This window comes from Pseudomonas sp. FSL R10-0056, from assembly GCF_009600105.1.
In the GTDB taxonomy this organism is placed as follows: Bacteria; Pseudomonadota; Gammaproteobacteria; order Pseudomonadales; family Pseudomonadaceae; genus Aquipseudomonas; species Aquipseudomonas bubulae.
Genome location: NZ_WIWL01000177.1, coordinates 1 through 55,747, shown reverse-complemented (window position 1 = coordinate 55,747; position 55,747 = coordinate 1). Strand labels below are relative to the sequence as shown.

Sequence of the window (55,747 nt, the reverse complement as noted above, 5' to 3'; positions counted from 1 at the left end):
GCCATCTTGGCCTCCTGGCTTTAATGGCGGTGTATTTTACAGAAAATCGTATTTCTTGGGTTTACGTACAGAGCCTACGTCCGGTGTCCAAGCACGGCCCGTGATCGCTAGCTTGGTGTCATCGGTCAACCAGAGCTTTAAAAGCCCCCCTAAGCGCCCTTGGTCAGCATTAACTTTTGCGAGTTGATGCACGCACTGCGAGTCGATTGTTCCTTTAATGACGTACCCAAGGCTAAGGCGGCGGAGATATTCCGCCACAGTCAGGCTTGCTCGGGCTGCGTTTTCTTTAATCACTATTTCTTCGCTGGCCAAGACGGGAACTCTCAAGTGTTTGCCATGTTTCCTTGAGTTCGCTCGGGATCTATTCGATTGCATCAGATACTTCTCCTGTCGTAACGATGATGTTTTTCTCGCGGTAGCGAGATGCCTCGCAGAGCAAGAAAGCGTTGAGTGCCGCCAGGCGCGAATAAGAGATAGTGGAATTAGCTATCCGGCTTGCCGGTTGGCTAACTTCACCTGTCTTGCCCTGCACCTTAACGTTCTAAATCCGTTCTTCTGGCGTTCATCTTAAAGTCACAAAAGCGTTGTTATTAAGTAACCCTGCGTTGTTTTAGCGATAACTGATCGTTACTCAAAATAGAGCTGTTCATAAAAGTTTAGGCGCCTGCCTAACCCGAGCTCTGCCCCCCTAGTGTCAAAAGGTAGCTGCCTACGACTGCAATAGTCGGAGATAAGCGGTGGTATCCAGTTCGAATGAAGCTTGATTGTTGTATTGCTAACACTTGAGGGGCTTCAACTCTCGTCAATGAGCCGAGCAACGCCAACAGCAAGGAAATACACGCGACGTCCGAGCTTCTTTTTCTCTGCGCTAAGTCGACGACCGAGATCACTATCTTGGCGAATAGTAAAGCGCAGGCCGTCTGGCGAACGGCCAAATAATTCAGCGACTTGGCTGAGAGTCATAAGTGGCCCGTATTTCTCTACCAGATATTGTTCGGTGCTCATTGCTGGACTCCTATTAGTACCGTAAGTAAAGCAATACTAGGGTGAGTTATCGCTAGGATCAGCTGAGAGATATGACATCTAGGGTTTACCTTTCTTTCAGCACAACTGTATGTTTTTTGAGCAGATCTGATTAGGCTTCACCGGGTTAAAAGATTACCCCCGTTAAAATAGTTAAAGACGCGCGCATGTTAAGGAGGCTCAAGAGCTTATTCCCCGAGGGATGTAAGACAGATTTGGCCCCTAAATCCGCGAGGGGTCCCGCCCCTGAATCCGCGATAGGTCGCCCCTGAATCCGCGAAGCCCGACGCCCCCGAATCCGCGAAACAAATGAGTTCATATCTGGGAAGGTTGTGGATAACTACGGTTTTTTTGACTTTGACAGAAGCAATGTCTGGCCTTTTTGCGGGAGCAGCCCAGTTAAATCTGGATAGTTATCTGCTCATCTGCCACTGAATAAAATTTCGTTTGGGCCTAAAATCGTAATTCTATACTCAGGTAAATTATCTGCCTTGCTTGCATAATTTATGGCTTCCCGGAATTTTCGAAGGCGAGCTGTGGTGCTGCCACATTTGCTCGCCAGGGTGGCTAGTGAAACTTTCCACATCCCTTGTCTTCCTACGTGTTTACGCGCGATCTCGTATAGCCGGCGCTCAAGCGGCTTTCTTAGCAGAAAATACTCTGAAGGGATGGTCAATACCTCCTTGGCCTCAATAGCGTTATAGAGCCATTGGGATAGTGTCATTTCGACCGCGACCATTCTTGCGTCTGTAGAGGATCTTTCAATAATACGATAGTTATCTATAAGCCCAAATGAACTCGTACTCTTGAACCCTGAGGTGCAGATGTTTGTCTTCAGGCTCGTTCCCTTTAAGCGATCAAGTCCGTCTCGCATAGCCTGATAGTCTTCTCCTCTCACCCCCCGATGCGTTGCCATCAAGTAGTCATAGGCTACAAATTTAACAGTTCGGGAGGTTGGAAGCCCTGAATTGATACCTGCCAATAACTGGCTGGTTGCATATATCAGTATGTCTTTGTCTCTTATCGTAGCTCTACCATAGAGCGAGGGTATCACTTCTACGCTTTTGCGACCGTCCACACTACTCCAATGCCAAATTTTTAAGTCTTCCCGGGTTGCCAGCGAGAATATCGGTGCTTCCATCGTTGCTTGATCATCTTTAAAAGAGTAGTTGCTCATGGTGCACAGGAAAAAATCCAACTGCTCCATATTTGAGGAATCGGTAAGCGTTTTTATTCCTTCATTGGCTGGCATCAAGGGCATCTTTATCGCGCAAACATCGATTGATATGCCCTGAAAGTAGGTATAGGGGAGCGGGTTGAATTTTTATATGCGGTAATAGCCATGAATTTCAGTCCGGAGTATAGGTGATCACTAGCGGTATCATCCAGAAAGCAGTATGGTTAGACAGCGGTAAAATATGAAAATCGGCGTTTACAGGGGGTAAGATGGGCGCCAAATATGATCAAATTTATATTTATGATAATTGTGATGCCCAAATCGCTACGGGCATTAGATGCTTTTTATCTCGAATTGAGGGGCATAGCACTACTTCGAAATCAAAGTCAGTTTGGAAGTTGCTAGGAAATTGCCTCGACGAAGATGCAATCCGATTTGCAAGACTTTATCCAGATTGGCAAATATCCGCTCTTATACTTGAGCATGGTGGTTTGTCAAAACTGGGGAGCTGTTGGAGTGATCATGTATGTCACATAGCTGCACAGGACTACGCGGTTGCAAAGAGTCTTTGGAAAAATGATGGTCAGGATGACTTGATCGCGTTTGTGGAGACGCTTGAATCTTTGAGCGATACGATGGCGATGGCAATAGCACAGACTCCTGGGGAAATCACACTCAAGGAGCCAGGAATGCTACGGGGTGGGATGAGGATCAAGGCCTATTCAAAAGCTGAGCGGCACTTTCCCTACTGCGAGCTTTGTTGGAGGTTGAGTGAGGCCGCGCGAGATGAGTTTGCAGAGGCGCCATTGTCGTCCACTCTTAACGAGACTCGTAGAAAGAAGGTGATGGAGAAAGACGAAGAGGGAGGGATCGGTAGCTTACGCTTCTGTTCTGTACATAATCCAAGTGATCATGATTCTAGGTATCGTGCAGCTCATCGATATCGCGATTGTTTTTGGCGAGAAATAGAAACGTGCAGAAAGCGCTTTTTAATTGCACGTAAATCTATTTTATCAAGTTGTATTGATTCTCCCTCCTCCCTTGGAGTCCAGGTGCATTTGCTTTCTTGTAACGGCCTGAGTCGGGATGAAGTTGTTGCAGTTACGAGGTTGCCTGAGTCTGTAGTCGATAGTATTTTGGCTAGATATGAATGTACAGAATATCAAAATCTAACTGAAAAGGAGTCGCAGTTTCCAGTTGTAGACCACACTTTTATTCGTCAGGCGGCCTATTTAGTAGCTCATGATGATTTGGCTGGTTTGGTCGAGTTGGAAAAGGTTCAGCCCGGCCTCGTCCTAGAGGCGCTTGGCGATGTTATTGCAGAAGCCTTTAATCGTAAACTCTCACTACAGAGCAGAAATATAGCACGGCTGGTGTTGGAGGGGCTGACTCCGTCTGATATTGCGGGTAGGTTAAGCATTTCGCGTCAATTGGTCCATAACACCACTAAGAGAGAATTAGTGGAGATTTATCGTAAGTTTTTGATCCTAACCCGCGATGCGGGCTAGTCTACTTAAGAGTTTTTTAGCACAGGTCCTTCTATGTGTTGTTTATATGCCTGCGGCTTTAACTGTTACTGCGTAAATCCTTAAGCCCATCAAGCTTAATAACAAGGTCCTCGGCTCGAAGATGTGTGTATCGTTTGAGCATCTGCATCGATTTGTGGCCACTAATGGCTGAAACCTCTTGGTCAGATAGCCCACCTTCGACAAGTCTGCTGACTGCCTCATGACGGAGATCGTGAAACCTAAAGTCAGGTAGGTCCAGCGTCTTCTTCAACTGACCCCAAATTTTCGTGAAGGTATATGGTCGACGTTTCCCGTCCTTCCCAGGCTCACCAAAAAATACCAGATTGCAGTCGATTGGTCGCACCGGGTTGTGCATCGCGGCTTTGAATACTTCAGTAGCGCGCTTGCTCAGTGGAACGGTTCGAGATGAGTCGTTCTTTGTGTCTGAGAGGCGTATGACACGCTTTGCCAAATCCACCTGAGGCCGCCGTAGGGATGAAATTTCAGACGAGCGCATACCCGTTTCCAATGCGATGCATACAATCCAGCCCAGCATAGGGTTGCTGTGTCGATTCACGGCGGCGAGCAAATGGCGTTCTTCCTCCGGCGAGAGTCGACGATCACGACCGTCTCCCGGGCTTGGCTTGCGAATGTTCAGCACTGGATTGAATGTCAGGCCCAATCCCCACTCCTGAATAGCGACGGTGTACAGGTGGCTCAACAGAGCCAACTCTAGGCGCACAGTGTTGTTACTGATGTTTCCAACGCGGCCGGGCTCACTCAGTCGCTTGTCGCGATAGCCAGCAATGATTTCTGCAGAGAGGGCAGCGAGAGAGTATTTGCCCAGATGCTCTATGAGCTTCTTGGCTTTGGTAAGTTCACCGCGCTGGGTGCTGGGCTTCTTGGTGGGGGTGATGTCGCTCAGGTAGCGCTTGAGTGCAGCCTCAAGAGTCATCTTCTCCGAGCCGCTGCGTTGGATGTAAACGCCTCTGACCATTTCGTCTTCGGTACGTCGAGACCAGTCCTCCGCGTCACGCTTGGTGCGGAAGGTTTTAGCCACCGTAGGCCAGCCAGTTTTGCGAATCAGTGCCTTCCAGGTGCCGGAAGGTGTTTTGACGAGTGTTGCCATTAGAGGGTGCTCCTAGGCGGCTGGCGAACCAGCACTGTACCTAATTTGTACCCTTGGAGCGTAGGACTGTAAAAACGGTGACCACTCCAGAAACACAAAAGCCGCGCAGTGCGCGGCTTTGAGTATGGTGGGCCCAGTAGGACTCGAACCTACGACCAAGGGATTATGAGTCCCCTGCTCTAACCAACTGAGCTATAGGCCCTCAGTAGGTCGCGGATTATAACGATGGTTTCTAAGTAGTGCTATCCGAAAGATCTGAAATTGCCAGGTGAAGGAAAGTTGCTGCAAATTTTTCGGGAAGTAACGGCGGGCTGACGATCTCGCCCTGGATCAGTTCGCAACCTGCCTGCGCCAGGAAAATCTGTTGTTCCCGGTTTTGAACGCCGTCAGCAATGATGGTGAAGTGCATGCTGTGCCCCAGCGCGATGATGGCATGCACGATGGCAGCATCATGGGGGTCGTCGGGCAAGCCATGTACAAATGACGGGTCGATTTTCAACGTGTCCAACGGCAAGCGCTTCAGGTAACTGAGGGACGAGTTGCCAGTACCAAAATTGTCGATGGACAGTTTTACTCCCAGTTGTTTGAGCCGATGCAGGGCATCAAATGCCGCTTCGGTCTGGCCGGTGAGAAAAGTTTCGGTGATTTTCAGTTTCAGGCTCTCGGGTTTGAGCTTGCAGGTTTCGAGCAGTTGCTGAATGTGCGCCATCAGCCCCGGCTGGTGTAATTGGGCGCTGGCAAGGTTGACCGAGATGGGTCCAAAGGGCTTGTACAGTTGATTCCATGAGCACAGTTGCTGGCACGCACGCTCGAGCATCCAGTCACCAATTTGAATGATCATGCCGTTTTCTTCTGCCAGATGAATCAAGCGCTCATGTGAGATTCCTCCGAGTAGAGGGTGGTTCCAATGCAACAGTGCTTCGGCGCCAGCCAGCGTATGGTCGCGCAACCGGACTTTGGGCTGATACAGCAGTGAGACCTGGCCTCGCTCCAGGGCGCGGCGCAGTTCCTGGCCCAGAAGGATGCGGGCACTGGTCTGGGAGTTAAGGTCGTGGCTGTAACGTTCGACGCGATTGCGCCCTTTGAGTTTGGAGTGGTACATCGCGATATCGGCATTTTTGATCAGTGTGGCCACGTCGTCGCCATCATCCGGGTAGATGCTGATACCAACGCTGGCGCTGATAAACAGTTCGCTTTCGTCGGTCAGAAAGGGTTCGTTGAAGCTGTTCAGCAGCTTTTCGGCAATCTTCTGTGCATCTTCCGGGTGTTTGAGCCCAGGCAGCAGGACGATAAATTCATCGCCGCCAAGACGGGCGACCGTGTCGATGTCGCGCAATTGTTCGGTGAGGCGGGCTGCGATGCCCCTCAGCAACTGATCGCCCACAGGGTGCCCGAGGCTGTCATTGATGTTCTTGAAGCGATCAAGGTCCAGAAACAGCACCGCGCTATGTTGATCATTGCGCCGCTGATCGGAGAGTACCTGGCGCACCCGGCTTTCAAACAGCAAACGGTTGGGAAGGTTGGTCAGCGGGTCGTGGTGGGCCTGGTGATCAAGGCGTTCCTGGGCCAGTTTGAGGGTGGAAATATCAGAAAATACGGCTACGAAATGTGTCACCACATCATTGTTGTTGCGCACGGCGCTGATGGTCATCCAGCTGGGGTAGATTTCACCGTTTTTGCGTCTGTTGAAGATTTCGCCCTGCCAGTTGTCAGCGGTCGATAGCTGGTACCACATGGTTGCAAAGAACAGTTTGTCGTGTCGGCCAGACCCCAGCATGCGCGGCGTCTGGCCCAGGACTTCACTTTCGGAGTAACCGGTGATTTCGCCGAAGGCCCGGTTGACCGCGGTAATTTTTTGCTCGGGATCGGTAAAGATGATGCCTTCGGCCGTGCTCTCGAACACGGTGGCTGTTTGCAGAAGTTTTTCCTGCATCTGATGCCGTTCGGTAATGTCGTGGACGATGGTCAAAATGCAGTCGTCGGCGCCGATCAGCAACGGGTAGCTGGAGATTTCACAGAGGCGAACTTGCCCGTCCTTATGTCGGATATGGCAGGTGAAGTCGCGCACAAAGCCGTTTTTTTCCAGGACCGCAAGCAATTCACGGCGCTCATGGGGGTCGACCCACAATTGCAGTTCCAGGGTTGAGTGGTACAAGGCACTGGCACTGTCATAGCCGATGACCCGGCTGAAACCTTCGTTGATCTCGAGTATCAGGCCATCGCTTTGACGGCTCAGTAAAAGGCCGTCCAGCGATGCATGAAATGCTTTGGCAAACTTTTCTTCGGAAAGAAGCAAGGCTTCTTCAGTCTGCTTGGTTTCGCTGATATTGATCAGCAAGCCGCGAACCACGGCTTGCTGATTGTGGGTCGTGATACTGGCAATGTCCCGTAGCCAGAGGATGTTGCCCTCTGCGGTGATCACCCGATAGTCCAAGCTGTGATCGTGGCCTGCGCTGATCTCTTTTTTACGCCAGGCCTGGATTCTGGGCAGGTCATCGGGGTGAACGACCCGTTTCCAGAACCCCGGGCTTAGCCAGTCAGAGACTGGATAGCCGAGCAAGGCTTCGGCCTGGGGGGAGACATAGGTATAGGTGTCGTTGTCCAGCTGTGCTTCCCAGGCAATAGCCGAAAGGCTTTCAATCAACCCCTTGTAGTGGTCCTCGCTGCTGCGCAGTTCCTGTTCGAGGGTTGTTCGCCGGGAAATCTCGGAGCTCAGGCGTCGGTTGATGCGGATGACTACGAACAAAATGATGATCAGCAGCAGTATGCCAGGCAGGACATAGAGCAGCAGGGTGCGCCACAGGGGGCGGTAATCGTTGATATCGCCTACCCAGTGCTGCTGAATGCGCTGGGTTTCACTCGGGCTTATATTGGCCAGCACCTTGTCCAGCAGTCCTAGCAGGACGGTCTGGTTTTTAGGAACGGCCATGGCCAGTTGAAAGCGATACGGGGTTTCCCCGCTGACGTACAGGCCATCGAGCTTGAGCTGGCGCAAGCTCCATACGCTGGAAGCCAGATCACCCACCATGGCATCTACCTGGTCCGTGGCCAGAGCCTGCAACGCCGAGCTGACGTTGGGCAGGGCGACGATGTTGAGATCAGGGTGTTGAGCGCGCAGCAATTCGTGGGGGGCGTAGTTTTCAATTACACCCACTCTGAGGCCGTAGAGTTCCTGGATATTTTTAGGCGCCGCGCCGCCCTTGTGGGCGAGGATGACAATGGGGAAGTCCAGATAGGGCCGGGTAAATGCCAGGCGTTTTTGGCGCTCGGGGGTCGACATGACGCCGGGTAACCAGTCGAGTTTGCCTTCCTTGGTTTGCTCCAGGACTTCGCTCCAGCTTGACGCAGCGACTTGCTTGACGCTTACGCCCAACTGGTTGGTGATCAGGTTTACATAGTCGGCAGCGAGGCCTGTATAGGTGCCCTGTGCGTTGAGGAACTCAAAAGGCGGCCATGTGGTATCGATGCCGAGGAGCAGTTCGGGGTGCTCCTTGAGCCATTGCTGTTCTTCATCGGTGAACGTCAGGGCTTGGGCGCCAGAGGTCCAAACGAGAAGTGACAGAAGCAGGGTAGCCAGCAAGCGTGACATACGCATCCCTTCAATACACCTGGATGCATCCAGTGTAGTCGGGCTGTGGCGGAGGGGAGGGAGCAGGAGGTTTTTAGCTGTAAAGCAAAACCCCCGGCAGGGCCGGGGGTTTTGTTGTCACTCGTCGAGGAAGGAGCGCAAATGCTCGCTTCTCGTCGGGTGGCGCAGCTTGCGCAGCGCCTTGGCTTCGATCTGACGAATCCGCTCACGGGTAACGTCGAACTGTTTACCAACCTCCTCAAGGGTGTGGTCGGTATTCATGTCGATACCGAAACGCATGCGCAGTACCTTGGCTTCACGGGCTGTGAGGCCGCCGAGTACGTCGCGTGTCGCTTCTTTAAGGCTCTCAACGGTAGCAACATCGATTGGCGACTGCATGGTCGAGTCTTCGATGAAGTCACCCAGATGGGAGTCTTCGTCATCACCGATCGGGGTTTCCATGGAGATCGGCTCTTTAGCGATCTTCAATACCTTGCGGATTTTATCCTCAGGCATTTCCATGCGTTCGCCCAGCTCTTCCGGGGTCGGTTCACGGCCCATTTCCTGCAACATCTGACGGGAAATACGGTTGAGCTTGTTGATCGTCTCGATCATGTGCACCGGAATACGGATGGTGCGGGCCTGGTCGGCGATCGAGCGAGTGATCGCCTGACGGATCCACCAGGTGGCATAAGTCGAGAATTTGTAGCCGCGGCGGTATTCAAACTTGTCTACCGCTTTCATCAAGCCGATGTTGCCTTCCTGGATCAGATCGAGGAACTGCAGGCCACGGTTGGTGTACTTCTTGGCGATGGAGATCACCAGACGCAAGTTGGCTTCAACCATTTCTTTCTTCGCGCGGCGGGCCTTGGCCTCGCCGATCGACATGCGACGGTTGATGTCCTTGATCTCGGCAATCTTCAAGCCGGTTTCTGCTTCCAGAGCAGAGAGCTTTTGCTGGCAACGGATGATGTCCGGTTGCAGGCGACCAATGGCTTCAGCATATTTGCTTTTGCCTTTGGCCAGCGCATCGCTCCAGCTTTCGTCGACTTCGTTGCCCGGGAACAGGCGCAGGAAATCGGTGCGCGGCATGCGTGCATCACGTACACACAGCTGCATGATTGCGCGCTCTTGTGCACGCAGACGCTCCAGGGCGCTGCGAACACGCTCAACCAGGCCTTCGAATTGCTTCGGAACCAGTTTGATCGGCATGAACAGCTCAGCCAGTGCAACCAGCTCGGCAATTGCCTGCTTGCTGCCGCGACCGTGCTTTTTCAGGGCCTTGCGAGCGATTTCCATCTGATCGGAAACAGCGCCAAAGCGCTGGGCCGCGATGATCGGATCAGGGCCGCTTTCGACCTCTTCCTCGTCTTCGCCGGAATCTTCCTTGTCGTCCTCTTCGTCATCACCTTCGGCTTTCACCTTGGTGTCGACAGGAGGAGGTACTTCGGCTGCGGGCGGCGCAATACCGTCGTCCGGGTCGATATAACCGCTCAGAACGTCGGACAGGCGGCCACCTTCGGTGGTGACGCGAGTGTACTCGGAGAGAATATGGTCAACCGTGCCAGGGAAGTGCGCGATTGCGCCCATCACTTCACGGATGCCTTCTTCGATACGCTTGGCGATTTCGATTTCGCCTTCACGTGTCAGCAGTTCTACCGTGCCCATTTCACGCATATACATGCGCACAGGGTCGGTAGTACGACCAATGTCGGTCTCTACTGCCGCCAACGCTGCAGCCGCTTCTTCAGCTGCTGCTTCGTCGGTGTCGGCATCGGCCAACATAAGGGCGTCCGCATCCGGAGCACTCTCGTGTACGGGGATCCCCATGTCATTAATCATGCGGATGATGTCTTCCACTTGCTCCGGATCTGAAATATCTTCGGGCAGGTGGTCGTTGACCTCTGCGTAAGTCAGATACTTCTGCTCACGGCCGAGGGTGATCAACTCTTTGATACGAGACTGCTGTTGCGCTTTTCCGGACATAACACCCTATCCACTGAAGGTCTTGGCGGGCAAAAAACAAGCCGAGGATTATACCTTAGCTATGACCTCACGCGCCAGTTGAGGTCGGGTTTGATGCAGGATTATTGCGACTTAAAAGGTCGCGTAACTGATTTTTTTCCTCGCTACTTAGCTCGCCTTGACGTGCTTTTCGAAGAAGTTGCTCTAGATTTCGCTCGCGTTGGCGAGCTGACAGGCTAGTTATGGTGTCGAAAAACTGTTGTTCAAGGTTATCGGCATCAATTAGCCATTCCTTTTCCAGCAGTCTTTGCAGCAAACGGCCCTGTTCAGTGCCGTGCCAGCGGGACAGTAGCTGAATAGAGCTTAGCTTAGGATTTTTCTGTACAGCCTCGACCAGAGCAATCAGTAGTTGATTATTAGTCTGGTCTTCTGCAGCAAAGTGCCCGGCGTCCTCAACTTTTTTGGCCAGTTGCGGGTGATGCAGCAGGGTGCGCAGGGCTGTCAGGGTCGGGGGTTCAACACCTACCGGGATCCAGGCCTGCTCGCGTTCGGCGCCGCGCTTGCCTTTTTTGTCCCAGGGTTTGTTTTCCCACTTTTTGCCGCCAGCGCCGGTCTTTTTCGGGGTCCATTCCTGTTGGGGGATGTACATGTCCGGTTGCTGGAAGTCGCTGTAGTCGGGCATTGCATCGTAATCAATGCCCGGGTCATAGGTTGGCTGTGCCTGGATTTTTGCGGGCGTATTTTGTGCCAGCTGGCTGACGGTTTCGCTGGTAAGGCCGGTTATTTCGCTCAGGCGCTGACGCATCAGGGTCCGCAGGTTGGCGCCCGGGACTTTGTCGATCAGCGGTGCTGCCAGCGTGGCCATATGGGCCTTGCCTTCGAGCGAGCGAGGGTCGGCTTCTTCGGTCAATTGCTGGAAGAAGTAGTCTGCCAGCGGCTGGGCATGCTGGTTGATACGGGCCTTGAAGGCATCGGTGCCTTCAGAGCGCACCAGGGTGTCCGGGTCTTCACCTTCGGGCAAAAACAGGAAGCGTGCGCGGCGCCCGTCCTGCAGGCAGGGCAGCGTGGCTTCAAGTGCGCGCCATGCCGCATTGCGGCCGGCCTGGTCGCCGTCAAAACAGAACAATACGCTGGGTACCACGCGAAACAGGCGCTTCATGTGCTCTTCGCTGGTAGCGGTGCCCAGTGTCGCGACAGCATTGCGCAGGCCTTGCTGGGCCAGGGCAATGACGTCCATATAGCCTTCAACCACGATGATTTCGTCGAGGCTGCGATTGAACTTGCGTGCTTCGAACAGCCCGTACAGTTCCTGGCCTTTGTGAAAGACCGGGGTTTCCGGGGAGTTCAGGTATTTGGGCTTGTCGTCGCCGAGCACCCGGCCACCAAAAGCGATGATGCGGCCACGGCTGTCGCGGATCGGAAACATTACCCGGTCGCGAAAGCGGTCGTAACGCTTGCCGGTCTCGGCGTTTTCGACCAGCAGGCCAGCGTCGATCATGGCTTTTTGTTGCAGCGTGTCACTGCTCAGGTGTTTGTAGAGGTTGTCCCAGCCTGGTGGCGCAAAGCCCAAGCCGAAGTCGCGAGCGATTTCGCCGGTCAGGCCTCGGCCTTTCAGGTAGTCCACCGCTGCTTTTCGTGCCGGATGGCTTTTCAAGGCCTGGCGATAAAAGTCAGCAGCTGCAGTAAGAAGCGGGTATAGCGGGGAGTCAGTCGGTTGCCGAGGTTTGTGCGCCCGGCCGCTTTCTTCCCGTGGGATTTCCATCCCGGCAGCTTTGGCCAGTTCTTCGACAGCCTGGGGGAAGTCCAGGTTGTCATGATCCATGATGAAGCCGAGGGCGTTACCGCCAGCGCCGCAGCCAAAGCAGTAATAGAACTGCTTGTCCGGGCTGACGCTGAACGACGGGGTTTTTTCTTTGTGGAAGGGGCAGCAGGCGGTGTAGTTCTTGCCAGCTTTCTTCATTTGCACGCGCGAGCTGACGACATCGACGATATCGGTACGGTTCAGAAGGTCGTCAATAAAGCTCTGGGGGATTAACCCGGCCATGGCGTTCTCGTCATCACTGCGCAGAATTGGGTCCGAATAAAGAGCTTGGTCATCGTGCGTGCAGGCAAAAGCTCTGCTCGATCGTGGGGCGTCTGCTCAATTATCTCGGGGAAGTGTATCTGTCGAAATCCGCTCTACTCATATTAATCAGAGTCGACGGGATCGATAAATGTCACGCTCTGAGTCCGGCACTGACCAATGGCTGGTCTCGGATAGCTCATAAGCAGGCACTGGAGAGGTGCCTTGGGCTGATCGTCTTTAAGGATAATCAGAGAGGTGTGCTCGTCGGTAGCCTTGGAAGGCTCGTCAGTAAAGACGTGCACCGCTGGCTATTAGGCCAGGTCTGACGTGTTGTAACGCTTGTCGCGGTCGCATCTGCGGCCTTGACGATAAAGCATGTAACTTGCAACAACTGCCTACGGCCCGGCTTTAGGCCGGGCTTGGCAGAAGCGTGCAACGAACGTCTGTGTATTAGTACAGACGAACGGCGCGGCGCTGCTCGCGCTGAACTTTCTTCGCGTGACGCTTAACAGCAGCTGCTGCTTTACGCTTACGCTCAGAAGTCGGCTTCTCGTAAAATTCGCGGCTGCGAACTTCAGCCAGAACACCGGCTTTTTCGCAGGAGCGCTTGAAACGACGCAGAGCTACGTCGAAGGGTTCGTTCTCTTTTACTTTGACGGCTGGCATCCAGAGCTACCTTCATTCATTACCGGGGTCAACGTCTCAAGGCAAAATCGCGTTGGAAGACGTCGGTTTTTAAGGGTTGCGGATGTTAACCCCTCATCGCCCGGAATGCAAAGCCTCTGATCGAAAACCGCTGGCCGGGGGCGGGAGTGGCGACTATTATGCGCGCCTTCGAATTTAGCCTCTACAAGGCGTAAACCCATGCTAGTACTGGGATTAGAAACCTCCTGCGACGAAACCGGCGTCGCGCTATACGACAGTGAACGCGGGCTTTTGGCCGATGCACTGTTCAGCCAGATCGACCTTCACCGCGCCTATGGCGGTGTGGTACCGGAGCTGGCTTCCAGAGATCACGTCAAGCGAATGCTGCCGTTGATTCGTCAGGTGCTGGCCGAGGCCGACTGTGTGCCTACCGAGATCGACGCAATTGCCTATACGGCGGGCCCGGGATTGGTTGGAGCCCTGCTGGTTGGGGCTTCTTGCGCCCAGGCGCTGGCGTTTGCCTGGGGCATTCCGGCCCTTGGCGTGCATCACATGGAAGGCCATTTACTGGCCCCTATGCTGGAAGAGCAACCTCCGGAATTTCCGTTCGTCGCTTTGTTGGTCTCGGGCGGTCATACGCAGCTGGTTCGCGTTGATGGCATCGGCCAATACGAGTTGCTGGGCGAGACACTGGATGACGCCGCGGGTGAAGCGTTCGACAAGACCGCGAAGATGATGGGGCTTAACTATCCGGGTGGCCCTGAGATCGCGCGCTTGGCCGCCCAGGGCGTTGCAGGACGCTTTGTCTTCCCCAGGCCCATGACAGACCGTCCGGGCCTGCAATTCAGCTTCAGCGGCCTCAAGACGTTTGCCCTGAACACCTGGCAGCGTTGTGTGGCAGAGGGCGACGACACTGAGCAGACCCGTTGCGATATCTCCCTGGCGTTCCAGCAGGCCGTGGTTGAAACGCTGACCATCAAGTGCAAGCGTGCCTTGAAGCATGCAGGCATGAAGCGCCTGGTGATTGCAGGCGGGGTGAGTGCCAACAAGGCGCTGCGCGTTTCCCTTGAGAAAATGCTCGGTGAGATGAAGGGCAATGTGTATTACGCCCGTCCGGAATTTTGCACGGATAATGGCGCGATGATTGCGTTTGCGGGTTGTCAGCGCTTGCAGGCCGGTCAGCACGAATCATTGGCGATCAGCGTGCAGGCACGCTGGCCGATGGAGCAGCTGCAGCCCCTGTGAGAATGGGGGCTGGAGCCGGCGTGAAGATTTTTCACGGGCAAGATTCAGAAATGCCGTTCGCGCCCGGCCATCAGGTCGCGTAAATTGCCGCGATGGCGCCATACAATCAGCGCCGTCAAGGCGCTCATTGGCAGTAGCGCGGCAGGCTCTTGCCAGGCCAGCAATGGCAGGGTCAGGGGAGTGGCGATCAACGCCGCCAGTGAGCTGGTACGGGTCAGCTGGAAGGTCAGCAGCCATGCGGCGACTGCCAACAGTGCAGCAGGGGGATACAGTCCCAGCAGCATGCCGGCCGCCGTGGCGACACCCTTGCCGCCGCGAAAGCGGAAGTAGGCAGGGTACATGTGACCTACAACGGCGCAGCCGCCGATCCAGGCCTGGTCCTGGAGCGAGAGATCCAGTTGGTTGGCCAGCAGGACGGGCAAAAGCCCCTTGCACAGGTCACCGAGCAAGGTCAGGACGGCAAGTTTTTTGCCGGCCAGACGCAACATGTTGGTTGCGCCGGCATTGCCGGAGCCACTCATTCGCGGGTCGGGGGTTCCCGTCAGGCGGCTGAGCAAAATGGCAAAGGACAGAGAGCCGAGCAGGTAGGCGAGGATCGCCAGTAACCAAAACATGCTAACTATTCCGGGCGAGGACGCCCTGATTCTAACGGCGCTTTGCGCCCTTGTCGTGCTGCGGAGAAGAGTGCTTGGACAGAGTGTTTATCGAAGGCCTGGAAGTTGACACCGTAATCGGTGCTTATGACTGGGAACGTGGCATCCGTCAGTGTCTGCGCCTTGATCTGAGTTTTGCGTGGGATAACCGTCCAGCTGCGGCTGGCGATGATCTGACGTTGGCGCTGGATTATGCGAGCGTTTCGTCGCGAATTCAGGCGTTCGCCGAGCAGGCTCAATTCCAGCTGGTGGAGACCTTTGCAGAGCGACTGGCCGAAGTGTTGATGAGTGAGTTCACTATCCCCTGGCTGCACCTCAAGCTGACCAAGCCCGGCGCAGTTGCGGCGGCCACTGGGGTGGGCGTGGAGATTGAGCGCGGATGTCGCTAACTCAGGTTTATCTCGGGCTGGGCAGTAATGTCGAGCGTGAAAAGCACTTGCTGGCAGGGCTGGAAGCGCTGAGCGGATTCTTGCAGGAGATGCGCTGTTCGGCGGTGTTTGAAAGCCAGCCGGTGGGTATCAAGAGCGGGCCGTTTTTCAACCTCGTGGTGTCGGCAAAAACCGATTTTCCACTGGTTGAGTTAAGTCGTCGTTTGAAGCTGATCGAAGCTGATAACGGGCGTTACGCTCAAGATCGCAAAGGTTTGCCGCTGGATATCGACGTGTTGTTCTTTGGCGATCTGGTGGGCAACTTTGACGGTTTGACCTTGCCCCGTGCCGAAATCCTCAAGAACGCTTTTGTGTTGTGGCCGCTGTCTTTGATTGCCCCAGACAAAGTTCATCCCGGTGTGGGCAAGACGCTTGCGCAGATTTGGGCCGAGGCGCAGATCGAGCAGGTGCTTGCGCCTGCAGCCTTCGAGTGGCGGGGGGAGTCCTTGACGCCGCTGGAGATGCTGGCGGGCTGAGAGTCGATTGAATGGGCTGCAGGTTGCTGCTTTTTTGTGGGAGCGGGCTTGCTCGCGATGGCGTCGATGCGGTCTGAGTGTAAGACCGTGGTGCCCTAATCACGAGCAAGCCCGCTCCCACAAGGTTTGCACTACGCCGCATCCTTGTAAGCTTGTAGTGCCTTGAGCCGTTCGCGCTTGAGTGCTTCGCCCAGTTCGGGGCCCTTGTAACCCTGCTCCAGTAACGGCTGCACCGCTACCGAAAGGGCGGCCCGCGCCGCGCCGCGCAGGTAGTCGGCCTGCGGGTAGGGTCGGTCTTCCAGGCCCAGGCGGCCTTTGGCGTCCATCTCGCACGCTACGATAAACTCCTCGAACCGCTGTGGCCGACGGTATACGTCGAAGCGCTGCAGCAATTCCAGTAGCGTCGAAGCCTTGAGCTCAAGGGCGCGATGGCCGTGGGTGTGGTATTCGCCTACCAGCAATGCCAGCTCCTGACAGTCCCTCGGCACCTTATAGCGTTCATTGACCGCCTTGATCAGGCGCAGTCCCTTGTGTTCGTGGGCAATATGCCTTGGCCAGTCTTTCTCTGGCGTAAGCCCCTTGCCCAGATCGTGCAGTAAACAAGCCCAGCGAACCGTCAGCGGTTGCTTGTGCAGCGCCGATTGCTCCAGCACGCTGAGGGTATGTACACCACTGTCGATTTCCGGGTGATGGGCGGGGGGCTGAGGGACGCCGAACAGGGCGTTCACTTCGGGTAGCAGTACTTCAAGAGCGTCGCAGCTGCGCAGCACTTCGATAAAAACCTGAGGCTGATCTTCCATCAGGGCGCGGGAAATTTCCTTCCAGCAGCGTTCCGGGGTCAAGGCTTGCAGTTCGCCGGACCGGGACAGTTGGCGCATCAGCTCCAGAGTCTCGGGAACGATGCTGAAGCCCAGGCTGGCGTAGCGCGCAGCGAATCGGGCTACGCGCAGTACTCTTAGGGGATCTTCGGCGAATGCGGGGGAAACGTGGCGCAAAATGCGGGCTTCAAGGTCGCGCTGGCCATGGTAAGGGTCGGTTACGTTGCCAGCCTCGTCCTCTGCCATCGCATTGATGGTCAGGTCGCGACGGATCAGGTCTTCTTCGAGGGTGACGTCGGGGCTGGCGTGAAAAACAAAGCCCCCATAACCATGCCCGCTTTTGCGTTCGGTGCGGGCCAGTGCATATTCGTCACCCGTCTTGGGGTGAAGAAATACCGGGAAGTCAGAACCAACAGGGCGATAGCCCAAGGCCTGCATTTGTTCGGCTGTTGCGCCCACCACCACCCAGTCAATATCGGTGACAGGCTTGCCCAGCAGGCGATCGCGCACTGCGCCGCCAACTTTATAGATCTTCATAAAAAACCTCCGTTAGCGCGACAGGATAGCGCGTGTGCCGTGCTAACGGAGGCCTGCTTTACAGGTGAATGGCTCCCATATCCAGGCGACCGCGGTCAATCTCACCGTGGTCGCCTTTTGGCGGGACATGGTGGACCTTCATGACCTGGTCGCCTTGCAGTGTTTCCAGATGGATGTCGAAGCCCCACAAGCGGTGCAAGTGCTTGAGAACTTCTTCGGTGGAGTCGCCCAGGGGTTTGCGGTCATGTTGCTGGTGACGCAGGGTCAGTGAACGGTCGCCCCGGCGGTCGATGCTCCAGATCTGGATATTGGGTTCGCGATTGCCCAGGTTGTATTGCGCGGCCAGGGTTTCGCGAATGATGCGGTAGCCATTTTCGTCGTGGATGGCTGGCACCAGCAGGTCGTCTTTTTGATCGTCGTCCATGATGCTGAACAGCTTCAGGTCGCGGATCACTTTGGGTGAGAGGTATTGCAGGATAAAACTCTCGTCCTTGAAGCTGCTCATGGCGAATTTGATGCTCGACAGCCAGTCGCTGCCCGCAAGGTCCGGGAACCAGTAACGATCCTCCTCGGTCGGGTGTTCGCATATGCGCCGGATATCGCAATACATCGCAAACCCAAGCGCGTAGGGGTTGATACCGCTGTAGTAAGGGCTGTCAAAGCCGGGCTGGAACACCACGCTGGTGTGGGAAATGAGGAACTCCATCATAAAGCCCTCGGTCACCAGGCCTTCGTCGTACAGGTCGTTCATCAAGGTGTAATGCCAGAAAGTCGCCCACCCCTCGTTCATCACTTGTGTTTGCCGCTGCGGATAAAAGTACTGGGCTATTTTGCGCACGATACGTACAACTTCGCGCTGCCAGGGTTCCAGAAGCGGGGCGTGTTTTTCCAGGAAGTAGAGGATGTTTTCCTGAGGCTCTTCGGGGAAACGGGCGTTGTCCTTCTCGCTGAGCTTGTCTGCGCTTTTGGGGATGGTGCGCCACAGGTCGTTGATCTGTTTTTGCAGGTGCTCTTCGCGTTCCTTTTGTCGACGGCGCTCCTCCTCGGCAGAGATCGGGTCAGGCCTTTTGTAGCGGTCCACACCGTAGTTCATCAAGGCGTGGCAGGAATCGAGCAGGTCTTCCACCGCATCGATACCGTGGCGTTCCTCACATTGCATGATGTATTGCTTGGCGAATACCAGGTAATCGATGATCGAACTGGCGTCAGTCCAGGTCCGGAACAGGTAGTTGCCCTTGAAGAAGCTGTTGTGGCCATAGCAGGCGTGGGCTACTACCAGTGCCTGCATGCAGATGGTGTTTTCTTCCATCAGATAGGCAATGCAGGGGTCTGAGTTGATAACGATTTCGTAGGCCAGACCCATCTGGCCCCGAGTGTAGGATTTTTCAGTACTAAGGAAGTGTTTGCCGTAGGACCAGTGGTGATAACCCAGCGGCATGCCCACTGATGCGTAGGCATCCATCATTTGTTCGGCGGTGATGACTTCAATCTGGTTGGGGTAAGTGTCCAGCGCATAGCGGCCAGCCAGGCGGCCGATTTCGCGGTCATACGCCTGGATCAGGTCAAAGGTCCACTCTGAGCCGGTGGAGATGGGTTGGCGCTTATTCTCTTTGGCGGTCATGTCACTAACCTGCGCTGGAAGAGTTCACGGAAGACCGGATAAATATCGCCGGCCGAGACCAGTTGCTGTTGAGCGAAGGTGTCGGAAAACGCCTCGCTGATGCGTTCGTACTCATACCAGAGCGCCTGGTGTTCGCGCGGGGTGATCTCTACATAAGTGTAGTACTGCACAAATGGCATGATCTGGTTGATCAGAATGTCGCGGCAGATGGGTGAGTCGTCGTTCCAGTTGTCTCCGTCAGAGGCTTGGGCTGCGTAGATGTTCCATTCGTTGGTGGGGTAGCGTTCGGCCATGATCTCCTGCATCAGTTTGAGTGCGCTGGAGACGATAGTGCCGCCGGTTTCCCGGGAATAGAAAAACTCCTCTTCGTCCACCTCTCGTGCGCTGGTGTGATGGCGAATAAACACTACGTCAATCTTGTCGTAGTTACGCTTCAGGAACAGGTACAGAAGGATGAAAAAGCGTTTGGCAATGTCTTTGGTGGCTTGGGTCATGGAGCCTGAAACGTCCATGAGGCAGAACATGACGGCTTTGGAGCTGGGGTTGGGCTGTTTGATCAACAGGTTGTACTTGAGGTCAAAGGTGTCGAGAAATGGCACGCGATGAATGCGGGCGCTGAGTTTCTCGATTTCGGCCTCGATGGTCTTGATATCGCCGAAGTTATCGGGCTCCTCGCGTTTTAATCGCTCCAGTTCGGCCTTGGCTTCCCGCAGTTTCGCCCGGCTGCTGCCGGACAGCGCGATGCGTCGAGCGTGAGCTGAGCGCAAGGTACGAATGATGTTGATACGAGACGGGTTGCCCTCGTTGCTGATACCGGCACGTACGGTTTTGAACGTGTCGGTGCCGGTCAGGTTGCGTTTGACCAGATTGGGCAGTTCGAGGTCTTCGAACATGAATTCGAGGAACTCTTCCTGAGTGATCTGGAACACGAATTCGTCCATGCCTTCGCCGGAATTCCCCGCTTTGCCAGGGCCGCCGCCACCTCCCGATCCACCTTGGGGCCGGGGGATATGTTCGCCGCTGGTAAACTCCTTGTTGCCGGGGTGAACCACGGTTTGCTTGCCACCACGCCCGTGATGCATCACCGGCTCATCGATATCGCGGCCAGGGATGCTGATTTGCTCGCCATGTTCCATATCCGTAATGGAGCGGCGGCCCACGGCCTCTTCTACGGCCTTTTTAATGTGGTCACGGTAGCGACGCAGAAAACGCTGACGGTTAACCGTGCTCTTGTTCTTGCCATTGAGGCGTCGGTCGATCACATAGCTCATTAGGCCCTCCGGGCAGCTTCAAGTTGTGAGCTGCAAGCTGCAAGTCCAGGCATTTACCCATGCCTTTTCCTGCAGCTTGAGGCTTGAGGCTTACAACTGCCTCACTGCGACTTGCGGACCCGCAGGTACCACTCGGAGAGCAGCCGCACTTGTTTGTCGGTATAGCCACGTTCGACCATTCGAGTAACAAAGTCGTTGTGTTTTTGCTGGTCCTCTTTGCTTGCCTTGGCGTTGAAACTGATAACCGGCAGCAGGTCTTCGGTGTTGGAGAACATTTTTTTCTCGATCACCACCCGCAGTTTCTCGTAACTGAGCCAGGTTGGATTCTTACCGTTGTTGTTCGCCCGGGCACGCAGTACGAAGTTGACGATTTCGTTGCGGAAATCTTTCGGATTGCTGATGCCGGCCGGTTTCTCGATTTTTTCCAACTCTTCGTTGAGGGCCACGCGGTTGAGGATTTCGCCGGTTTCCGGATCCCGGTATTCCTGGTCCTGAATCCAGAAGTCGGCGTAGAGCACATAACGGTCGAAGATGTTTTGCCCGTATTCGCTGTAGGACTCCAGGTAAGCGGTCTGGATTTCCTTGCCGATAAATTCGATGTAGCGCGGCGCCAGGTATTCCTTGAGGAAACGCAGGTAGCGCTCGCGGGTTTCGGCCTGGAATTGTTCCTGTTCGATCTGCTGTTCGAGCACATAAAGCAGGTGCACCGGGTTGGCGGCAATTTCGTGGGGGTCGAAGTTGAATACCTTGGACAGGATCTTGAACGCAAAACGGGTCGAAAGGCCATTCATGCCTTCGTCCACACCCGCGTTGTCACGGTACTCCTGGATGGACTTGGCTTTCGGGTCGGTGTCCTTGAGGTTCTCGCCGTCATAAACCCGCATCTTGGAATAGATGTTGGAGTTTTCCGGTTCTTTGAGGCGCGACAGTACGGTGAACTGGGCCAGCATCTTCAGGGTGTCGGGTGCGCAATGGGCTTTGGCCAGTGAGCTGTTGAACAGCAGTTTGTCGTAGATTTTCACTTCGTCACTGACACGCAGGCAGTACGGTACTTTGACGATGTAGATCCGGTCGATAAACGCTTCGTTGTTCTTGTTGTTGCGGAAGGTATGCCATTCCGATTCGTTGGAGTGGGCAAGCAGGATGCCGGTAAACGGAATCGCGCCCAAGCCTTCGGTACTGTTGTAGTTACCTTCCTGGGTAGCCGTCAGCAGTGGGTGCAGCACCTTGATGGGTGCCTTGAACATCTCCACGAACTCCATCAGGCCCTGGTTGGACCGGCACAGAGCGCCCGAGTAGCTGTAGGCGTCGGCATCGTTCTGCGGGAATTCTTCCAGTTTGCGGATATCGACCTTACCTACAAGGGCCGAAATGTCCTGGTTGTTTTCGTCACCGGGTTCGGTTTTGGCTACACCGATCTGGTTGAGGATCGACGGGTACAGTTTTACTACGCGGAACTGGCTGATATCACCGCCAAACTCGGCAAGGCGCTTGGTGGCCCACGGCGACATGATGGTGCTCAGGTAGCGTTTGGGAATGCCGAAGTCTTCCTCGAGGATCGCGCCATCTTCGGTGGCGTTGAACAGGCCCAAAGGCGACTCGAAAACCGGTGAGCCCTTGATTGCATAGAAGGGGACTTTTTCAATCAACTGTTTGAGCTTCTCGGCAAGGGATGACTTGCCGCCCCCTACCGGGCCCAGCAGGTAAAGGATTTGTTTTTTCTCTTCCAGGCCCTGTGCGGCATGGCGGAAGTAGGAAACTATCTGGTCGATGCATTCTTCCATTCCGTGGAAGTCTTCAAAGGCCGGGTAGCGGCGAATCACCTTGTTGGAGAAAATCCTCGACAGCCGGGAGTCGGTTGAGGTGTCCAGCAGTTCCGGCTCGCCAATGGCCAGCAGTAGCCGTTCCGCGGCTGAGGCGTAAGTGCTTTTGTCCTGTTTGCACAGCTCAAGATATTCCTGGAGCGTAAGCTCTTCCTGGCGTGTGGACTCGAAGCGTTGTTGGAAGTGGCTAAAAATACTCATGACGTCACCTCGCTCGATACGTGGAGTCGGCGATAGATCGGTCAGTTCGAGTGCTGGCATGCAGCAGCATTTCAGCTGCTGTGTACCCCCCAGGACACCATCAAGGTGGCTAACCCCTTGAAGTTACTACCGATGATCCATTCGCCGGTGTACCGGCTCTCCCCAGATTTGGATGGCCTGAGGTAAAGGATAGTTGGTAATACGGGAGGTCAAGGTCAGATGCGTGAATTGTTGCCTTAGACCGTTGGTCAGGCAGGCCCCAAGCCCTCTGATCACGGGGGCTGGGGCTGATAAAAATATTATTCGCCCGGGCTTTGGGCGGTTTCGTCCGGGTAAGTGGTACGCCACAATTCGAAGCCGCCATCCAGGCTGTAGACCTCGCTAAAGCCCTGGCCGACAAGATACGCCGCAGCGCTCTGGCTGGAGTTGCCGTGGTAGCAGGCCACGATCAGAGGGGCGTCGAGGTCGGCGTTGGCGATGAAATCGTGCAGCGAGTGGTTGTCCAGATGTTTTGAACCGCTGATGTGATTGGCGGCAAAAGCTTGCGGGTCACGCACGTCGACGACTACGGCGCCTTGTTCGCGCAGGGCCTGAGCCTGTTCTGGCGGGATGCGTTTGAATTCGGTCATGGGAAATTCCTGTGGCCTGAAAGCGGGCGCGGCTGGCTGGCGCCCAAGGGTTGGGAAGTTGGTGCGGAGTGTGGGGCAATGCCGGGTACGGCAAGTGTCGGATCGTCGCAATCGCAGAGCAGGCGTTGGCCGGTGTCGACATTGAGCAGGGTCATGGCGCCGCCCCAGACACAGCCGGTATCGAGTGCGAAGATGCCGGGTTCCTTGCAGTTGCCTTCCAGTGCTGCCCAATGCCCGAAGATGATCTTGAGGCCTTGGGTTTTGCGTTCTTTGTAGCTGAACCATGGAGCGAAGCCGGGCGGTGCAGTACCTACGCCTTCTTTGCTTTTCAGGTCGAGCTTGCCGTCTCGGGTGCAGAACCGCATACGGGTGAAATAGTTGGTAATAACCCGCAACCGGGTAACGCCGGTCAGTCCGTTATCCCACTTGGCCGGGTCGTTGCCGTACATGCCGTCGAGATAGGGGCCGACAAGGTTGTCATCGCGCAGCGCCTGTTCGACTTCGCTGGCGCATTTGAGGGCTTTTTTCAGCGTCCACTGGGGCGGTATTCCGGCATGCACCAGTGCAACCTCACGCTCGGCATCGTAATGCAGCAGCGGTTGCTGACGCAGCCAGTTCAACAACTCATCGCAATCGGGGGCCTGGAGAATTTCGCGCAAAGTGTCGCCTTTTTTCAGGCGTTCGATATTGCGCCCCACGGCCAGCAGGTGCAGGTCATGGTTGCCCAGTACACACACCAGCGACTCGCGCATGCGATACAGAAAGCGCAGGGTTTCCAGTGATTCGGGACCGCGGTTGACCAGGTCGCCCACCAGCCAGAGCTTGTCTTTGGTGGGGTCGAAGGCCACGCGTTCGAGCAGGCGCTTGAGCGGTTTCAGGCAGCCTTGCAAGTCGCCAACGGCATACACCGCCATCAGTGCAGGGCTCCGGGTACCGCCAGGCGAAAGGGCGCAATAATGGCTTTGAACTCATGACCGTCATCGGCATGCATCAGGTAGCTGCCCTGCATGGTGCCGACTTTGGTTGTGATGACCGACCCACTGCTGTAGGTGTGCTCGCTGCCGGGATCAATCTTGGGTTGCAGTCCTACAACACCGGCGCCACGGACTTCTTCTACATGACCATCGCCGTCGGTGATTACCCAGTGCCGTGACAACAGCTTGGCAGGTATTGAACCGTTGTTGCGTACCGTGATGGTGTACGCAAAGGCAAAGCGCTGATGCTCGGGCTGTGATTGTTCTGGCAGGTAACGTGTGACGACGCTGACGTCGACCAGATAGCGGGGATCGTGCATGCGAGAGGCCTTACTTGAAAGCGAAGACACAGTTCGGGATAAAACTGATGCCTGAGTCTAGGCCAAACAGCGGGTACCCGGCTAGACGTGGCGTCTGGCCGGGTACCCGTTTTTTCTCGGCGATCAGTCGGCGGCGGGCGCCACGACCGGTTGCTCGCTGAGCTTGTCGGCCAGGCGCACGAAGGCGGCCAGGTCGAGTTGCTCCGGGCGTTTGCTGCCATCGACGCCTGCGGCTTCGATTTCAGCGTTGCTGAGCAAGGCTTTGAGGGTGTTGCGCAGGGTCTTGCGGCGCTGGTTGAAGGCTTCGCGAACCACGCGCTCAAGCAGGCGGTGGTCTTTGGCCGGATGCGGCAGCACTTCGTGGGGCACCAGACGGACAATCGCTGAATCAACTTTCGGCGGCGGGTTGAATGCACCCGGGCCTACGTTGAACAGGTGTTCGACGCGGCAGTGGTACTGAACCATGATCGACAGACGACCCCAATCACCACCGCCAGGCCCGGCGGCCATGCGCTCAACCACTTCTTTTTGCAGCATGAAGTGCATGTCGCGGATCAGCTCGGCGTTTTTCAGCAGGTGAAAAATCAACGGCGTGGAGATGTTGTACGGCAGGTTACCAACCACGCGCAGGGTGCGAGGGGCAGCATTGAGGCTCTTGAAGTCGAACTTCAGCGCATCACCCTGGTGCAGGGTGAAGTTGCTCATGCCGGCAAACTGACGGTTGAGGATCGGCACCAGATCCTTGTCGAGCTCCACAACGTCGAGCTGGCCACCGCTGTTGAGAATGCCTTCGGTGAGGGCACCCTGGCCCGGGCCGATTTCCAGCAGGCGTTCGCCAGCCTTGGCGTTGATGGCGCGCAGGATGCGGTCGATAACCCCGGCATCGTGCAGGAAGTTCTGACCAAAGCGCTTGCGCGCCTTGTGTTGGTATTGCTCGTTCATATACGGGTCTCGGCCATCTGGTAGGCGGTTTCCAGGGCGACTTGCAGGCTGCCGGTATCGATCTTGCCACTACCCGCCAGATCCAGGGCGGTGCCGTGGTCGACAGAGGTGCGGATAATCGGCAAGCCCAGGGTGATGTTGACTGCGGCACCAAACCCTTTGTACTTGAGTACGGGCAGGCCTTGGTCGTGGTACATCGCCAGCACTGCGTCGCAGTGTTCCAGATATTTGGGGGTAAACAGAGTGTCGGCAGGCAGCGGGCCACGCAGGTCCATGCCCTCGCTGCGCAGGCGCTCCAGGGTTGGTTCGATGATGTCTGTTTCTTCGTGGCCCAAATGGCCGCCTTCACCTGCATGGGGGTTGAGCCCGCAAACCAGGATGCGCGGCCGGGCGATGCCAAATTTTTGTTTTAGATCGGCGTGCAGAATGCGGGTGACCCGCATCAGTCGCTCGGGGGTGATTGCATCGCTGACCTGACGCAGGGGCAGGTGAGTGGTGACCAGTGCCACGCGCAGTCCGCGGGTGGCAAGCATCATCACGACCTGCGGTGTATGGGTCAGGTCGGCGAGGAATTCGGTATGCCCGGAGAACGGGATGCCCGCTTCGTTGATCACGCCCTTGTGCACCGGGGCGGTGATCATGCCGGCAAAGTCGCCATCCACGCAGCCCTGGGCGGCGCGTGTGAGGGTTTGCAGCACAAAGGCTGCGTTGGCCTTGTCCAGCTTGCCGGCGGTAACCGTGGCGTTCAACGGGGTGTCCCACACGTACAGGCTGCCTGCCGGAGCCGGCTGATCGGGCCAGTTGCCCGGCTCGACCGGTAGCAGGCTGACAGCCACACCGAGCTGCGCGGCCCGCTCAAGGAGCAGGTCGCAGCTGGTGATGGCGATCAGGGGGTGTGGCTGGTGTTGCGAGGCGAGTAGCAGGCACAGGTCGGGACCTATGCCTGCCGGTTCGCCGGGTGTCAGGGCAAAACGCTGTGTGTTCACTGCGCGGCCTGGCCTGCGCTGTCAGTACCGGTTGCGCCTGGCAGCTTGATTTCAACATAGGCTTCGTCGCGGATCTGACGCAGCCAGGATTGCAGCTCTTCATCGTATTTGCGGTTACGCAGAGCGTTCATAGCCTGTTGCTCGCGCGCCTGGGTGGTGCTGTCAGTGGCACGACGGCCAAGGACTTCCAGAACATGCCAGCCGTATTGGGTCTTGAACGGCTTGGACAGCACACCTTGCGGAGTGTCGGCCATGGCTTCGCGGAACTCGGGCACCAGCGAATTCGGGTCAACCCAGTTCAGGTCGCCGCCGTTGAGGGCGGAGCCCGGGTCTTCCGAGTAAGTCTTGGCCAGGGTGGCAAAGTCTTCGCCCGACGTAATGCGGTCGTAGATTTTGGCTGCCAGTTCCTTGGTTTGCGCTTCAGTACGAATTTCGCTTGGCTTGATCAGGATATGACGGACATGGACTTCGTCCACCACCACTGATCCACCGCCGCGTTTCGCGTTCAGCTTGAGGATGATGAAGCCGCCTGGCGTGCGCACTGGAGGTGTAACGTCGCCTACAGGCATCTCACTGAGCATGCGGTCGAAAGGGGGAGGCAGTTGAGCAGCTTTACGCCAGCCCATGTCGCCACCTTCCAGTGCCGTGTCGCTGCCGGAGCGGGCGATGGCCATTTGGGCAAAGTCAGCGCCCTGTTTGAGCTTGTTGTAGACCTCTTCAGCTTGCTTTGCCGCGTTCTGGATGGCTTCCGAGCTCGCGCTTTCAGGCGTCGGGATCAGGATATTGGCCAGGTGGAACTCTTCGGACATCTGCAATTTGCCCAGGTCCGAGGCCAGGAAGTTTTTCACTTCCTGATCCGTGACCTGAATGCGCTCAGCCACGCGGCGCTGACGCACACGGCTGATGATCATCTCGCGACGCACCTGTTCACGGGCATCTTCATACGACAGACCGTCGTGGGCCAGGGCCTGACGGAATTGCTCGATGGTCATGTTGTTGCGCTGGGCAATGGTGCCGATAGCCTGGTTCAGTTCTTCGTCCGTGATGCGAATGCCTGAACGCTCGCCGATCTGCAGTTGCAGGTTTTCGACGATCAGGCGCTCAAGCACTTGCTGATCCAGAACACTGGCAGGCGGTACACCCTGGCCACGCTTGGCGATGGTTTGCTGAACTTCGTGGACACGCTGGTCCAGTTGGCTCTGCATGATCACGTCGTTGTCGACGATGGCCACCACTTTATCCAGGGGCTGTACTGCAGCGCTGGCTGCAGTACCCAGGAACAACGCGCCCAGCATTAGCGGGCGCAGACACTCAGAAAGCTTGATCTTCACGTTCACGATAACCTTGGATGCCTTTGTCGAGGAAGCTCTCTACTTTGGTGCCAACAACGCCACCGAGACCTTTCAGCACAACTTGGAGGAAGAGACCATGGTCGCCCTTCTCGTTTTGAGGGGCTTCCTGGGTGTACTCGTCGTTGGATACCCAGTAACGGCTGATCAGACGAAGCTTCCAGCAGCAGTTGTCGTACTCGAAGCCACCGAAGGCTTCCAGGGTACGGTTGCGGTTGTAGTCGTACTGCCAGCGGCTGATGGCGTTCCATTGCGGCACGATCGGCCAGATAACCGAGAAGTCGTGCTGCTTGATCTTGTAGTAATCCTTGATGTAGCCAGGATCACCCGGGGACAGATAGTCGCCACCGCCCACAGTCCACTTGCCGGTGTACTGGTCGTAGCGCACCTGGTCGTTGCGGTAGCGGAAGCCTGCGTTGACCACCTTGTTCGGGTTGTCTTCAGGCTGGTAGTGCATCATCGCACTGCCTGAGCGCGGGCTGCGGGTTTCCGGATCCCAGTTGTAGTCAGCAGTCGCACGCCAGTCGCGGTTGAAGCGATAGGCGTATTCAAGGGCATAAGGGGACACGCTGGATGTAGCATCCTTGCGGTCTGCGTCAATGCCCGGTAACTGAACTTTGCGGTCCTTGAAGTAGTAGGCCTGGCCCACGCTGATGCGTTGACGCTCAAAGCCGTTGTCTTCGATCAGGCGGCTGGTCAGACCCAGCGACAGCTTGTTCTCGTCGCCTACACGGTCAGTACCGGTAAAGCGGTTGTCACGCCACAGCGAGGAATAGCTGAAGGTGCTTTCGCTGGTGTCGAAGATCGGGATGTCATCCTGATTTTTCTCTGGGACATACAGATAAAACGCACGCGGCTCGAGGGTCTGGCGGTAGTTGGTACCGAACCAGTTGGTGTTGCGGTCGAAGTACAGGCCGCTGTCGACGCTGGCGATTGGCACGCTGCGGTTGACCGAGCTATCGAATTTCTGGCCAGTGGGCAGCTCAGACTTTCCGGTGCCATCCAAGTCCAGGTCGTACTGGGTGTACATGTACTTCAGGGACGGCGTCAGGAAGCCATAGCTCCAGTTCAGCGGCAGGCTGACACTAGGTGCAAGATTCATGCGCGTACCGTTGGCACGGGCCAGGCCTTTCACGTTGGTGTCCAGACGATCTGCTGTGGTGCCGTCTTCGTTGGTGTACTTACCGGTTTCCAAGTCGCGATCGAATCGCACCAGTTCGGTGTTGTAGGCGAAGTTCAGGCCACCTGGGTGAGTTGGCAGCATCCCGTTGAGGGTGAGCTGCGGCAACATGTCGTAAGGCGTGATCTGGGTAACGGTAGCCAGTTGATAGGCCTGCACGTTCAGCTTGGCGGTGTAGTCATCGCCACGGTAGCTGACGGCGCCCTGCTGGTTCAGGTAGTCACGGCTTTCAACGCCGATCTGGTCACTTTCCAGGTCCTGGAAGTAATACGGATCGCTGATTTTGGTGTAGTCGACTTCGGTCAGTACACGGGAGTCGAGACCACCCTTGTGCTGCCAGTTAAGCATGTAGCGCTTGTCGGTGTAATCGGTCTGGCGCTTGCGGTCGTCGTTGTCGTCGTTGAGGTACGCGGCACCTAACTGGCCTTCGCTCGATTCGGTCAGGTAGCGGAACTCGCCTTCCATCAACAGGCCGCGCTTGGTCATGTAGCGCGGGTACAACGTGGCATCGTAGTTGGGTGCCAGGTTGAAGTAGTACGGGGTCACGAGCATAAAGCCGGTGTCGGTGCTGCTGCTGAAGGACGGCGGCAGGAAACCGGACTGGCGGCGATCGTCGATCGGGAAATAGATGTACGGGGTGTAGAACACCGGAATGTCCTTGACCCGCAGCGTTACGTTGGTGGCCGTACCGAAACCGGTGGCCGGGTTCAACGTGATGTTATTGCCCTTGAGCTGCCAGGCGTTGCTGTTTGGCTCGCAGGTGGTGTAGGTACCATCCTTGAGGCGGATGATCGAGTCTTCGGCACGCTTGGCATACAGCGCACTGCCGCGGATGCGCGACTTGTGCAGCACATATTCGGCGTTGTCGACCTTGGCCGCACCCGTGTCCAGTTGCACATCGGCGTGGTCGCCGACGATCAGTGCGCCGTTGTCACGCAGGCGCACCTTGCCGTTGAGCTCGCCACGGCTTTCAGCCTGGTACAGGCTGGCTTCGTCGGCTTCGATCTGCATGCTGCCCTGGCGCATGACTACGTCACCGGCCAGGGTCGCAACCTGCTCTTCCTGCTCATAGCGGGAGGCTTTGGCGCCGATAAAGGTCGGGGCGTCGCTTTTGCTGGTGGGGTCGTTCATGCCCGGACGGATGGGCTCTACGTACGAACCGGAGCAGTACGGGCCGGTTTCGGCAAACTGGGCAGCGGTCAGCTTGTCCCGGGGCACCCAGTCGAGGTGACTGTAATCGTCACTGCGCGCCTTGAGCCCACGGCCTTTGGCCTCGGTGACCAGCGGGGCCTGTTTGGCCTGCTCGCTGGTTTCACCGCTGGCACCCACAGACCCGTCACCGTGCGCAGGACGCGGTGGCAGTTGCGCCACGTTGGTTTTTGGTGCGCAATCCCAGCCCCCCGTAGCCGACACGGAACAGTCATACTGCTCCTCGGCAAACGCGAACGGCGTGGCGAGAGGTTGCATGGCCAGCAAACTGCCGGTTACCAGCAACGGAAATTTTTTACGAAACGCGGGGGATTTCAATGCCATCTTATTAGTCCGGGCTTCCTGCGTGCCATCAGCCCGCGGTGGGGGACCGCACGCCTATCGATGGTCTGGAAAAGATTCTGGATAATAAAGCATGACCCGCTTGACGGCTAGCGCCGTCGGAGACCCTTGTAATGCCTGACCAAGATGTACGCCTGCAACACCTGAAAGTTTGGCTGGATGAGCAGTTGGCAACCGTGTTCGAGAATGAGGGTTGGGGAGCTGTGCCCCCGGCCACGTTGACTGCTGCCAGTAGCGATGCGAGCTTCAGACGCTATTTTCGCTGGGAGGGCGAGGGCCGCAGTTTTGTTGTCATGGACGCGCCGCCGCCCCAGGAAAACTGCAAACCTTTCGTCGATATTGCTGATTTTTTGCGAACTTGCCTGATTAACGTACCGAAAATTTACGCTCAGGATCTTGATCGCGGCTTTCTATTGCTCAACGATCTGGGCAACAAGACCTTCCTGGACGTGATCAACAGCAGCAACGCCGACGAGTTGTTCAAGGATGCCATTGAAGCCTTGCTGGCCTTTCAGCAATTGCCGATGACCGAGCCTTTGCCCAGCTATGACGTGGCCTTGTTGCGTCGCGAGCTGGAGCTGTTCCCCGAGTGGTACGTGCGAGCTCACCTGGGGGTGGATTTCAATGAGCAGCAACAGGCCGTCTGGCAACGAGTCAGTACGCTGCTGATCGACAGTGCCCTGGCGCAGCCCAAAGTGCTGGTGCACCGCGACTTTATGCCGCGCAACCTGATGCTCAGCATTCCCAATCCTGGGGTGCTGGATTTCCAGGACGCAGTGTATGGCCCGGTGACGTACGACATTACGTGCCTGTTCAAGGACGCCTTCTTGAGCTGGCCTGAAGAGCGTGTGCGCAACTGGCTGCAGGATTACTGGAAGCTGGCGCTGCCGTTGGGCATCCCGGTGCAGCGCGATTTTGAAGAATTCTTGCGCGCCAGCGACCTGATGGGTGTGCAGCGGCATTTGAAAGTGATCGGCATTTTTGCCCGCATTTGTCATCGCGATGGCAAACCACGCTATCTGGCCGATGTACCGCGCTTCTTCTCTTATATAGAAGCTGTGCTGGCGCGACGTCCCGAGCTGGCAGAGCTGGGTGAGTTGTTCAGCAGTCTGGGGCTGGTCAGCGAGGTCGATGCATGAAGGCGATGATTCTGGCCGCCGGTAAGGGCGAGCGCTTGCGGCCACTGACCCTGCATACACCAAAGCCCTTGGTGCGTGTGGGTGGCGTGCCGTTGATCGAGTACCACTTGCGGGCGCTGGCCGCGGCAGGTTTTACCGACATTGTGATCAACCATGCCTGGCTGGGTCAGCAAATTGAAGATCATCTGGGCGACGGTTCGCAGTTTGGTGTCAGCATCCAGTACTCCCCGGAAGGCGAACCGCTAGAGACCGGTGGCGGAATTTTCCAGGCGCTGGCGTTGCTTGGCGATGAACCCTTTGCCGTGGTGAACGGTGATATCTGGACCGATTACGAGTTTGCTGCCTTGCGTCAGCCGTTGACCGGGCTGGCTCATCTGGTTCTTGTGGATAACCCGGCACACCACACGAGCGGTGATTTCAGCTTGAGCGGCGGACAGGTTCAAGATGGCATGTCGGGTGCCGATACGCTGACCTACAGCGGTATCGCCGTGCTTCACCCCGATCTGTTCAGGGGCTGTACGGCGGGTGCATTCAAACTGGCACCGCTATTACGTAACGCCATGGCGGCAGGGCAAGTGACAGGTGAGCGATTGCAAGGGCATTGGGTGGATGTAGGGACGCACGAGCGCCTGGCCGAGGTCGAGTCGTTGATCAAGGACGCGCGCTAGCATGTTGTGGCCAGGGACTCTGATCGGAGCCGGAGCAGGCTTTTTCATAGCCAGTATTCCGGGGGCCATGCTCGGTGCTTTACTGGGGCAGGCGCTCGACCGGCGCTTGCAACTGCACAGTTGGGCCGATCTGCTTGAGCGTTTTGGTGCCCGGCCGGTGCTGCGCAACGATGAGTTGTTGTTTGTGTTGCTCGGTCGTCTGGCCAAAAGCGGCGGACAGGTGGTGGGCAAGCATATCGAGCAGGCGCGGCTGGAAATGCGTCAGCTCGATATGGAGCCTGCAGCGCAAAAGCGTGCCATTGCCGCGTTCAACCGTGGCAAATCCGGTACTGATTCGCTGCGCGGTTACCTGAAACGGCTCAAGGCTCAGCCTCATGCGGCAGAAGGTGTATTGCGTGCCTGCTGGCGAATGATCCTGGCCGATGGCCGGGTGGCTCCCCAGGAACGTGAGCTGATAGTGCTTTGGGGGGGCTGGCTGGGCTGGACCCGCCAACAGGTTCTGGTGTTGGGTGGCGAACATGAGCCTCAGCCCAAACCGCTGGCGACCCGTGGCGGTACCTACCGGCAAGCGCTGCTTCTGCTGGGGGTGACCGAGGCCAGTGATCCTGAGCAAATCAAGCGAGCCTATCGGCGCCTGCTCAGTCGTCATCACCCGGACAAGGTTGCCGGCAGCGGTGCGGGCCCGGCGCAGGTGCGCGAGGCCACGGAAAAAACCCGTGAACTGCACCAGGCCTACGCCTCGATCCGTGAGCGGCGTGGTTTTTAGCGCAGTTTACTTATCCACAGGTTGCGGGCTGAGCCAGCCGCGTACACGGCGAAACAACTGCTCCTGTTCACCATCCCGGTTGCCCGGGGTGGCGAACAATCCGACCTGCTTGAAATTCGACCCGTTGGCTCGCTTGCTGGCCTGCAATCTTTGCAGGGCGGCTTCGCGGGCCAGGGGTTGGTCTTTATAGAAGATATCCAGCAGCGCCACGTTGAGGGCCGGGGTCAACTGGCTCAGGTCCGGCTCTGCCAACACAGGTTTGCGGGCAGACACCATGATCAGTTTCTGGATCTGGGCAGGATGCTTGGTACTGATATAACGCGACGCCCAGTAGGCCCCGGAACCATGGCCGAGCAGAACGATAGTGCGCATGTTCTGGTGCTGGGCAAAGGCAATCGCTGCATCAATACGGGCGAAGATGCGCTCGGCATCGGCCTTGTCCAGGTCTTGCCCGGTTTGAGCCGCTTCGGATTCCGTGCTTTCGGTGCCGTCACTGGCGGCCTGCTCGATGGGTTTGGCCGTGGTGGTGGCTGCCTTGCTGCTACTGTCTGTCGCAATTGCAGCAGGAGGTTTCTCTGGTTCGGCTTCGCGCGGCTGGCTGGCTTCGCTTTGCATGTCCGGCAGACTCAGGCTCAGGCTGGCCCAGTTGGCGTCCGGCAGCTTGTTGCGCAGAGGGCTGACGGTCAGTGGCCAGTCAGCGGTTTCACCGGCTCCGGGGATGATGATGACCGCACCCTCGGGGGCGCTGCTGTTTGCGGGCTTCCACAGGGCGAGAAAACTGTCATTGGGTGCTTGCAGTTGTTGTTGCTCATGTTGCGGCAATTGCCGCTCAAGGGCCGCCGCATCTTCCTGACTGCGCTCGGGCAGGGGCGCGCGAACTGCGGGTTCTGGCTCGACTTGGGGCTTGGTATCGGCTGCAAGCACTGGCAGGGCGAACGGCAATATCAGCGACAGGCACAAAGCCGGTAGTGCCAGACGATAAGAAAACATCGGTTATTCCAGGCCAGAAGTAGTACCGGCAGCGTAATGGGTTGATCAGTATTTGTCAGGGTATGACGGTTGAGATGAAATGTTTTTGCTCTCTGTGAGTTATCGGCTCCTGCTGTGGTTGCGTGGGCGTAGCGAGAAAATGCGTACAGTTCGGGTCTAGATCCAGCAGGCATCCCACAGGGGGTAATCACCGATCCGCGAGGTCAGTTGAGAGCGGATCGGGTTTTTGATGATGTAGCGGGCGATGTTTTTAATGTCCTCTTCCTGTCTGACAGCCCTGTCGTGATAGCCCCTTTGCCAGATTCGCTCACTGGATCGGCATGCTTGATTGACCGTAATGCTGCTGCGTGACTTGAATCGGCACATCAACTCGCCCAGGGTTTTGGTACGTAACTCTACGAGCCAGTGGCAGTGGTCAGGCATGACCACCCAGGCGATGGACCTGACGATGCCGTCGTCGTGAGCATGCCGGAGTTGGTTCACCACAAGACGGCCTAGATGGAAGTCGGTAAATACGGGTCGCCGTAGCTCGGTGACGGCGGTGAGCAGGTATATGTGGCCAGGTTCGGAGTAGCGCCCGGTGCGCAGGTGACAAGCGTTGTTTGAAATTGGCAATCCTTTGCCCTCGGTCTGTTTTTTTCTAACGCTAGATCAGCCATCGGCAAGTATCAAAGTGAACACTTAACCGGATATTGCACTTTGCGTAGCAGCTGCCGAAGGAACGAGGCTGCGTTCGGCGGCGAAGCCGTCGTAAAAACAGGCAACACGGTGTGTCATCTAAAACCGGGGTTGAGGGTTTACGGTCGCTGCGCAACCGAACGCAGCCTCGTTCCTTCGGCAGCTGCTACAAATGGCCAATCATCGCTGCTACGGTGTGCGGCACATAGCCAGCGGTATACAATGCGCGCCACCGTGTTTAGCCCACTAAAAGGTGCGTCATGCAGCCCTTCGCTATTGCCCCATCGATTCTTTCCGCCGATTTCGCCCGTCTCGGCGAAGAAGTGGACAACGTACTCGCCGCGGGTGCTGATATCGTTCACTTCGATGTCATGGACAACCATTACGTACCCAACCTGACCATCGGCCCGATGGTCTGCGCCGCCCTGCGCAAGTACGGCGTCACCGCACCGATCGATGCGCATCTGATGGTCAGCCCGGTCGATCGCATCATCGGCGACTTTATCGAAGCCGGCGCCACCTATATCACCTTCCACCCCGAAGCGACCCAGCACATCGATCGCTCCCTGCAACTGATCCGCGAAGGCGGCTGCAAGGCAGGTCTGGTGTTCAACCCGGCCACCCCGCTGGATGTGCTCAAGTACGTGATGGACAAGGTCGACATGATCTTGCTGATGAGCGTGAACCCGGGCTTTGGCGGGCAAAAATTCATTCCCGGCACGCTCAACAAACTGCGCGAAGCCCGTGCCCTGATCGATGCCAGCGGTCGCGAGATTCGCCTGGAAATCGACGGCGGCGTAAACGTTGGCAATATCCGTGAAATCGCTGAAGCCGGTGCCGATACCTTTGTCGCCGGCTCCGCCATTTTCAACACGCCAAACTATGAAGAAGTGATTCAGAAAATGCGTGCCGAGCTTGCGTTGGCCCGCCCATGAGCCGCTTTGAGCAGCTACTCCAGGGGCAGCTGCCAAAATTGGTGATGTTCGATCTGGATGGCACCCTGATTGATTCGGTACCGGATTTGGCCGTTGCCGTGGAGGCCATGCTGCTCAAGCTCGGTCGTCCGCCCGCCGGGATTGAAAACGTACGGCTGTGGATCGGTAACGGCGCGCCCATGCTGGTGCGCCGTGCCCTGGCCGGGAATATGGACGGCAGTGGTGTTGATGACACAGAGGCCGAACAGGCACTGGAAATTTTCATGGAAGCCTACGACGGTGGCCATGCACACACCAAGGTCTACCCCGGTGTGCGTGAAAGCCTCAAGTGGCTGCAAAAGCAGGGTGTTGAAATGGCCCTGATCACCAACAAGCCCGAACGCTTCGTGGCGCCATTACTGGATGAGTTGAAACTGGGACGGTTTTTTCGCTGGATTATCGGTGGCGACACCCTGCCACAGACAAAACCCGACCCTGCCGCCTTACTGTTTGTAATGAAAATGGCTGGCGCCACTCCCGCGCAATCGATATTTGTCGGCGATTCGCGAAATGACGTGCTGGCCGCCAAGGCTGCCGGCGTTCGTTGCGTAGCGCTGAGTTACGGCTACAACCACGGTCGCCCGATTGAAGAAGAGTCACCGGATATGGTGATTGGTAACCTGCAAGAGCTGATAGCCGGTTGCTTAGAATCTGCGCCTGAGATAACGTTGGGCAATTCTGTTTCCCCCTCTCGAAGAGATTCCATCGTGGTGGTCACCCGCAAACTCTGGATGAAAGTCATCAAGGCCCTGGCCCGCTGGCGTTGGCGCGCCTGACTTGAATCTGGCCGCGCAGTCGGCACGTTTGCATACCTGACCGTTTTACCCTCAGACCACGAGGCACCTCATGATCCGCGAAGAATTCCTGCGTTTGGCCGCTGCCGGCTATAACCGTATCCCCCTTGCACGCGAAACCCTGGCTGACTTCGACACGCCGTTGTCGATCTACCTGAAGCTGGCCGATCAGCCCAACTCCTATTTGCTGGAGTCGGTGCAGGGCGGCGAGAAGTGGGGGCGTTATTCGATTATTGGCTTGCCATGCCGCACTGTGTTGCGTGTGCATGATCATCAGGTCAGCGTGACCCATGACGGTGTCGAGATCGAAGCCTGTGAGGTTGAGGATCCACTGACCTTCGTCGAGCAGTTCAAGGCCCGTTACAACGTGCCGACCATCGCCGGCTTACCGCGTTTCAACGGTGGCCTGGTGGGCTATTTCGGCTATGACTGCGTACGTTATGTGGAGAAACGCCTGGGCAAGTGCCCGAACCCCGATCCTCTGGGTGTGCCGGATATTTTGCTGATGGTATCGGACGCCGTGGTGGTGTTCGACAACCTGGCGGGCAAGATGCACGCGATTGTGCTGGTCGACCCGGCTCAGCCTGAGGCTTATGAAGAAGGCCAGGCCCGGCTTGAGGCGCTGCTTGAACAACTGCGTCAACCGATCACCCCGCGTCGCGGCCTGGACTTTACAGCGCAGCAGTCGGCTGACCCGGTGTTTCGCTCCAGCTTCACCCAGGGCGATTACGAGAAAGCCGTCGATACCATCAAGGACTACATCCTTGCGGGCGATTGCATGCAGGTAGTGCCCTCGCAGCGAATGTCCATCGACTTCAAGGCTGCGCCCATCGACCTGTATCGCGCTCTGCGCTGCTTCAACCCTACGCCGTATATGTACTTCTTCAACTTTGGCGACTTCCATGTTGTGGGCAGCTCGCCGGAAGTGCTGGTACGGGTTGAAGACAATCTGATTACCGTACGCCCGATTGCCGGCACGCGTCCGCGTGGCGCAACCGAAGAGGCTGATCTGGCGCTTGAAGAAGACCTGCTCAGTGATGACAAGGAAATCGCCGAGCACCTGATGCTGATCGACCTGGGCCGTAATGACACGGGTCGTGTATCTGAAGTCGGTTCGGTCAAGCTCACCGAGAAAATGGTGATCGAGCGTTATTCCAACGTCATGCACATTGTGTCCAACGTCACCGGCCAGCTTAAAAGCGGGCTGACAGCGATGGATGCACTGCGGGCGATTCTGCCGGCGGGTACGTTGTCTGGCGCACCGAAAATTCGTGCGATGGAAATCATCGACGAACTGGAACCGGTCAAGCGCGGTGTGTATGGCGGGGCTGTGGGTTACTTCGCCTGGAACGGCAATATGGATACAGCGATTGCGATCCGTACTGCAGTGATCAAGGACGGAGAGCTGCATGTGCAGGCCGGTGGCGGCATTGTTGCTGATTCGGTCCCGGCCCTGGAATGGGAAGAAACGCTGAACAAGCGCCGAGCAATGTTCCGTGCCGTGGCCCTGGCCGAGCACACCCCGCGGGATTAAAAACCTGCAACCGGCCTTGTGGGAGCGAGCGTGCCCGCTCCCTTCCACAGGCTTTAGTAATTCAGACTTAGCCCGATATTGGCGCCCTGTTGCGTCACGCCATCACTTTTCCTTACGTTATAAGTCGCCTGCAGCCTGAGGTCGGCGGTCAGCCTGTGGCTAGCCCCCAGGCTGATACGCCCGAGGTTGCTTGGCGACGTATAGCCTTCGAGTTTGAAGCGATTGTTGGGCAGGCCGTTGAGCGCGGTATTCAGGCGCTGGGTATCGCTCTGGAACTCATGCTCATGGGCGGCTTCGCCGAACAGCAGAGTCTGTGGGGTGGCCTGGTAACTGGCGAGCAAACCCGCGCCCAGGCGCTTTGAAACCAGTGTCTGCTCTTCGTAGTTCAATGCAGTCGAACGTCGGCCCTTTTCTTCATAGCGGTTAACTTCCACCCGCGAGTAGTCGGCGCTGATAAAAGGCGACAGCTGCCACAGGTCTGCAGCCTGTGCGATTTCATACCCCAGGCGTGTACTTAATGCCCGCAGATGTCCGTCGGCCTGGCCTTGCTCCATGCCTTCACCCAAGCCAAGCGCGAATTTACGCTTTAGGCTGTCGTAATCCAACCTGCCCAAAGTCAGTGCGGCATCACCCCACCAGTGATTGTGCTGGTATTGGGCAAACACGCTGCCCATATAGCTGTTGAGCTTGTAGTCCGATTCATTGGCTCCGGTCTCCAGGCGTTGCCGGTAAAACCCGCCTGCAACGCCAAATCGCCAGGTTTCATCCAGCCTGTAGCTGGTGCCGATGTTCAGGTTGTAGCCTTTGCCATCGGCACTCACGGACGTGGCCTGCTTGTCGATTTCCAGGCGTTGCCCGCCACCGGCGAGCAGGGGTCTCCATTGGCCAACGGCTTGCCAATGGCCGTTATCGCCAGCCCATTGGTGACGCAGTTGGTCTTGATGGGCGTTTAGCGAGCCTTGGGCCATGACGGGTAACAAGGTCAGCTCCCATGGGGCGGCCAGCAATGAGTAGGCATAGTCGGCAATCAGCTGTTGCCCTGTCTCGGTGGGGTGTACCGAGTCGTTGAACAGCAGTTTGGCCGGGTTGGGGGTTGCGCTGTTGAGGCCGTACTGCGGGTTTTCCGTACACTCTTCGCCGTTGAAACAGGTCGCGACAAGGTCCTGCCCCAGTGCCAGGCCATAACGGGTGGGGTCTGCGATGGCTTCACGCAGCAGCAGCGGGATATTGAGGGGGATCACCTCGGCGTCAATCTGCGCCAGTTGCTGGGTTAGCTCATGATTGAACAGAGCGCTCAGGGCGCTGGTGCCAGCCTGTGTGGGTGTACCGTAAACGGCTGGCGTCAGGCCCAGGTCGGGCAGCAGCCAGACCATGATGTAGCGTGCCCCTGCCTGTTGCAGGGTGTGGGCGCTTGCCGCCAGCCTTTGTGCGGCTTGGCCTGCTTCGGCGGGGTTGGTGACCTTGCCTTGGAGAAAGTCATTGCCGCCACCTGAAATGAAATACAACGCCTTGGGGTCAGCCGTGAAGCTGTTCTGCACAAGGTAACCAGGCTTGCTGCGCAGGACGTAGCCGCCTACCAAGGCCCAGTCATCCGGGAAGGCGACCTTTGACTCGGTCTTGATGGAATTGAGTATCTGGTCTGTGCGATAGCCGCCCACCGCCCAGTTGTTGCCGTCGGGTTCCCCGGTAAGAAAGTTACCCGGCGATGTGGACGGGCGCAGATCTGCGGGTGCGATACCCAGTTTTATGCCCAGCCGAGTGGGCGCAACGCCAGCATATTCCTCACCCCGGTATTCCTTGTACGTCGGTCCGGTGAGATTGGTGAAACGCATGCCACTGCCTACCCCTGGATAATGCCCCGAGTCGCTCAGGCTGTCGCCGAACACAATCATGGTGGAGTACGGGGAGGGTGCTGCAACTGCTCGTTCACTGACGACGGACAAGATACATCCCGCCAGGGGGATAATTAGGGAAAACCTGCGCATGTGACGACCTGTTTTTATTATTTGGGTTACAGACCTTAGCAAGACAATCTGTATTAAATGTTTCATGAAAAACAAAGTCACAAAGTACTTAGCAGGTGTTTTTCCCCGTATGTGCTGCCCCGTGTTGCACCTGTTGCAAGGCTACGTTACTGTGCCATGACGTAGAAATGAGACCCTTCCTGTGTTGATCATCAGCAAACTCTTTATGCGAGTTCTCAAGGCCCATGGCCGTTGGCGTTGGCGCGCCTAATATTTCTCTGCCGGCCTCGCCGGACCTGCCCCCTGCGTTTTCCTGAATGGCTACCCCTCGGTTGGTGTGTTCAATCCAGCAATCGAAACTGCGGGTAATGCATTCTGAAAACAGTTTTGAATGTCAGTGAATTCAGAGGTTTAGCAACATGTTGCTGATGATCGATAATTACGACTCTTTTACTTACAACGTTGTGCAGTACCTCGGCGAGTTGGGTGCCGAGGTCAAGGTGGTACGCAACGATGAGTTGACCGTGGCCCAGATCGAAGCGCTCCAGCCCGAGCGCATTGTGGTCTCGCCCGGGCCATGCACGCCGAATGAGGCGGGCATCTCTCTTGAAGCCATCAAGCACTTTGCGGGCAAACTACCGATCCTGGGCGTGTGCCTGGGCCATCAGTCCATCGGCCAGGCCTTTGGCGGCGATGTGGTACGCGCGCGCCAGGTGATGCACGGCAAGACCAGTCCGGTTTATCACCTTGATACCGGAGTGTTCCAGGGCCTCAATAATCCGCTGACCGTGACCCGTTACCACTCGTTGGTGGTCAAGCGCGACACCCTGCCGGATTGCCTGGAGCTGACGGCCTGGACCCAGCTTGAAGATGGCTCGGTCGACGAGATCATGGGCCTGCGCCACAAGACGCTGAACATCGAAGGGGTGCAGTTTCACCCTGAGTCGATCCTGACCGAACAGGGTCATGAACTGTTTGCCAACTTTCTTAAACAAACCGGCGGCACGCGCTAAGGACTTCAAATGGATATCAAGACAGCCCTGAACCGTATCGTCGGTCACCTCGACCTGACCACCGATGAAATGCGTGATGTGATGCGCGACATCATGACCGGTCAATGCACCGAGGCGCAGATTGGCGCGTTCATGATGGGCATGCGCATGAAGAGCGAAAGCATCGACGAAATCGTCGGTGCCGTGACCGTGATGCGCGAGCTGGCAGACAAGGTTGAACTCAAGACCCTGGACGGCGTGGTCGATATCGTTGGTACCGGCGGCGACGGCGCGAATATTTTCAACGTGTCCACCGCTTCGGCGTTGGTGATTTCGGCCGCTGGCTGCACGGTGGCCAAGCATGGCAACCGCGCGGTGTCCGGTAAAAGCGGCAGTGCCGACCTGCTGGAAGCGGCCGGTGTGTACCTGAACCTGACCCCGGTTCAAGTTGCCCGCTGCATTGACAGCGTGGGCATCGGTTTTATGTTCGCACAATGCCATCATGGCGCCATGAAGCATGCGGCCATCCCTCGTCGCGATCTTGGCCTGCGTACCCTGTTCAATATGCTTGGCCCGCTTACGAATCCGGCTGGTGTATTGCATCAAGTGGTCGGCGTGTTCAATCAGGCGCTGTGCCGGCCCCTGGCTGAAGTGTTGCAGCGTCTGGGCAGCAAGCACGTGCTGGTGGTGCACTCGCAGGATGGCCTGGATGAGTTCAGCCTGGCAGCACCGACCTTTGTAGCGGAATTGCATAAAGGTGAAATCAAGGAGTATTGGGTTCAGCCTGAAGACCTTGGCATCAAGAGCCAAAGCCTGTTTGGCCTGGTGGTCGACAGCCCGGAGCAATCGCTGGAGCTGATCCGTGATGCCTTGGGGCGGCGCAAAACCGAAGCAGGCCAGAAAGCGGCTGAAATGATTGTACTCAATGCAGGTGCTGCTCTGTACGCCGCGGACCTTGCCTACACACTCAAAGAAGGTGTGGAATTGGCCCACGACGCGCTGCATACCGGGCTGGCCCGGGAAAAGCTCGAAGAGCTCGGCGCCTTTACCGCGATTTTCAAGCAGGAGAATGAAGCATGAGTGTGCCAACCGTTCTGGAAAATATTCTGGCGCGTAAAGTTCAGGAGGTTGCCGAGCGCAGTGCGCGGGTAAGCCTGGCTGAACTTGAGCGTTTGGCCGCTCAGGCTGATCCTGTTCGTGGTTTTGCCAGTGCCTTGCTGGCGCAGGCCAGGAAAAAACAGCCCGCGGTGATTGCTGAAATCAAAAAGGCATCGCCGAGCAAGGGTGTGATTCGCGAGCACTTCGTGCCTGCCGAGATTGCTAAAAGCTATCAGGCAGGTGGCGCTACCTGCCTGTCAGTGCTGACCGATATCGACTACTTCCAGGGTGCCGATGCGTACCTGCAGCAGGCACGTGCCGCGAGTACTTTGCCGGTTATCCGCAAGGACTTCATGATCGACCCTTACCAGGTCGTCGAAGCCCGGGCGTTGGGCGCCGACTGTGTGCTGTTGATCGTCTCTGCCCTGGACGACGTAAAAATGGCCGAGCTGGCGGCTGTTGCCAAAAGCGTCGGGCTGGATGTGCTGGTTGAAGTGCATGATGGCGATGAGCTTGAACGTGCGCTTAAAACCCTCGACACACCGCTGGTGGGTATCAACAACCGCAACCTGCACACCTTTGAAGTCAGCCTGGAAACCACGCTGGACCTGTTGCCGCGCGTTCCCCGTGACCGTTTGGTGATTACCGAAAGCGGCATTCTCAACCGGGCGGATGTGGAGTTGATGGAAATCAGCGAAGTGTATTCGTTCCTGGTGGGCGAAGCCTTTATGCGTGCCGAAAACCCGGGCAATGAACTGCAGCGCTTGTTCTTCCCTGAGCGTGCTACTGCAGTGACGGGCTCGACCCTGGATTGACCCAATCCCCCCCCCTGTGGGAGCGGGCTTGCTCGCGATAGCATCAGTGCGATTTGCCTGTCAGGCCACGGCGCCTGAATCGCGGGCAAGCCCGCTCCCACAAGGGCTCAGTGTCTGATAAGGAATCCCATGACACCCATTCAGCAACTCACCGTCGAAGCCGGCCTCAAGGCCGAACAGGATTTACTGGCATCTGTGTGTGCCGGTGAGTGCGAGGCGGGTGTGCTGTTCTGGCAGCCCACCGACCGGGCGCTGGTCATGCCACGGCGCTTGAGTCGCCTGCCCGGTTTTGAGCAGGCCAGTGTCGAACTGGCTGCCAGTGGCTGGCCAATCCTGCTGCGTGAAACCGGTGGCGAACCCGTTCCGCAATCGGCATCGACCGTCAATATTGCCCTGGTTTACGCACCTTTACCCAGTGAAGGCGATCATGGGCGTATCGAAACGGCTTATCGCCGTTTGTGCGAGCCCATCTGTGATTTGTTGACGCAATTGGGTGGGGAGGCGTCTTTGGGGGAGGTTGAAGGCGCGTTTTGTGATGGTCGCTTCAACGTCAATCTCAATGCCCGAAAACTGGTAGGCACCGCCCAGCGCTGGCGCCAGAGCAAAGGCGGGCAGCGCCCTGTCGGTCTTGTGCACGGTGCCTTGCTGGTGGATAACGAACGTGAGTCGATGGTGGCTGCAGTCAATCGATTCAATCGGTTATGCGATCTGGAGCAACATTGCATGGCCGACAGCCATATTGCGCTGCACGAGGCCTTTGCCGCTCCGGATTTCTTTGAACGCCTGAGTGCCAGTTATCAACAGCTCCTGGCGCCCTTGCTCAAGGTTTAGCGCGTACCGAACACCACCATGGTCTTGCCTTTGACGCTTACCAGGTTCTGTTCTTCCAAGCTTTTGAGTACGCGTCCTACCATCTCTCGCGAACAGCCGACAATCCTGCCGATTTCCTGCCGAGTGATCTTGATTTGCATGCCATCGGGATGGGTCATGGCGTCCGGTTGCTTGCACAGTTCCAGCAGGCAGCGAGCCACTCTTCCGGTGACATCAAAGAACGCAAGATCACCGACCTTGCGTGTGGTGTTGCGCAGGCGCTGTGCGATTTGGCCACTCATCGCGTAAAGAATTTCTGGTTCTTGCTGGGTGTACTCTCGGAATTTTGGGTAGCTGATTTCAGCAACTTCGCACTCGGTCTTGGCTCGAACCCATGCACTGCGCGTCTGCTCCTGGCCTGCCTGTTCAAACAGACCCAGCTCGCCGATAAAGTCGCCGCTATTGAGGTAGGCAATGATCATTTCACGACCTTCCTCGTCTTCAATCAAAACCGTTACCGAGCCTTTGATGATGAAAAACAGGGTGTGTGAAGATTCGCCAGCGCAGATGATATTGCTCTTGGCGGGGTAGCGTTTGCGCTGGCAAAAAGTCAAAAACTTGTCGAGGTTTTTGATCTTGGGTATGGGAGTAAGAGCAACCATGGTTGTTTCCCGAAAAGCTGGCACAGTAAGGGTCAGATCTATTTTTATATAGAGTGCTAGCTGGCTGGCGCCGGCTATTTGGCGCCAGCTTACCAGACAGGTTCTGTGTGGTTAGTAGAATTTTCAGAGTGGCTTATCGGAGAAACGCTTCAGTGCGGCGAGTTATGAGTTTCTGGCCCTGTGCTAAGCTGGCGCCCCTTTTAAAACAGTGGAGTCTGGGCGATGAAGGCACGCATTCAATGGGCTGGCGAAGCCATGTTTTTGGGCGAATCCGGTAGTGGCCACGTTGTTGTAATGGATGGCCCGCCTGAGAGTGGCGGTCGCAACCTGGGCGTGCGTCCGATGGAAATGCTGCTGTTGGGCCTCGGCGGCTGCAGCAACTTTGACGTGGTCAGCATTCTCAAGAAGTCGCGTCAGGCGGTTGAGAGCTGTGAAGCGTTTCTGGAGGCTGAGCGCGCCACCGAAGATCCAAAGGTGTTCACCAAAATACACCTGCACTTTGTGGTCAAGGGTCGTGGTTTGAAAGAAGCCCAGGTCAAGCGCGCCATCGAGCTGTCGGCCGAGAAGTATTGTTCGGCTTCGATCATGCTCGGCGCTGCGGGTGTTGCCATCAGCCATGACTATGAAATTATTGAACTGGCCTGAGCGGACATTCAATTTTCATAAAAGCGATGCAGACTCTGGCGATCAGTCGCTGACGTCTGCATAATGCGCCACTTTTTTCAGGGTAGTGGCGGGGTTGATTCCCGGCCGCATGTCCGAACAGATAACCAAAATCGCCATCGCGAAGAGGTGTTAACCGTCCTACGCAGGTGCGTCCCACGCACTTGACGGGCATGCTGGATCACGCGGCCGAGCCGCATCGACATAGAGAGTTTTATAACGGTGAAAAGCAAACTCAAGCTCCACGGGTTCAATAACCTGACAAAGACCTTGAGCTTCAACATCTATGACATCTGTTATGCGGAAACCCCGCAAGACCAGCAGGCATATGTTGAGTACATCAATCAAGAGTACGACGCAGAGCGCCTGACGCAGATCCTTACAGATGTGGTTGATATCATTGGTGCCAACATCCTGAACATTGCCCGTCAGGATTACGACCCCCAAGGCGCCAGCGTGACTATTCTGATCTCCGAGCAGCCGGTAATACCTACCGAAAGCCAGATCGAAGAGTCCCCAGGCCCGCTGCCCGAGACCATCCTGGCTCACCTCGACAAAAGCCATATCACGGTGCATACCTACCCGGAAATTCATCCGGTTGATGGGATTGCAACATTCCGTGTGGATATTGACGTGTCGACGTGCGGCGTTATTTCACCGCTTAAAGCTCTCAACTATCTGATCCATCAGTTTGATTCGGATATCGTGACTGTCGATTACCGTGTACGGGGTTTCACCCGTGACGTGGAAGGCAAAAAGCACTTTATCGATCACGAGATCAACTCGATCCAGAACTACCTCTCCGAAGACACCCGCGACGGTTACCAGATGACCGACGTAAATGTGTACCAGGAAAACCTGTTCCACACCAAGATGCTGCTCAAGGAGTTCGAACTGGATAACTACCTGTTCGGCGATGCCACCAGCAATCTGTCGGTTGAACAGCGCGCCCAGGTCACTGAACGGGTGAAACACGAAATGCTCGAGATTTTCTACGCGCGCAACATGGCGTAAATTCTCGGCATATAAAAAGGCGGCTACCTCACGGTAGCCGCCTTTTTTTGTGCTTCGCAGAACCCCTGTGGGAGCGGGCTTGCTCGCGATGGCCTGACCACGGTTAGACAGAAAGGCCGCGGCGCTTGAATCGCAAACTGGCCTGCTTGCACAAAGACTGTGCTGTCAGATCCGGTAGGTGCTTTTGGTCATGACCTTGGCCATCAGGCTCATGCCGAACTTCACCGGGGCAGGGAAGCGAAAACCGCCGGCATTGAGCGCGGACTCTGCGTGCTGTTCTTCGTCGATACGCATTTGCTCAAGAATTGCCCGGGACTTTTCATCCTCAGGCGGCAGTTGCTCAAGATGCTCGTTCAGATGCTTGCACACCTGATCTTCAGTCGCTGCCACGAACCCCAGGCTGACTTTGTCGCTAATCAAGCCGGCAGCGGCGCCTATCCCGAAGGACATGCCGTAAAATAACGGGTTCAGCACGCTGGGGTGGCTATCCAGTTGACGGATGCGTTGTTCACACCAGGCCAGATGATCGATTTCTTCTTCCGCGGCATGTTCCATCGCCTCACGCACATGGGGAAGCTTGGCTGTCAGCGCCTGGCCTTGATACAAGGCTTGAGCACAGACTTCGCCGGTATGGTTGATACGCATCAGACCGGCAACATGACGCTTGGCCTGTGGGTCCAAAGGGTGTTCAGGTTTGACGATGGCAGGCGACGGCCGATGCGGCTGACCGCTGAACGGCAGCAGTGTTCGCAAGGCGGTATCGGCTTGTAACAGAAGACGGTCAATCGGCGAGTAGTGACGTTGGGTAGTCATGCTTACCTCCGGAAAAAATCACGGCGGTCAGTTTACCCCAATCCCGCAGCCGGGGTTTGCGTTGGATCACGGGTGAACGCGAGAGCCATCGGGCTCACGCGTCATAGTTATTGATCAATCAACCCGGCGGCCAGTTCATCTGGCGCTGACCCAGAACATGCATATGAATGTGGTAGACGGTCTGACCGCCCTTTTCATTGCAGTTCATCACCACGCGAAAGCCGTCTTCGCAGCCCAGCTCTTTGGCCAGACGCTGTGCCGTGAACAGGATATGGCCTGCCAGCGGCTTGTCTTCTTCGGTCAGGTCGTTGAGCGTGCGGATCGGTTTTTTCGGGATAACCAGAAAGTGGACCGGTGCTTGTGGGGCGATATCGTGAAAAGCCAACACTTGATCGTCTTCATAGATGATCTTGGCGGGTATTTCGCGGTTGATGATCTTGGTGAACAGAGTATCCAAAGCTGTGTCTCCGTGAGTGAAGTCCGGTCTGAGTGTACTCAGGGCAGTCAGTTACGCCCAGCCTCGTTAACGAGGGCAGTAGGATTTGTTGACTGAGGCGGCTATTTTTCGCGTCATCCAGCGTGAGAGCAGGCGTGGCAAGCGAGTTATCCAGCGATTGCGCCGCCCGGGAATGATGATCGCCCTGTTTTTGTCGAGTGCGCGCAAAGTGTAGAGCGCAACTTCTTCTGGGGTCATGGCGCTGGTACTTTGCTTGATGGCGTCGGTATTCATGTTGGCTGCATCAAAAAAGCGGGTGCGGGTGATGCCGGGGCAAAGGACTGAAACCTTGATGCCGGTTTTTTTCACTTCCTCGCGCAAACCTTCGGAAAAATGCAGCACATAGGCCTTGCTCGCAAAGTAGGTGCTGAGCCAGGGCCCGGGCTGGAAGGCGGCGATCGAAGCTACATTGAGAATTTGCCCGCCGCCCTGGACGGCCATCATATTGCCGACGGCGTGGCACAAGCGGGTGAGCGCCAGCACATTGAGCTCGATCAGATCTTGTTCGGCACTCCAGTCGTGGGCCAGGAACGGCCCGCAGGTGCCTATGCCCGCGCAGTTGACCAGCAGGTCGATCTGACGATCGCCTTCTTCGAGTTCGAGCAAAAAACCGGACAGGCGCAGGGGCTCGCCAAGATCACAGGCGCGGAACAACACCTCGATACCGAAACGCTGGGTCAGCTCAAGGGCAATGGTTTCCAGCGCATCCCGTTGGCGGGCCACCAAAATCAGGCTGCGCCCACGTCGGGCAAGGGCTTCAGCCAGGGCCAGGCCAATGCCGCTGGTGGCGCCAGTGATTAAAGCGTAACGGGTCATGCTGTTCTCCATTGCAACGGTACAGTCCGGTGACAATGATGTCCCTGGCGTTAACGCGTTCATTAAGGCACGCAGTCTACAGGCTGTTGCTGTTCACTGCGTTGATCACCGCAGTCATCAGGCCCAAAGCCAGCACGGCAACCATTGCGCAAATGCCCAATCCAATCAAAAAGATCGTGATTGCTGCCAGCACGTTGACGGCCCGGCTGTTGGGCGGTGGCGGCGGGCCAAATTTATTTGGGCCGGGCGTGCCGGGCATCAGCAGCATCATGAGGGACAGGACCAGATTGGCCACTGGCACCAGATGCAGCAACAGCATCCAGGCAGACCAGTTTATGTCGTGTAAACGCTGGGCGCTGATTCTCAGGCTGATGATGAAGTAGGCCAATGTGAGCGTTGCACCACAGGTAATGCCAAGCGTGGGGGAAACCTTGACGGCAAGCAGCACCAGCAGTGACGTGATCATGGCGATGATGCTGATGATCATGCTCCAGGCCAGTAGCCGTAAACGCCCGATCCGGCCGCTGAATCCCAAAGGGTCAAGCGGTGCGTAGTGTTCTTGAGGGGTTTTGTCCAGGCTCAGCTCGGGCATGGTGGCTTCCTTGTCCGGATGTGTTTAACAAAAGCCCGCCGGGATTGGCGGGCTTGGTGCTGTCAGTGATGCGGCCAATGTCGGGCCAGCGTCGAAGTGAGGTTATGCGCCTTGCGGTATTCCTCATCGAGGCGTGCAATCAATTGATCGGTGGTGGGTAGATCGTGGATTTCTCCTACGCCTTGGCCCGCAGACCAGACCGTTTTCCATGCTTTGGCTTCATCGGTCAGCGGTTTGAGCCTGGCTTCGCTTTTGCCCTGGAGTGCCGCAAGGTCGAAACCTGCATTTTCAAGGCTTTGGCGCATAAAGCTGGCGGGTACCCCTGACACTGCCGGGGTGTGGATGATATCGGCAGCGCGGGATGCCAGCAGCATCTCTTTGTAGGCATCAGGCGCTTGGCTCTCTTGTGTAGCGATAAAGCGCGTGCCGAGGTAGGCAAGGTCTGCGCCCATAATCTGCGCGGCCAGGATTTCGTGGCCGTGGTTCAGGCAACCCGAGAGCAATACGGTTTTGTCGAAGAACTGGCGAATTTCGGCCAGCAATGCAAACGGGCTCCAGGTGCCCGCATGGCCACCGGCTCCGGCGGCGACGGCAATCAGCCCGTCGACCCCGGCTTCTGCGGCTTTTTCGGCATGACGACGGGTGGTGACATCGTGGAACACCAGCCCGCCATAACTGTGGACGGCATCCACCACCTCTTTGACTGCGCCCAGGCTGGTAATGACGATGGGCACCTTGTGCTCGATGCAGATCGCCAGGTCGGCCTGTAGCCGTGGGTTGCTGTTGTGCACGATCAGGTTCACGGCGTAGGGCGCAGGGTTATCCAATGTGGCGAGCCCGGCTTCGATCTCTTCCAGCCAGGCCTTGAACCCGCTGCTTTCACGCTGGTTGAGTGCAGGGAAGCTGCCCACTACCCCGTTGCGACAGCAGGCCAGCACCAGTTGCGGGTTGGAAATCAGAAACATGGGCGCAGCAACTACCGGCAGGCGCAAGCGTTGTTCAAGCAGGGCGGGCAGCGACATTGGATAACCTCGGCTAGTCAGGATGTGAGTTTAAAACGGTTTGACCACCACCAGAATTACGATAGCCAGCAAGAACACCACCGGCACTTCGTTGAACCAACGGTAGAACACGTGAGTGCGTTTGTTTTCACCACGGGCAAAACGCTTTACCTGTGCGCCGCACATATGGTGATAACCAATCAGCAGAAACACCAGTGTCAACTTGGCGTGCATCCAGCCTTGGCTGAGAAAGCCTGGGCTTAGCCACAATAGCCAGCCGCCGAAGATCAGGGTCGCAATCATTGCAGGCCCCATGATGCCGCGATACAGCTTGCGTTCCATGATGCTGAAGCGTTCTTTGCTGACGGAATCTTCGCTTTGTGCGTGGTAAACAAAGAGGCGGGGCAAGTAAAAAAGGCCTGCAAACCAGCAGACAATGCTGATGATGTGGAAGGCTTTTAGCCATAGATAAAGCATTTTTAGTTATTCCCAGGTTCACGGTAGATCAAATAGTAGTAGTAGAGCGTCTGTGAGTCACCTTGGCGGTTGTCGCAGGGGCGCGCTGACCCTATTATCAAAGGCTTTCCAGTGGTTTCGTTGAGGGCAGGTTATGGTCAAGGTCGGTATTGTCGGCGGCACGGGTTACACCGGGGTCGAATTGCTGCGTTTGCTGGCACAGCATCCGCAGGCAGAAGTGGTAGTCATCACTTCTCGATCCGAGGCGGGCCTGCCGGTTGCCGATATGTATCCCAACCTGCGCGGCCACTATGACGGCCTGGCCTTCAGCGTGCCGGACACGCAAACCCTGGGCGCGTGCGATGTGGTGTTCTTCGCTACACCTCACGGCGTAGCCCATGCCCTGGCGGGTGAACTGCTGGCCGCAGGCACCAAAGTTATCGACCTCTCTGCTGACTTCCGTCTGCAGGATGCCGAAGAGTGGGCCAAGTGGTACGGTCAGCCCCACGGTGCGCCAGAATTACTGGACGAAGCCGTATACGGCCTGCCGGAAGTGAACCGCGAGCAAATCAAAAAGGCCCGCTTGATCGCTGTGCCAGGTTGCTATCCGACCTCGGCGCAGTTGGGTTTCCTGCCGCTATTGGAGGCCGGTCTTGCAGAGACGACGCAGTTGATTGCTGACTGCAAGTCAGGTGTGAGCGGTGCCGGTCGGGGTGCCAGTGTGGGCGCGCTGTATGCCGAAACGTCAGAAAGCATGAAGGCGTATGCCGTTAAAGGTCATCGTCATTTGCCAGAAATTCGTCAGGGTCTGCGCCGCGCAGCGGGCAAGGATGTGGGGCTGACCTTCGTTCCGCATTTGACGCCGATGATCCGTGGTATCCATTCCACGCTCTACGCAACCGTGGTTGATCGCTCCGTTGATCTGCAGGCCTTGTACGAGAAGCGCTATGCCAACGAACCTTTCGTCGATGTGATGCCGGCTGGCAGCCACCCTGAAACCCGTAGCGTTCGCGGTGCCAACGTATGCCGTATTGCGGTGCATCGTCCGCAGGATGGCGACCTGGTGGTGGTGTTGTCGGTGATCGACAACCTGGTCAAGGGCGCGTCTGGCCAGGCCGTGCAGAACATGAACATCATGTTCGGTCTGGATGAGCGTCTGGGCTTGTCCCATGCTGGGATGTTGCCTTGACTGCAGCGTAGATTTGCGGCTTCAAACGGCAAGCGGGCAGTGCTTCGCTTGCCGTTGCTACTTATGAATAGTTGACCGCTTTTCTAGGAGAAGCGGATAATGCGCGTCATCACGCATTATGGCGGCATAACGCCGGGAGATAGTCAGCATGAGCGTCGAATCCTTCACCCCCATGGCTTTGCAATTCACCGAAGGTGCTGCGCACAAGGTGAAGAGCCTGGTCGATGAAGAGGGTAATGATCGTTTGAAGTTGCGCGTATTCGTTACGGGCGGCGGTTGTTCCGGTTTTCAGTATGGCTTCACCTTCGATGAAGAAGTGGCCGATGACGACACCCTGGTTGAGCGCGAAGGCGTTAGCCTGGTGGTCGATCCCATGAGCTTCCAGTACCTGGCGGGTGCCGAGGTGGATTATCAGGAAGGTCTGGAAGGCTCGCGCTTTGTAATCAAGAACCCGAATGCCACCACCACCTGTGGTTGCGGCTCGTCGTTCTCGATCTGATTGCATTAACAGGCTTTAAACTCAACGCCGCGTCGATTCGCGGCGTTTTGCTGTCTGGCGTTTGGCGGAGGAGTCAGGCGGGGTAGATGGCGCCCAGCACGCGAAGGCCGCGTGCGCCGGTAACGCTGGGGCGGTTGGTGGGGATGCCTTCCAGGCAGCAGTGGGCAAGCCAGGCAAAGGCCATGGCTTCAACCCAGTCAGGGTCAACCCCCTTGGCCTGGGTGCTGCTCACTCGAGCGGGTGCAAGCAAATCGCCAAGGCGGGCCATCAAGGCTGCGTTATGGGCGCCACCACCGCATACCAGCAGCTCGTCCGTGTGTGGCTGGGCTGTTTGCAGCGACTGCACGATGGTCTGTGCGGTGAGTTCCAGCAAGGTTGCTTGAACGTCTTCGGCAGGAAAGGTCGGCAGATTGAACAGGTGCTGCTTCAGCCATGCGAGGTTGAATACCTCACGGCCTGTGCTTTTTGGGCCCTGGGTCTGGAAGAACGGGTCGCTGAGCAGGGCGTTGAGCAGCAGCGGTTCAACCTTGCCGCTGGCTGCCCAGTCGCCGTTGCGGTCATAGAGTTCGCCACGTTTTTCCTGTATCCAGGCATCCAGCAAGACGTTTCCGGGGCCGCAGTCGAATCCTGCAACGGGAAGGGCGGGGGTTATCAGGCTCAGATTACTGAAGCCGCCTACGTTCAGTACCGCACGGTTGCCGCCTTCACCTGTGAACAAGGCCTCGTGGAACGCAGGAACCAAGGGCGCGCCCTGGCCCCCGGCAGCCACATCGCGACGACGGAAATCACCGACGACGCAGATGTCAGTCAGTTCGGCCAGCAGTGCCGGATTGCCGATCTGCACGGTAAAGCCCCGGGCGGGCTCGTGGCGAATGGTCTGACCATGACTGCCGATTGCGCGGATATCAGCAGGGGAGAGTTGTTGCTGTGCGAGAAGGGTGTTGACGCCCTGAGCCGCCAGCTCGACCCAGTGGTTTTCGGCAATTGCACAGCGGGCCACTTCATCTGCGCCGCTGGCGCACAAGCCAAGCAACTCGCTGCGCAAGGCCTTCGGCATGGGGGTGTAATGGGTGGCGAGCAATCTGATGCCTGCCTCCAGCTCTATAAGGGCAATGTCCATACCGTCCAGGCTGGTTCCGGACATCACGCCTATATAGAGGGCCATGGCTTAGCGCTTGCTCGAGGCCAGAAGAGTGGCCTTTTCCTGGTTCATGCGCGCCATCAACGGCTGGCTCTGCTGCAGGAAGCGGGTGCGTTCGGCCTTGGCGATCGGGTCGGCCATCGGCAGTTTCTGGCCCAGCGGGTCAACGTGTACGCCGTTAACCTGGAATTCGTAGTGCAAGTGCGGGCCGGTCGAAAGGCCGGTAGTGCCGATATAGCCAATCACCTGGCCCTGCTTGACCGAACCGCCGGTTTTCACGCCCTTGGCGAAGCCTTGCATGTGCCCGTAAAGGGTACGGTAGGTGTTGCCGTGTTGAATGATCACGGTGTTGCCATAGCCTCCCCGACGGCCGGCTAGAAGCACTTTGCCGTCACCGGTAGCCTTGATTGGAGTACCGCGTGGCGCTGCGTAATCCACACCTTTGTGGGCGCGGATCTTGTTCAGGATCGGGTGCTTGCGGCCTGAGGAAAAGCGCGAGCTGATACGGGCAAAGTCCACCGGTGTGCGGATGAATGCCTTGCGCATGCTGCTGCCATCAGCGGTGTAGTAATTGCTGATCCCCTGTTTATTGGTATAGCGCACTGCGGTGAAGGTTTTGCCGCGGTTGGTAAAGCGTGCAGAGAGGATATTGCCGGTGCCAACGGTTTTGCCGTTGATCACTTTCTGCTCATAGATCACTTCAAACTGGTCGCCAGGGCGAATGTCCTGGGCGAAGTCGATGTCGTAACCGAATACTTTGGCCATATCCATCGTGGTGCTGTGTGGCAAGCCTGCGCGCTGACCCGAAACAGACAGGGAGCTGCTGATCACGCCGTGTGCATACGCCGAACGCATGGTCGGCTGGGTGGTCACGCGGCGAAAGGTATAGCCTTTGGCGGTTTTGTTGAGGGTGATGGTCTCCAGGTCGCTGACCTGGCTGTGCAGCTTGTTCAGCTGCTGACCGTCGGGGCTCATTTCAAATTCGAGTTTCTGGCCGTGCTTGAGCTGGCTGAACTGCTTGGCTTGCTTGTCGCTTGCCAGTACTTCATGCACGGAGGTCGCAGGCAGGCCGACCTTCTGGAACAGGGTTGAAAGCGTATCGCCCTTGCTGACGATCACTTCGCGGTGGCTTGGGGCAGGGGCAACTTCTGGCTCGACTTTGGCGGTCGCTACCGGGGCGCTGTCCTGCTGTTCGATCTGGGCAAATGGCGATGGATTCGCTTCATTTGTGGCTTGAACGAGATCTGCGGCGTCTTGATCTTGTGTCAGTTGTTCTGCCGGGCTTTCCAGCTCCAGATTCAGGGTCGTTCTTTTGGCTTCTACTTCGCTGGAGGGAAAGACCAGCAAGGCCAGACTTAAGAGGGCGGCGATACCACTTGCGGCAAGCAGGTGGGTCTTCGGATAAAGCGGTGGCGCTTTAGGCGGTTGACTGGTCATAGATGATTTTGACTTTGAGATAAGGATGAATTGGAAAAGATGACTGACACAATGAATATGAAATAACTGTATAAAATATAACCAAATCGCCCTTGAAGCAAGTCTGCGAACCATTCGCGCGCGGATAGTCGGCCGTATGCCTGCCGGAACTTGTAATTAGTCCCTGATCTTGTATCGTTGGTTCCCTTTGAATTTGAGCCTTACGGGTCTGATATGAAGTCGGTAGAAGAGCAGCTAGCGCTAATCAAGCGGGGTGCCGAAGAGGTACTGGTCGAGTCTGAATTGGTCGAGAAACTCAAGCGCGGTCAGCCGTTGCGAATCAAGGCCGGCTTCGACCCTACGGCGCCCGATCTGCACTTGGGTCATACCGTGCTTATTAATAAGCTGCGCCAGTTCCAGGAACTGGGTCATCAGGTGATCTTCCTGATTGGTGATTTCACCGGGATGATCGGTGATCCAAGTGGCAAAAGCGCAACCCGTCCACCGCTGACGCGTGAGCAGGTGCTCGAGAACGCCGAGACCTACAAGACTCAGGTGTTCAAGATCCTTGATCCGGCAAAAACCGAGGTGGCATTCAACTCCACCTGGATGGATCAAATGGGGCCTGCCGACTTCATTCGGCTTACCTCTCAATACACCGTTGCTCGCATGCTTGAGCGCGATGACTTCGACAAGCGCTACACCACCAATCAGCCTATCGCGATTCACGAGTTCCTTTATCCGCTTGTGCAGGGTTATGACTCGGTTGCGCTCAAGGCAGACGTTGAGTTGGGCGGTACTGATCAGAAGTTCAACTTGCTGATGGGTCGTGAGTTGCAGCGCGGCTACGGTCAGGAAGCTCAGTGTATTGTGACCATGCCTTTGCTCGAAGGTCTGGATGGCGTCAAGAAGATGTCCAAGTCCCTGGGTAACTATGTCGGTATCCAGGAAGCGCCAGGCGTGATGTACAGCAAGCTGGTTTCCATTCCTGATGCTCTGATGTGGCGTTACTTTGAATTGCTGAGCTTTCGTTCCATGGACGAAATCAATGCATTCAAGGCTGAAGTCGAAGCCGGTGCCAATCCTCGAGACATCAAGATCAAGCTGGCTGAAGAGATTGTTGCCCGCTTCCACGGTGAGGAGGCTGCTGCCAATGCGCATCGTGGCGCCGGTAACCGGATGAAGGATGGCGAGCTGCCTGATGATCTGCCGGAGGTTGAACTGACTGCTACTGAGGATATGCCTATTGCTGCTGTCCTTAATAAAGCGGGCCTGGTGAAGAACTCTGCAGTGGCGCGCGACCTGCTGGGGTCGGGTGGTGTGCGTATAGATGGTGAAGTGGTTGATCGCACCTATATATATGCATTGGGTTCCACCCATGTGTGTCAGGCAGGTAAGAAGGCTTTCGCGCGAATCACCCTGAAAGCCGAGTAATGCTGGGGTTTAGGGTTAATTGATAGGTTTGTTCAATTAACCCTTGACTCGGAATTGTAACTGTCTATAATTCGCCCCACTTCCGGCGCAGTCGAAACGGAAAACTCCTTGAGTTTCAATGAGTTGGATGGTTTTCGGCGGTGTCAGCTTCAAGTCATCGAAGCAGGAAATTAGGTGTTGACAGCAGCGTGTAACGCTGTAGAATTCGCCTCCCGCTAACGAGAGATCGAAAGCGCAAGTGGTTGATGT

51 protein-coding genes and 1 tRNA gene are annotated in these 55,747 nt (G+C 56.7%); 19 read left to right on the top strand and 33 right to left on the bottom strand.

The features are described from left to right. Positions 1-36: 36 nt before the first annotated feature. The 3 genes from GHO42_RS12400 to GHO42_RS12390 form a co-directional block, all read right to left on the bottom strand. Positions 37-375: a conjugal transfer protein TrbJ gene (locus GHO42_RS12400; RefSeq protein ID WP_153327928.1), complete on the bottom strand. Its 339-nt coding sequence runs from the start codon at positions 373-375 to the stop codon at positions 37-39. A gap of 417 nt (positions 376-792) precedes the next feature. Next, positions 793-1,005 carry a DNA-binding protein gene (locus GHO42_RS12395; RefSeq protein ID WP_153327925.1) on the bottom strand — a complete coding sequence of 71 codons (213 nt, stop codon included), beginning with the start codon at positions 1,003-1,005 and terminating at the stop codon, positions 793-795. A 439-nt stretch (positions 1,006-1,444) separates the two neighbouring features. Next, a complete protein-coding gene (locus GHO42_RS12390; protein WP_178114918.1) occupies positions 1,445-2,275 on the bottom strand; it encodes a replication initiator protein A in 831 nt (276 codons plus the stop codon). A gap of 194 nt (positions 2,276-2,469) precedes the next feature. On the opposite strand from GHO42_RS12390, the gene GHO42_RS12385 reads away from it, so the two are divergent. Continuing rightward, a complete protein-coding gene (locus GHO42_RS12385; RefSeq protein ID WP_153327921.1) occupies positions 2,470-3,708 on the top strand; it encodes a hypothetical protein in 1,239 nt (412 codons plus the stop codon). Positions 3,709-3,766: 58 nt separating this feature from the next. Here GHO42_RS12385 and GHO42_RS12380 read toward each other — a convergent pair whose 3' ends face one another. The 6 genes from GHO42_RS12380 to rpsU form a co-directional block, all read right to left on the bottom strand. After that, a complete protein-coding gene (locus tag GHO42_RS12380) occupies positions 3,767-4,837 on the bottom strand; it encodes a site-specific integrase (protein WP_153327919.1) in 1,071 nt (356 codons plus the stop codon). A gap of 125 nt (positions 4,838-4,962) precedes the next feature. Continuing rightward, positions 4,963-5,039 (bottom strand) — tRNA-Ile (locus GHO42_RS12375). Between the two features lie 30 nt (positions 5,040-5,069). Next, positions 5,070-8,426: a bifunctional diguanylate cyclase/phosphodiesterase gene (locus GHO42_RS12370; RefSeq protein ID WP_094999984.1), complete on the bottom strand. Its 3,357-nt coding sequence runs from the start codon at positions 8,424-8,426 to the stop codon at positions 5,070-5,072. A 117-nt stretch (positions 8,427-8,543) separates the two neighbouring features. Further along, positions 8,544-10,391 carry an RNA polymerase sigma factor RpoD gene (rpoD, locus tag GHO42_RS12365; protein ID WP_094999924.1) on the bottom strand — a complete coding sequence of 616 codons (1,848 nt, stop codon included), beginning with the start codon at positions 10,389-10,391 and terminating at the stop codon, positions 8,544-8,546. A gap of 67 nt (positions 10,392-10,458) precedes the next feature. Next, on the bottom strand, positions 10,459-12,414 hold the full coding sequence (gene dnaG, locus GHO42_RS12360) for a DNA primase (RefSeq protein WP_094999925.1): 1,956 nt from the start codon (positions 12,412-12,414) through the stop codon (positions 10,459-10,461). 471 nt (positions 12,415-12,885) lie between these two features. Continuing rightward, positions 12,886-13,101 carry a 30S ribosomal protein S21 gene (gene rpsU, locus GHO42_RS12355; RefSeq protein ID WP_002551877.1) on the bottom strand — a complete coding sequence of 72 codons (216 nt, stop codon included), beginning with the start codon at positions 13,099-13,101 and terminating at the stop codon, positions 12,886-12,888. A 198-nt stretch (positions 13,102-13,299) separates the two neighbouring features. On the opposite strand from rpsU, the gene tsaD reads away from it, so the two are divergent. Then, positions 13,300-14,325 (top strand): tRNA (adenosine(37)-N6)-threonylcarbamoyltransferase complex transferase subunit TsaD, encoded by a 1,026-nt coding sequence (gene tsaD, locus GHO42_RS12350; protein WP_094999926.1) that lies wholly within the window; start codon positions 13,300-13,302, stop codon positions 14,323-14,325. A 44-nt stretch (positions 14,326-14,369) separates the two neighbouring features. On the opposite strand, the gene plsY is transcribed toward tsaD, so the two are convergent. Then, complete coding sequence (gene plsY, locus GHO42_RS12345) at positions 14,370-14,939, bottom strand: glycerol-3-phosphate 1-O-acyltransferase PlsY (protein ID WP_094999927.1); 570 nt, start codon at positions 14,937-14,939, stop codon at positions 14,370-14,372. Positions 14,940-15,013: 74 nt separating this feature from the next. Here plsY and folB point away from each other — a divergent pair, with 74 nt between their 5' ends. Beyond that, entirely contained in the window at positions 15,014-15,367 is a 354-nt protein-coding gene (gene folB / locus GHO42_RS12340) for a dihydroneopterin aldolase (RefSeq protein ID WP_094999928.1), read from the top strand. After that, positions 15,358-15,882, top strand: a complete 525-nt coding sequence (gene folK, locus GHO42_RS12335; RefSeq protein ID WP_095019497.1) for a 2-amino-4-hydroxy-6-hydroxymethyldihydropteridine diphosphokinase — start codon at positions 15,358-15,360, stop codon at positions 15,880-15,882. Before folB ends, folK begins: the two co-directional genes overlap by 10 nt. Before the next feature lie 131 nt (positions 15,883-16,013). Here the strand turns inward: folK and GHO42_RS12330 are convergent, their stop codons facing one another. The 11 genes from GHO42_RS12330 to GHO42_RS12280 all read right to left on the bottom strand — a co-directional run bounded on the left by GHO42_RS12330 (position 16,014) and on the right by GHO42_RS12280 (position 30,066). Next, complete coding sequence (locus GHO42_RS12330) at positions 16,014-17,237, bottom strand: multifunctional CCA addition/repair protein (protein ID WP_153327917.1); 1,224 nt, start codon at positions 17,235-17,237, stop codon at positions 16,014-16,016. A gap of 58 nt (positions 17,238-17,295) precedes the next feature. Then, positions 17,296-18,858 carry a SpoVR family protein gene (locus GHO42_RS12325; RefSeq protein ID WP_094999931.1) on the bottom strand — a complete coding sequence of 521 codons (1,563 nt, stop codon included), beginning with the start codon at positions 18,856-18,858 and terminating at the stop codon, positions 17,296-17,298. After that, positions 18,855-20,129 carry a YeaH/YhbH family protein gene (locus tag GHO42_RS12320; protein ID WP_094999932.1) on the bottom strand — a complete coding sequence of 425 codons (1,275 nt, stop codon included), beginning with the start codon at positions 20,127-20,129 and terminating at the stop codon, positions 18,855-18,857. Before GHO42_RS12320 ends, GHO42_RS12325 begins: the two co-directional genes overlap by 4 nt. Before the next feature lie 101 nt (positions 20,130-20,230). Then, the gene (locus GHO42_RS12315; protein WP_016782433.1) at positions 20,231-22,153 is read right to left on the bottom strand and encodes a PrkA family serine protein kinase; all 1,923 of its coding nucleotides are present in this window, start codon (positions 22,151-22,153) and stop codon (positions 20,231-20,233) included. A 299-nt stretch (positions 22,154-22,452) separates the two neighbouring features. Next, entirely contained in the window at positions 22,453-22,782 is a 330-nt protein-coding gene (gene glpE, locus GHO42_RS12310; RefSeq protein ID WP_094999933.1) for a thiosulfate sulfurtransferase GlpE, read from the bottom strand. After that, the gene (locus GHO42_RS12305; RefSeq protein ID WP_094999934.1) at positions 22,779-23,696 is read right to left on the bottom strand and encodes a symmetrical bis(5'-nucleosyl)-tetraphosphatase; all 918 of its coding nucleotides are present in this window, start codon (positions 23,694-23,696) and stop codon (positions 22,779-22,781) included. The genes glpE and GHO42_RS12305 overlap by 4 nt, the downstream gene beginning before the upstream one ends. Next, on the bottom strand, positions 23,696-24,076 hold the full coding sequence (gene apaG, locus GHO42_RS12300; protein ID WP_094999935.1) for a Co2+/Mg2+ efflux protein ApaG: 381 nt from the start codon (positions 24,074-24,076) through the stop codon (positions 23,696-23,698). Before apaG ends, GHO42_RS12305 begins: the two co-directional genes overlap by 1 nt. Positions 24,077-24,199: 123 nt before the next feature. Next, on the bottom strand, positions 24,200-25,018 hold the full coding sequence (gene rsmA, locus GHO42_RS12295) for a 16S rRNA (adenine(1518)-N(6)/adenine(1519)-N(6))-dimethyltransferase RsmA (protein WP_094999936.1): 819 nt from the start codon (positions 25,016-25,018) through the stop codon (positions 24,200-24,202). Then, complete coding sequence (gene pdxA / locus GHO42_RS12290; RefSeq protein ID WP_094999937.1) at positions 25,015-26,004, bottom strand: 4-hydroxythreonine-4-phosphate dehydrogenase PdxA; 990 nt, start codon at positions 26,002-26,004, stop codon at positions 25,015-25,017. The genes rsmA and pdxA overlap by 4 nt, the downstream gene beginning before the upstream one ends. Then, positions 26,001-27,341: a peptidylprolyl isomerase SurA gene (gene surA / locus GHO42_RS12285; protein WP_169916416.1), complete on the bottom strand. Its 1,341-nt coding sequence runs from the start codon at positions 27,339-27,341 to the stop codon at positions 26,001-26,003. Before surA ends, pdxA begins: the two co-directional genes overlap by 4 nt. Then, positions 27,316-30,066: an LPS-assembly protein LptD gene (locus tag GHO42_RS12280; RefSeq protein WP_153327914.1), complete on the bottom strand. Its 2,751-nt coding sequence runs from the start codon at positions 30,064-30,066 to the stop codon at positions 27,316-27,318. Before GHO42_RS12280 ends, surA begins: the two co-directional genes overlap by 26 nt. A gap of 131 nt (positions 30,067-30,197) precedes the next feature. Here GHO42_RS12280 and GHO42_RS12275 point away from each other — a divergent pair, with 131 nt between their 5' ends. From GHO42_RS12275 to GHO42_RS12265, 3 genes are read left to right on the top strand one after another with little or no spacing between them, the layout of a single operon-like run. Next, positions 30,198-31,223, top strand: coding sequence for an aminoglycoside phosphotransferase family protein (locus GHO42_RS12275; RefSeq protein ID WP_094999940.1), 1,026 nt, complete (start codon positions 30,198-30,200; stop codon positions 31,221-31,223). Then, entirely contained in the window at positions 31,220-31,891 is a 672-nt protein-coding gene (gene murU, locus GHO42_RS12270) for an N-acetylmuramate alpha-1-phosphate uridylyltransferase MurU (protein ID WP_153327912.1), read from the top strand. The genes GHO42_RS12275 and murU overlap by 4 nt, the downstream gene beginning before the upstream one ends. 1 nt (position 31,892) lies before the next feature. Further along, positions 31,893-32,657 carry a DnaJ domain-containing protein gene (locus GHO42_RS12265; protein ID WP_094999942.1) on the top strand — a complete coding sequence of 255 codons (765 nt, stop codon included), beginning with the start codon at positions 31,893-31,895 and terminating at the stop codon, positions 32,655-32,657. A 6-nt stretch (positions 32,658-32,663) separates the two neighbouring features. On the opposite strand, the gene GHO42_RS12260 is transcribed toward GHO42_RS12265, so the two are convergent. Both GHO42_RS12260 and GHO42_RS12255 read right to left on the bottom strand, forming a co-directional pair. Next, complete coding sequence (locus tag GHO42_RS12260; RefSeq protein WP_130872129.1) at positions 32,664-33,647, bottom strand: alpha/beta hydrolase family protein; 984 nt, start codon at positions 33,645-33,647, stop codon at positions 32,664-32,666. Between the two features lie 156 nt (positions 33,648-33,803). Beyond that, positions 33,804-34,262 (bottom strand): transposase, encoded by a 459-nt coding sequence (locus GHO42_RS12255; protein WP_094999944.1) that lies wholly within the window; start codon positions 34,260-34,262, stop codon positions 33,804-33,806. Between the two features lie 323 nt (positions 34,263-34,585). Between GHO42_RS12255 and rpe the strand changes: the two genes are divergently transcribed. The 3 genes from rpe (at position 34,586) to trpE (ending at position 37,627) form a co-directional block, all read left to right on the top strand. Further along, positions 34,586-35,260, top strand: coding sequence for a ribulose-phosphate 3-epimerase (gene rpe, locus GHO42_RS12250; RefSeq protein ID WP_016782414.1), 675 nt, complete (start codon positions 34,586-34,588; stop codon positions 35,258-35,260). Continuing rightward, on the top strand, positions 35,257-36,075 hold the full coding sequence (locus GHO42_RS12245) for a phosphoglycolate phosphatase (RefSeq protein WP_094999946.1): 819 nt from the start codon (positions 35,257-35,259) through the stop codon (positions 36,073-36,075). Before rpe ends, GHO42_RS12245 begins: the two co-directional genes overlap by 4 nt. 70 nt (positions 36,076-36,145) lie before the next feature. Further along, complete coding sequence (gene trpE / locus GHO42_RS12240; protein WP_095019503.1) at positions 36,146-37,627, top strand: anthranilate synthase component I; 1,482 nt, start codon at positions 36,146-36,148, stop codon at positions 37,625-37,627. Between the two features lie 53 nt (positions 37,628-37,680). Here trpE and estP read toward each other — a convergent pair whose 3' ends face one another. Then, a complete protein-coding gene (gene estP / locus GHO42_RS12235) occupies positions 37,681-39,612 on the bottom strand; it encodes an esterase EstP (protein ID WP_153327909.1) in 1,932 nt (643 codons plus the stop codon). 398 nt (positions 39,613-40,010) lie between these two features. On the opposite strand from estP, the gene GHO42_RS12230 reads away from it, so the two are divergent. The 4 genes from GHO42_RS12230 (at position 40,011) to GHO42_RS12215 (ending at position 43,327) form a co-directional block, all read left to right on the top strand. Then, the gene (locus tag GHO42_RS12230; RefSeq protein WP_094999949.1) at positions 40,011-40,604 is read left to right on the top strand and encodes an aminodeoxychorismate/anthranilate synthase component II; all 594 of its coding nucleotides are present in this window, start codon (positions 40,011-40,013) and stop codon (positions 40,602-40,604) included. A gap of 9 nt (positions 40,605-40,613) precedes the next feature. After that, positions 40,614-41,663, top strand: coding sequence for an anthranilate phosphoribosyltransferase (gene trpD / locus GHO42_RS12225; protein WP_094999950.1), 1,050 nt, complete (start codon positions 40,614-40,616; stop codon positions 41,661-41,663). Further along, on the top strand, positions 41,660-42,496 hold the full coding sequence (gene trpC, locus GHO42_RS12220; protein WP_095019506.1) for an indole-3-glycerol phosphate synthase TrpC: 837 nt from the start codon (positions 41,660-41,662) through the stop codon (positions 42,494-42,496). The genes trpD and trpC overlap by 4 nt, the downstream gene beginning before the upstream one ends. 129 nt (positions 42,497-42,625) lie before the next feature. After that, on the top strand, positions 42,626-43,327 hold the full coding sequence (locus GHO42_RS12215) for a lipoate--protein ligase family protein (RefSeq protein WP_095019507.1): 702 nt from the start codon (positions 42,626-42,628) through the stop codon (positions 43,325-43,327). Here GHO42_RS12215 and crp read toward each other — a convergent pair. Beyond that, entirely contained in the window at positions 43,324-43,968 is a 645-nt protein-coding gene (crp, locus tag GHO42_RS12210; protein ID WP_094999953.1) for a cAMP-activated global transcriptional regulator CRP, read from the bottom strand. The two genes, GHO42_RS12215 and crp, sit on opposite strands and share 4 nt — an antisense overlap. Before the next feature lie 222 nt (positions 43,969-44,190). On the opposite strand from crp, the gene GHO42_RS12205 reads away from it, so the two are divergent. After that, positions 44,191-44,613: an OsmC family protein gene (locus GHO42_RS12205; RefSeq protein ID WP_016782405.1), complete on the top strand. Its 423-nt coding sequence runs from the start codon at positions 44,191-44,193 to the stop codon at positions 44,611-44,613. 240 nt (positions 44,614-44,853) lie between these two features. Beyond that, positions 44,854-45,645, top strand: coding sequence for an adenosylmethionine decarboxylase (speD, locus tag GHO42_RS12200; RefSeq protein WP_016782404.1), 792 nt, complete (start codon positions 44,854-44,856; stop codon positions 45,643-45,645). A 165-nt stretch (positions 45,646-45,810) separates the two neighbouring features. Here speD and coq7 read toward each other — a convergent pair whose 3' ends face one another. The 6 genes from coq7 to hemJ all read right to left on the bottom strand — a co-directional run bounded on the left by coq7 (position 45,811) and on the right by hemJ (position 49,840). After that, positions 45,811-46,458 (bottom strand): 2-polyprenyl-3-methyl-6-methoxy-1,4-benzoquinone monooxygenase, encoded by a 648-nt coding sequence (gene coq7 / locus GHO42_RS12195; protein WP_094999954.1) that lies wholly within the window; start codon positions 46,456-46,458, stop codon positions 45,811-45,813. A 118-nt stretch (positions 46,459-46,576) separates the two neighbouring features. Then, positions 46,577-46,915, bottom strand: coding sequence for a histidine triad nucleotide-binding protein (locus tag GHO42_RS12190; RefSeq protein ID WP_094999955.1), 339 nt, complete (start codon positions 46,913-46,915; stop codon positions 46,577-46,579). 66 nt (positions 46,916-46,981) lie between these two features. Next, a complete protein-coding gene (locus GHO42_RS12185; protein ID WP_153327907.1) occupies positions 46,982-47,770 on the bottom strand; it encodes an SDR family oxidoreductase in 789 nt (262 codons plus the stop codon). A 76-nt stretch (positions 47,771-47,846) separates the two neighbouring features. Continuing rightward, positions 47,847-48,362: a DUF805 domain-containing protein gene (locus GHO42_RS12180; RefSeq protein ID WP_153327905.1), complete on the bottom strand. Its 516-nt coding sequence runs from the start codon at positions 48,360-48,362 to the stop codon at positions 47,847-47,849. Between the two features lie 62 nt (positions 48,363-48,424). After that, the gene (locus GHO42_RS12175) at positions 48,425-49,384 is read right to left on the bottom strand and encodes a nitronate monooxygenase family protein (protein WP_094999958.1); all 960 of its coding nucleotides are present in this window, start codon (positions 49,382-49,384) and stop codon (positions 48,425-48,427) included. Positions 49,385-49,414: 30 nt separating this feature from the next. Beyond that, complete coding sequence (hemJ, locus tag GHO42_RS12170) at positions 49,415-49,840, bottom strand: protoporphyrinogen oxidase HemJ (protein WP_088378834.1); 426 nt, start codon at positions 49,838-49,840, stop codon at positions 49,415-49,417. Between the two features lie 133 nt (positions 49,841-49,973). Between hemJ and argC the strand changes: the two genes are divergently transcribed. Beyond that, positions 49,974-51,008, top strand: a complete 1,035-nt coding sequence (gene argC / locus GHO42_RS12165; protein WP_095020428.1) for an N-acetyl-gamma-glutamyl-phosphate reductase — start codon at positions 49,974-49,976, stop codon at positions 51,006-51,008. A gap of 148 nt (positions 51,009-51,156) precedes the next feature. Next, positions 51,157-51,507 carry an iron-sulfur cluster insertion protein ErpA gene (erpA, locus tag GHO42_RS12160; RefSeq protein WP_016782396.1) on the top strand — a complete coding sequence of 117 codons (351 nt, stop codon included), beginning with the start codon at positions 51,157-51,159 and terminating at the stop codon, positions 51,505-51,507. Positions 51,508-51,580: 73 nt separating this feature from the next. Here erpA and GHO42_RS12155 read toward each other — a convergent pair whose 3' ends face one another. Next, positions 51,581-52,672, bottom strand: a complete 1,092-nt coding sequence (locus tag GHO42_RS12155; protein ID WP_095019510.1) for an anhydro-N-acetylmuramic acid kinase — start codon at positions 52,670-52,672, stop codon at positions 51,581-51,583. A 3-nt stretch (positions 52,673-52,675) separates the two neighbouring features. After that, entirely contained in the window at positions 52,676-54,085 is a 1,410-nt protein-coding gene (locus GHO42_RS12150) for a peptidoglycan DD-metalloendopeptidase family protein (protein WP_094999962.1), read from the bottom strand. 213 nt (positions 54,086-54,298) lie between these two features. Between GHO42_RS12150 and tyrS the strand changes: the two genes are divergently transcribed. Further along, positions 54,299-55,498: a tyrosine--tRNA ligase gene (gene tyrS, locus GHO42_RS12145; protein ID WP_094999963.1), complete on the top strand. Its 1,200-nt coding sequence runs from the start codon at positions 54,299-54,301 to the stop codon at positions 55,496-55,498. The last annotated feature ends 249 nt before the right edge of the window (positions 55,499-55,747 follow it).

Excerpts from the sequence above, each read along its gene's own strand:
- estP (WP_153327909.1), bottom strand. The coding sequence starts at position 39,612 with ATGCGCAGGTTTTCCCTAATTATCCCCCTGGCGGGATGTATCTTGTCC.
- GHO42_RS12380 (WP_153327919.1), bottom strand. The coding sequence starts at position 4,837 with ATGGCAACACTCGTCAAAACACCTTCCGGCACCTGGAAGGCACTGATT.
- rpsU (WP_002551877.1), bottom strand. The coding sequence starts at position 13,101 with ATGCCAGCCGTCAAAGTAAAAGAGAACGAACCCTTCGACGTAGCTCTG.
- GHO42_RS12320 (WP_094999932.1), bottom strand. The coding sequence starts at position 20,129 with ATGAGCTATGTGATCGACCGACGCCTCAATGGCAAGAACAAGAGCACG.
- GHO42_RS12245 (WP_094999946.1), top strand. The coding sequence starts at position 35,257 with ATGAGCCGCTTTGAGCAGCTACTCCAGGGGCAGCTGCCAAAATTGGTG.
- GHO42_RS12325 (WP_094999931.1), bottom strand. The coding sequence starts at position 18,858 with ATGACCGCCAAAGAGAATAAGCGCCAACCCATCTCCACCGGCTCAGAG.
- GHO42_RS12265 (WP_094999942.1), top strand. The coding sequence starts at position 31,893 with ATGTTGTGGCCAGGGACTCTGATCGGAGCCGGAGCAGGCTTTTTCATA.
- crp (WP_094999953.1), bottom strand. The coding sequence starts at position 43,968 with ATGGTTGCTCTTACTCCCATACCCAAGATCAAAAACCTCGACAAGTTT.
- dnaG (WP_094999925.1), bottom strand. The coding sequence starts at position 12,414 with ATGGCCGGGTTAATCCCCCAGAGCTTTATTGACGACCTTCTGAACCGT.
- GHO42_RS12330 (WP_153327917.1), bottom strand. The coding sequence starts at position 17,237 with ATGAAGATCTATAAAGTTGGCGGCGCAGTGCGCGATCGCCTGCTGGGC.
- tsaD (WP_094999926.1), top strand. The coding sequence starts at position 13,300 with ATGCTAGTACTGGGATTAGAAACCTCCTGCGACGAAACCGGCGTCGCG.
- GHO42_RS12175 (WP_094999958.1), bottom strand. The coding sequence starts at position 49,384 with ATGTCGCTGCCCGCCCTGCTTGAACAACGCTTGCGCCTGCCGGTAGTT.
- erpA (WP_016782396.1), top strand. The coding sequence starts at position 51,157 with ATGAGCGTCGAATCCTTCACCCCCATGGCTTTGCAATTCACCGAAGGT.
- argC (WP_095020428.1), top strand. The coding sequence starts at position 49,974 with ATGGTCAAGGTCGGTATTGTCGGCGGCACGGGTTACACCGGGGTCGAA.
- GHO42_RS12400 (WP_153327928.1), bottom strand. The coding sequence starts at position 375 with ATGCAATCGAATAGATCCCGAGCGAACTCAAGGAAACATGGCAAACAC.
- trpC (WP_095019506.1), top strand. The coding sequence starts at position 41,660 with ATGAGTGTGCCAACCGTTCTGGAAAATATTCTGGCGCGTAAAGTTCAG.
- folK (WP_095019497.1), top strand. The coding sequence starts at position 15,358 with ATGTCGCTAACTCAGGTTTATCTCGGGCTGGGCAGTAATGTCGAGCGT.
- tyrS (WP_094999963.1), top strand. The coding sequence starts at position 54,299 with ATGAAGTCGGTAGAAGAGCAGCTAGCGCTAATCAAGCGGGGTGCCGAA.
- coq7 (WP_094999954.1), bottom strand. The coding sequence starts at position 46,458 with ATGACTACCCAACGTCACTACTCGCCGATTGACCGTCTTCTGTTACAA.
- trpD (WP_094999950.1), top strand. The coding sequence starts at position 40,614 with ATGGATATCAAGACAGCCCTGAACCGTATCGTCGGTCACCTCGACCTG.
- GHO42_RS12150 (WP_094999962.1), bottom strand. The coding sequence starts at position 54,085 with ATGACCAGTCAACCGCCTAAAGCGCCACCGCTTTATCCGAAGACCCAC.
- GHO42_RS12230 (WP_094999949.1), top strand. The coding sequence starts at position 40,011 with ATGTTGCTGATGATCGATAATTACGACTCTTTTACTTACAACGTTGTG.
- GHO42_RS12305 (WP_094999934.1), bottom strand. The coding sequence starts at position 23,696 with ATGGCGGTGTATGCCGTTGGCGACTTGCAAGGCTGCCTGAAACCGCTC.
- GHO42_RS12315 (WP_016782433.1), bottom strand. The coding sequence starts at position 22,153 with ATGAGTATTTTTAGCCACTTCCAACAACGCTTCGAGTCCACACGCCAG.
- glpE (WP_094999933.1), bottom strand. The coding sequence starts at position 22,782 with ATGACCGAATTCAAACGCATCCCGCCAGAACAGGCTCAGGCCCTGCGC.
- GHO42_RS12395 (WP_153327925.1), bottom strand. The coding sequence starts at position 1,005 with ATGAGCACCGAACAATATCTGGTAGAGAAATACGGGCCACTTATGACT.
- GHO42_RS12275 (WP_094999940.1), top strand. The coding sequence starts at position 30,198 with ATGCCTGACCAAGATGTACGCCTGCAACACCTGAAAGTTTGGCTGGAT.
- murU (WP_153327912.1), top strand. The coding sequence starts at position 31,220 with ATGAAGGCGATGATTCTGGCCGCCGGTAAGGGCGAGCGCTTGCGGCCA.
- apaG (WP_094999935.1), bottom strand. The coding sequence starts at position 24,076 with ATGCACGATCCCCGCTATCTGGTCGACGTCAGCGTCGTCACACGTTAC.
- GHO42_RS12205 (WP_016782405.1), top strand. The coding sequence starts at position 44,191 with ATGAAGGCACGCATTCAATGGGCTGGCGAAGCCATGTTTTTGGGCGAA.
- trpE (WP_095019503.1), top strand. The coding sequence starts at position 36,146 with ATGATCCGCGAAGAATTCCTGCGTTTGGCCGCTGCCGGCTATAACCGT.
- rsmA (WP_094999936.1), bottom strand. The coding sequence starts at position 25,018 with ATGAACGAGCAATACCAACACAAGGCGCGCAAGCGCTTTGGTCAGAAC.
- plsY (WP_094999927.1), bottom strand. The coding sequence starts at position 14,939 with ATGTTTTGGTTACTGGCGATCCTCGCCTACCTGCTCGGCTCTCTGTCC.
- GHO42_RS12155 (WP_095019510.1), bottom strand. The coding sequence starts at position 52,672 with ATGGCCCTCTATATAGGCGTGATGTCCGGAACCAGCCTGGACGGTATG.
- GHO42_RS12370 (WP_094999984.1), bottom strand. The coding sequence starts at position 8,426 with ATGTCACGCTTGCTGGCTACCCTGCTTCTGTCACTTCTCGTTTGGACC.
- rpe (WP_016782414.1), top strand. The coding sequence starts at position 34,586 with ATGCAGCCCTTCGCTATTGCCCCATCGATTCTTTCCGCCGATTTCGCC.
- GHO42_RS12185 (WP_153327907.1), bottom strand. The coding sequence starts at position 47,770 with ATGACCCGTTACGCTTTAATCACTGGCGCCACCAGCGGCATTGGCCTG.
- hemJ (WP_088378834.1), bottom strand. The coding sequence starts at position 49,840 with ATGCTTTATCTATGGCTAAAAGCCTTCCACATCATCAGCATTGTCTGC.
- rpoD (WP_094999924.1), bottom strand. The coding sequence starts at position 10,391 with ATGTCCGGAAAAGCGCAACAGCAGTCTCGTATCAAAGAGTTGATCACC.
- GHO42_RS12390 (WP_178114918.1), bottom strand. The coding sequence starts at position 2,275 with ATGCCAGCCAATGAAGGAATAAAAACGCTTACCGATTCCTCAAATATG.
- GHO42_RS12180 (WP_153327905.1), bottom strand. The coding sequence starts at position 48,362 with ATGCCCGAGCTGAGCCTGGACAAAACCCCTCAAGAACACTACGCACCG.
- GHO42_RS12280 (WP_153327914.1), bottom strand. The coding sequence starts at position 30,066 with ATGGCATTGAAATCCCCCGCGTTTCGTAAAAAATTTCCGTTGCTGGTA.
- GHO42_RS12215 (WP_095019507.1), top strand. The coding sequence starts at position 42,626 with ATGACACCCATTCAGCAACTCACCGTCGAAGCCGGCCTCAAGGCCGAA.
- GHO42_RS12385 (WP_153327921.1), top strand. The coding sequence starts at position 2,470 with ATGGGCGCCAAATATGATCAAATTTATATTTATGATAATTGTGATGCC.
- GHO42_RS12260 (WP_130872129.1), bottom strand. The coding sequence starts at position 33,647 with ATGTTTTCTTATCGTCTGGCACTACCGGCTTTGTGCCTGTCGCTGATA.